Origin of the sequence: Sphingomonas citricola (assembly GCF_019429535.1) — a bacterium.
Classification (GTDB): Bacteria; Pseudomonadota; Alphaproteobacteria; order Sphingomonadales; family Sphingomonadaceae; genus Sphingomonas; species Sphingomonas citricola.
Genome location: NZ_JAHXZM010000003.1, coordinates 335,437 through 390,524, shown reverse-complemented (window position 1 = coordinate 390,524; position 55,088 = coordinate 335,437). Strand labels below are relative to the sequence as shown.

Sequence of the window (55,088 nt, the reverse complement as noted above, 5' to 3'; positions counted from 1 at the left end):
GCAGGCGAAGGCCGCGTATCAGGCGCATCTCGCCCGCCTGCTGACTCTCGCGGGGGAGCCGAATGCGGAGGCGCGCGCCGCCGCTTTGGTCGCGTTCGAGACCCAGATCGCACGTGTCAGCTGGACCCGCATCGACAGCCGCGACGCCGACAAGACCTACAACAAGATGACGCTGGCGCAGCTTCAGCAATCCGCGCCGGGGTTCGACTTCGCGACCTATATGCGCGCGAACAAGACCGCGGCCGATACGGTGATTGTCGCGCAGCCGACCGCGATCGCCGGGATCGCGCAGGCGATCGGCACCGCACCGATCGCCGTGCTGCGCGACCAACTGCTGGTGCGCAGCTTCGACGGCTTCGCCGACGTTTTGCCGCGCGCCTTCGATGCCGAGAATTTCGCCTTCTACGGCACGGTGCTCAGCGGCACGCCGCAGCAGCAGGAGCGGTGGAAGCGCAGCGTCGACTTCACCAGCGCCGCGCTCGCCGACGAGGTCGGCAAGGTCTATGTCGCGCGCTACTTCCCGCCCGAGACGAAGGCGGCGGCGGACGAGCTCGTTCGTAACGTCATCGCCGCGATGAACCGCCGCATCGACACGCTGACCTGGATGGCGCCCGAGACGAAGGTCAAGGCGCACGCAAAGCTCGCCGCGTTCACGCCGCGGATCGGCTATCCGTCGAAATGGCGCGATTATTCCGCGCTGGAGATCAAGGCGGGCGACGCGTTCGGCAACAGCCTGCGCGCGAACCAGTGGCGCCACGACTATAACGTGACCAAGCTCGGTCGCCCGATCTATCGCTGGGAATGGGGCATGACCCCGATGACGGTCAACGCGCAGGCCGATTTCAGCCTCGTCGCGATCACCTTCCCCGCCGCGATCCTCCAGCCGCCGTTCTTCGATCCCAAGGCCGACCCCGCGGTCAATTACGGCGGGATCGGCGCGGTGATCGGCCACGAGATGAGCCACCATTTCGATGATCAGGGTGCGAAATACGACGCGCACGGCCGGCTGACGCAGTGGTGGACCGACGCCGATGTCCAGCGTTTCGGCGCGCTCAGCCAGCGACTCGTTCAGCAATATGACGCCTATCAGCCGCTGCCCGGCATGAACGTGAAGGGTGCGCTGACCCTCGGCGAGAATTCGGCTGATCTGGCGGGCCTGTCGGCGGCCTACGACGCCTATCATGCCTCGCTCGGCGGCAAGCCTGCGCCGGTGCTCGGCGGCTATACCGCCGATCAGCGCTTCTACCTCGGCTGGGCGCAGGTGTGGCGCCGCAATTACCGCGAGGCGAACCTGCGCCAGCGTCTGCTGACTGATCCGCACGCGCCGTCGCAGCAGCGCACCGACATCGTCCGCAACATGGACCCGTGGTATTCCGCGTTTCAGCCCAAGCCCGGCGACAAGCTTTATCTCGCCCCCGACGCGCGCGTGAAGATCTGGTGACGATCACGCGTCGATGCGCGCAGGGGGATCAGGGATAGCGGGCGGCCCGCGCGCCGCGCTGCTGATCGCGCTCGCCGCCGGGGCGGTGGCGGGCGGCCTCGTGCTGTGGCTGATCGGCAGCATCGTCGTCGCGGCAGGCTTCCTCGCCGCGGCGGTGGTGATCATGGGCGTCGCAATCGGCCTGCGCGTCGCCTTTGCCAAATCACCCGTGGTGGAACCGGTGACCGACTGGTCGCTCGCCGCCGCACTGGCGGGCAGCAACGCCGACGCGGTCGCGGTGACGGGGCGCAGCGGGCATCTCGTCTGCGCCAATGCGGCGTACGAAACGCTGTGCGACGGTTTCCCGACGCCGCCCGCGCTCTCGGTCTCCGACGCCGATCTCGTGCGGCTGACTGCGGCCGGGCGCGATGCGTGGCGCGATGGTCAGGCGACGCTCGCGCGGATCGAGGTCGCGGGGGCGCCGCTCTCGGTCGAGGTGACGCGCTCGGGCCACGCGGGCGATCACCTCGTCTGGCGCTTCGCCGGGCAGCGCGCGGTCGACACGCTCGGCGATCTCGCGCGCGAACTGGCCGGCACGCTCGGCGACCGGCTGGGGGAGGCCGGGGTCATGGCCGCGCTGATGGATCCCGCGGGCCGCGTCGTCGCGGGCAACCGCGTGCTGTGCGCGCGCGCGCTCGGGCGGGCCGATGCCGCGATCGCGGGTCACGACCTCGCCGAGCTCCTCGTCGGCGACGCGCACGGCACCGTCCACTTCACCCGCGACGAGGAGGCGGCGCCGCTCCGCCTGCTCCAGGTCGCGCTCGGCAGCGGGGAGGGGACGCCGATGCTCGTCGCGCTGATCGATGACCTCGGTAGCGCCCCCGCGGTCGGCAACCCGCAGGACGTGCAGACGCTCCTGTCGGTCATCCCCTTCGGCCTCGCGTTGGTCGACCGCGAGGGGAGGTTCATTGCCATGAACGCCGCTTTCGCCCGCATGGCCGCCGCCGAGCCAGCCGCGCCGCCGCTCTATCCCGGCGACCTCGTCGTTCGAGAGGACAAGGCCGCGGTCGCCGACGCGGTGCGGCGTTTCACCACCGGGGGCGCGCAGTCGGCCGACCTCGCCATCCGGTTGAAGGGACACCCCGACGAACCCGTTGCGCTTTCGATCGCCGCCACGCGCGGCTTCGGTGGTGCCTCGGTGCTGCTGTCGTTCAAGGAGAATGGCGAGGAGAACCGCCTCAAGCGCGAGGTCGCGCAGGCGACCAAGATGCAGGCGGTCGGCCAGCTCGCGGGCGGTGTCGCGCACGATTTCAACAACATTCTGACCGCGATCATCGGTCACTGCGACCTGATGCTGATGCGCCATTCGCCCGGCGACAGCGATTACGACGACATCCAGCAGATCCGCGCCAATTCCAACCGCGCGGCGAGCCTGACGCGGCAGTTGCTCGCCTTCTCGCGCCAGCAGACGCTGCGCCCACAGGTGCTGCAACTGCCCGACGTGGTGTCGGAAGTATCGACCCTGCTGCGCCGCCTCCTCGGCGAGACGGTGGTGCTCGAGGTCAAGCACGGTCGCGATCTCGGCGCAGTCCGGGCCGATCCGGGCCAGCTCGAACAGGTCGTCGTCAACCTGGCGGTCAACGCGCGCGACGCGATGCTGACGAAGGGCCCGGGCGCGACCGGCGGCGGCGGACGCGTCACGATCCAGACGCGCGCCGCGACGATCGCCGAGGTGCGCGCACGCGGCACCGATATCATGCCGCTCGGCGATTATACCGCGCTGGAGATCACCGATACCGGCACCGGCATCCCGCCCGAGGTGTTGCCCAAGATCTTCGAGCCGTTCTTCACCACCAAGGAGGTGGGCAAGGGCACCGGGCTCGGCCTCTCGACGGTTTACGGGATCGTCAAACAGTCGGGCGGATACATTTTCGCGGATTCGCGCCCCGGTCAGGGTGCGACCTTCACAATCTATTTCCCCGTCCACGCCGCGGGCGAGGAGAGTGCCGCCCCGCGCGCGACCGTGCGCACCAAGCCGACCGACACCTGGGGCAGTGGCACGATCCTGCTGGTCGAGGACGAGGACATGGTCCGCGCCATCGCCGAGCGCGCGCTGACGCGGCAGGGTTATACCGTGCTCGCCGCCGATCACGGAGAGGCCGCGCTCGAACTGCTCGAAACCGCCGAACGGCCGAGCCTGATCGTGTCGGACGTGATGATGCCGGTGATGGACGGCCCGACGCTCGCACGCGCGGTGCGGCAGCGCTACCCCGACATCCCGATCCTGTTCATGTCGGGCTACGCCGAGGAGCAGTTGCGCCGCTCGATCGACCTCGATCACGTAGCATTCCTGCCCAAACCCTTCTCGGTCCAGCAGCTCGCCGAGGCCGCGCGCGACGCGCTCGCGAATGGTTGACGTGGATCAAGACGATAACGCCCGAGGTTGCGCTCACCTGCGCGCGCGTTATGGCAAGGTGGAATGACGATGCGCGTGCTCCTGGTCGAAGACGAACCGCTGATCGCGATGATGCTCGAGGACTTCCTCGACGCGCTCGACCGCCAGCACGCGGGCACCGCCGACAGCGTCGCGGCGGCGCTGCCGATGGTGGCGGAGGGCGAGCTCGACGCGGCGATCCTCGACGTCAATCTCCGCGGTGGCGAGAAGAGCTTCGCGATCGCGGAAGCACTGGCGGCGAAGAACATCCCCTTCGTCTTCGCGAGCGGCGGCGGTGGCGAGGATATTGCGCCCGAGTATCGCGATCGGCCGATGCTGCCCAAGCCGTACACGATGGAAGGGGTCGAGCAAGCGCTCGCGCAACTCGGTTGATCCGGTCGCACCGCACGGCCCGCGAACTTTTCTGACAAATCTTCGCATCTAGCCTTGCCATAGCTTGCGCACGCGCAGCATAGCGCGCGGCATGACCACCCGTTTCGACAAGAACCGCCTGCCGAGCCGCCACGTCTCGGTCGGTCCCGAGCGCGCGCCGCACCGCAGCTATTACTACGCGATGGGGCTTTCAGAGGAGGAGATCGCGCGTCCGTTCGTGGCGCTCGCCTCCGCGGGCAACGACAGCGCGCCGTGCAACACGACGCTCGATGCGCAGGCCGATGCGGCGCGCCGCGGGGTGGAACAGGGCGGGGGCATGCCGCGCCGCTTCAACACGATCACCGTCACAGACGGGATCGCGATGGGGCATCAGGGGATGAAGTCGAGCCTCGTCAGCCGCGAGGTGATCGCCGACTCGGTCGAGCTTTCCGTGCGCGGGCATTGCTACGACGCCCTGGTCGGTTTCGCGGGGTGCGATAAGTCGCTGCCGGGCATGATGATGGCGATGCTCCGGCTCAACGTGCCGTCGATCTTCGTCTACGGCGGATCGATCCTGCCGGGCCGGTTCGAGGACCGTGACGTCACCGTCGTCGACGTGTTCGAGGTTGTCGGCCGCTACGCCGCGGGCGCCTGCCCGATCAGCGAGGTGCACGCGCTCGAGAAGGTCGCGTGTCCCGGCCACGGTGCGTGCGGCGGGCAATATACCGCCAACACCATGGCCTGCGTCGGCGAGGCGATCGGTTTGTCGTTGCCCAACAGCAACATGGTGCCGGCACCTTATACCTCGCGCGAGCAGATCGCGGTCGCGGCAGGCGCGCAGGTGATGGAATTGCTCGCCGCCAACATCCGCCCGCGCGACATCTGCACGCGCGAGGCGTTCGAGAATGCCGCGCGCATTGTCGCCGCAACCGGCGGCTCGACCAACGGCGCGCTGCATCTGCCAGCGATGGCGCACGAGGCGGGGATCGAATTCGACCTGTTCGACGTCGCCGAGATCTTCAAGACGACGCCCTATATCGCCGACCTCAAACCCGGCGGAAAATACGTCGCCAAGGACATGTACGAGGCGGGCGGTGTCTACATGCTGATGAAGACGCTGCTGGCGGAAGGGTTGCTCCACGGGGATTGCCTGACCGTCACCGGCCGCACGCTCGCCGAGAACATCGACCAGGTGACGTGGAACCCCGATCAGAAGGTGATCTACGACGCGCGCGCGCCGATCACCCCGACCGGCGGCGTCGTCGGCCTGCGCGGCAGCCTCGCCCCCGACGGTGCGATCGTGAAGGTCGCCGGCATGCACCGGCTCCACTTCGAAGGGCCCGCGCGCTGCTTCGATTGCGAGGAGGACGCCTTCGCCGCGGTCGAGGCACGCGCGATCCGCGAAGGCGAGGTCGTCGTCATCCGTTACGAGGGGCCGAAGGGCGGTCCCGGCATGCGCGAGATGCTGTCGACCACTGCGGCGCTCTACGGCCTCGGCATGGGCGAGAAGGTCGCCCTCATCACCGATGGCCGCTTCTCGGGCGCGACGCGCGGCTTCTGCATCGGCCACGTCGGACCCGAGGCGGCGGACGGTGGCCCCATCGCGCTGGTCGAGGACGGCGACACGATCCGCATCGATGCCGAGTCAGGCACGATCGACCTGCTCGTCGCCGACGACGTGCTCGCCGATCGCCGCGCGCGCTGGCAGGCGCGGCGCAACGACTATGGCTCAGGCGCATTGTGGCGCTATGCCCAGAACGTCGGTCCCGCCTACAAGGGCGCTGTCACCCATCCCGGCGCGAAAGCCGAGACGCATGTCTACGCGGACATCTAGCGCGATCCTGTTTGCGATGCTCGCCGCGGCCTGTTCGCCCGAGCAGACCGCGAACACGCAGGTGCTCGCGAACGTCGAGGCAGTGCAGGATCAGGAAGCGGCCGATGACGGGTTGATCAATTGCGCGGTCGGTTCCGCCGCGACGCTATCGCGCGTGTGCAGCGTCGAGCGGCAGGAAAGCGATCGCGGGCTCGTCCTGACGGTTCGTCACCCCGATGGCGGGTTCCGCCGGCTGCTCGTCACCAGGGACGGGCGCGGCGTCGTCGCCGCCGATGGCGCGCTGCCAGCGCAGGTGACGCTGGTGGGCGCGAACGAGATCGAGGTCGCGCTCGGCGACGACATCTACCGCTTGCCCGCGACCATCAGGGGCGCGGCCGCGAAGTGACGCCGGTCGCGGGCGCTGCCGTCCTGACCGCGGCCGAGATGCGTGCGGCGGAGGCACGCGCCTTCGCAGGCGGCGACGAGCCATTCGCCATGATGCGGCGCGCAGGGGAGGCGTGCGCGCACGCGATCCGGCGCGTGTCCGCGGGTGGCGAGGTGCTGGTCCTGTGCGGCCCGGGAAATAACGGCGGCGATGGCTACGTGATCGCCACCACGCTCGCCGCCGCGGGACATCCGGTCCGCGTCGCCGCACTCGCCGCGCCGCGTACCGACAGCGCCCGACAAGCGCGCGACGCCTGGACGGGACCGATCGAGGCGCTTGCCTCTGCCGCGCCTGCTCCCATACTCGTCGACGCGCTGTTCGGCATCGGCCTCACGCGCGCGCTGGACGACGATGCGGTTGCGTCGCTCAAGCGTCTGTCGACCGCGGCGCGCCTGACGATCGCCATCGACCTGCCGAGCGGCATCGATTCCGACAGCGGTGCGCTCCTCGGATGCCCGACATGCGCCGACATCACGCTCGCGCTCGGCGCGCTCAAGCCCGCACATCTGCTGCAACCCGCCGCCGCGCACTGCGGCGCGGTACGCCTGCTCGACATCGGCATCGTCGCGGATGCGGCGACGTACTCGCTAGCGCCTCCCAGTCTTCCCTCGCCGAACCCAGCGTCGCACAAGTTCAACCGCGGCATGGTCGCGGTCATCAAGGGGCGAATGGCGGGGGCGGCCGAGTTGGCAGCGAGCGCGGCGATGCACGCCGGTGCCGGTTACGTTGCCCTGCTCGGTGCGACGATCCCCGCCGCGCCGCACGCGCTCGTCCGCCGGCCGCTCGATGACGAGTCGCTCGACGACCCGCGGATCGGTGCGCTATTGATCGGCCCCGGGCTCGGCCGCGACGACGCGATGCGCGTGCTGCTCGAGCAGGCGCTTGACACCGACCATCCGCTCGTCATCGACGGCGACGCGCTCCACCTCGTCACGCCCGAGCGGCTGTGCGCACGCCGAGCGCCCCTCATCCTGACCCCGCACGCGGGCGAATTCGCGGCGCTGTTCGGGGAGGGGCAGGGCAGCAAGCTCGATCGCGCGCGTGAGGCGGCGCGGTCCGCGGACGCCGTCGTCGTGTTCAAGGGCGCCGATACCGTGATCGCCGCGCCCGATGGGCGCGCGCGTATCGCGTCCGCGGCGAGCAACTGGCTCTCGACCGCGGGCAGCGGTGACGTGCTCGCGGGTGCGATCGCGGCGTGTCTCGCCACCGGTTTCGATCCGCTCGATGCCGCCGCGGCGGGAGTCTGGCTCCACGGCGAGGCGGCGCGGCAATGCGGCGTCGCGTTCATCGCCGACGATCTCGCGCGCGCGCTGGCGGGTGCGCGTGACGCCGCGACCAAATCGCTCTAGGGCGCGGCGATGAGCATCATCACACGCGTCGCGGCGCGCGGCGAGGGCGTGGCCGACGACGGCCGTCACGTGCGTCTCGCCGCCCCCGGCGACCATCTCGCGCCCGACGGCACGATCACGCCGGGACCGCACCACCAGACACCGCCGTGCCGCCATTTCCCCGAATGCGGCGGCTGCCAGCTTCAGCACCTCGATGACGAGAGCTGGTCCGCCTTCCTGACCGACCGCATCGCCGGCGCGCTAGCCGCGCAGGGGCTGACGACCGATATACGCGCGCCGCAACTCTCCCCGCCGCGCACCCGCCGCCGCGCGACGCTCCACTACGACCCCGCCGGGGTGATCGGCTTCTCGGGCGAGAAGAGCCACCAGCTGATCGACCTGCACGAATGCCACGTGCTCGCGCCCGAACTGTTCGCACTGGTCCGTCCGCTCAAGCGGCTGCTGCCCGTGTTCAAGCCCCGGCGCCGGCTCGACATCCACCTGATCCTCGCCGATCAGGGCGTCGACGTACTGATCACCGGCGTGACGCCCTCCGGGCTCAAGCACGCCGACGCGATCACCGAATTCGCGCAGGCGCACCGCGTCGCGCGGATCGCGTTCGACGACGGGATCGGCCCCGAGACGCATTGGGAGCCCGACGCGGTCACGGTGACGCTCGGCGGCACGCCGGTCCCGCTGCCTCCCTCCGCGTTCCTGCAGGCGACGCGTGAGGGTGAGGCGGCGTTGGTCGCCGCCGTGCAGGAAGCGATTGGTACTCCGCGCATCACCGCCGATTTGTTCGCGGGGCTCGGCACCTTCGCTCTCTCGCTGCCTGGCCGCGTCTATGCCGCCGAGGGCGGGCGCGACGCGATCCTGTCATTGAAGGCCGGTGCCGACCGCGCGCAGCGGCTGGTCTTCACCGAGCACCGCGACCTCTACCGCCGCCCGCTCACCACCGCCGAGCTCGACCGCTTCGACGCGATCGTGCTCGACCCGCCACGCGCCGGCGCGCGCGAGCAGATCGACGCGCTCGCACTCGCGCGGGTTCCGCGCGTCGCTTATGTCTCGTGCAATCCCAGCAGCTTCGCGCGCGATGCGAAGATCATGTGCGAAGGCGGCTATCGGCTCGACTGGATCGTGCCCGTCGGCCAGTTCCGCTGGTCGACCCACACCGAGTTCGCCGCGCGCTTCTCGCGTCAATAATCCGCGTCGACGAAGAACAGCCCGTCGGGGGGGGCATTGAGGCCGAGCTGCGCGCGGTCCGCCGCTTCGAGCGCCTCGCGCAACCGCGCGGTGCTCCACCGCCCGAGCCCGACGAGGACGAGACACCCGACCATCGAGCGTACCTGATGGTGGAGGAACGACCGCGCCGCCGCCTCCACCGCCACGCGGTCGCCCTCGCGCCGCACGCGCAGCCGTGAAAGCGTCTTGACCGGGCTCGCCGACTGGCAATGCACCGAGCGGAAGGTGGTGAAGTCGTGGCGACCGACGAGCATCTGCGCGCCCGCGTCCATCGCCTCGGCGTCGAGTGGTTGCGGCACCTGCCACGCGAGGCCGCGCTCGAACGTCAGCGGCGCGCGGCGATTGACGATGCGATATTCGTAGGAACGCCCCAGGCACGAGAAGCGCGCGTGCCAGTCGTCCGCCACTTCCTCACACGCCAGCACCGCGACCGGTTGCGGCCTGAGCCGCGCGTTCAATGCCTCCATCAGCCGGAACGGCGTGATCGCCTTCGCGACATCGACGTGCGCGCGCATCGCGAGGCCGTGTACGCCCGCGTCGGTCCGCCCCGCCGCGTGTACCGTCGCCGTCTCGCCAGTGATAGTCTGGAGGGCGTCCTCGATCGCGCCCTGCACGCTGGGCCCATGCGGCTGGCGCTGCCATCCCATGAATGGCCGTCCGTCGAACTCGACCGTCAGCGCGAAGCGCGTCACGCGAGTTCGGTGCCCGACGAAACCGGAAACCCGCGCAGCATCTCCTGCGCGCTCGTCACGCCGCGCCCGGCGCGCTGGACCAAGGTCGGGCGGATCGCACCGTCGCCGCATCCGATCGTCAGCGCCGCGTCGACCGTCACGCCCTCGCCGCCGGGAAAGGTGAAGGGCAGCACGTCGGCGGCGAGCAGCTTGACGCGCTCACCCGCGACCTCGAACCACGCGCCCGGCATCGGATTGAATCCGCGTACCATCCGCTCGATCTCGGTCGCGCTCCGCGTCCAGTCGATCTTCGCCTCCGCCTTGCTGATCTTCGCGGCATAGGTGACGCCATCGCCCGGCTGCGGCACCGGCGGGTGCGCGTCCATGTCGGCCAGCACCTCGACCATCAACCGCGCGCCCATCTGCGCGAGCTCGGTGGTCAACTCGCCCGCGGTCTTGCGCGCGATCGGGGTGCGCGCCTCCAGCCGCACCGGCCCGGTATCGAGCCCCGCCTCCATCTGCATGATCCCGACGCCTGTCTCGGCATCGCCCGCCATGATCGCGCGCTGGATCGGCGCGGCACCACGCCAGCGCGGCAAAAGCGAGCCATGGACGTTCAGGCATCCGTGCCGCGGCGCATCCAGCACCGTCTGCGGCAGGATCAGCCCGTAGGCGGCGACCACGCCAACGTTCGCGTTCAGCGCCGCGAACGCCGCCTGCTCATCCGCGCCCTTCAACGACGCGGGCGTCCGCACCGCAATGCCGAGCGCCTCGGCGCGCCGCTGCACCGGCGAGGCGACCAGTTCGCGCCCGCGCCGCCCGCCCGGTCGCGCCGGCTGGCTGTACGCCGCGACGATCTCGTGCCCGGCTTCCACCAGCGCGTCGAGCGTCGGCACCGCGAAGTCGGGGGTTCCCATGAAGACGATCCGCATCGCTGCGCCTTTTCCACATCGCGCGTGCGCCGTCACCCCACACGCTGGCGCAAGGGGCAGCGGATCGCCATATGTCGGCTATGGCATCCCCCGAGATCGAGGCGCTGACGCAGGCGCTGTCCCGTCTGCCCGGCTTCGGTCCCCGCTCGGCCAGGCGCGCGGTGCTGCACCTGGTCAAGAAGCGCGAGAATGCGCTCGTCCCCTTGCGCGCCGCGCTGACCGCGGTCGAGGAACGGCTGTCGACCTGCTCGACCTGCGGCAACGTCGACACCAGCGATCCGTGCGCGATCTGCGCCGACCCGCGTCGTGATCCCCGATCGCTCTGCGTGGTCGAGGACGTGAGCGACCTGTGGGCACTGGAGCGCTCGCGGCTGTTCCCCGGTCGCTTCCACGTGCTCGGCGGGCGTTTGTCCGCGCTCGAAGGCGTCCGGCCCGAGGATCTGGCGATCGAACCGCTCGTCGCGCGCGTTGCGAAGGGCGAGATCGACGAGGTCGTGCTCGCGATGAACGCGACGCTCGAGGGGCAGACGACCGCGCATTACGTCGCCGACCGACTGGAGCGCTATCCGGTGCGGCTGACCCAGCTCGCGCACGGTCTGCCCGTCGGTGGCGAGCTCGACTATCTCGACGAGGGAACGCTCGCGCAGGCGCTGCGCGCGCGGCGCCCTGTCGCTTGACGCCCGAATGACGGCAACCTAGCTGCCCCGGTCATGGCCATTCTCCCTATCGTCGAAGTACCCGATCCCGTCCTGCGCAAGGTGTGCGAACCTGTCGCGGAAGTAACCGACGAGGTACGCGGTATCGTCGCCGACATGTTCGACACGATGTACGACGCGCGCGGCATCGGCCTCGCGGCGAGCCAGGTCGGCATTCTCCAGCGCATCGTCGTCATCGACCTGCAGGAGCGGCCCGAGGGTGACGAGGGTGACGAGGGTGCCGGGGACGAGGCCGACGCCGACGCCGGCGGCACGCGCAACCCGCACGCGTTCATCAATCCCGAACTGCTCTCGGTCAGCGAGGAAACCTCGACCTACAACGAGGGCTGCCTCTCGATCCCCGAGCAATATGCCGAGGTGACCCGCCCGGCGCGCTGCCACGTTCGCTGGCTCGACACCGATGGCCAGTCGCACGAGCAGGAGTTCGACGGGCTGATGGCGACGTGCATGCAGCACGAGATCGATCACCTGAACGGGGTGCTTTTCACCGACCATATCTCGCGATTGAAGCGCGGCATGTTGATGAAGAAGCTCGACAAGATGCGCCGTAACGGCTGATCCCCCACCGCCTTTGAGAGCATGAAGCTGACGGGCGCGCGCTCGACGAAGCGATGACGCCCATTTGCCCGACAACGCGAGAGGGTAGGGTCGGTTATCGGCCGCCAGCGGCAGATGATCCGGCGTCGCTTTGCCCCTTCTCCGGCGCGCTCGTCACCCACATACCCTCTATCCTACACCAATCGTTCGATCTATGTTCCGCCTCCTGCGCCGCCCCCGCGCGCGCAGGCCCGTGCGCGCAGCCGCGTTGGGCTGTGACCTTTGTGACCTTCCGGAGCGCCGCATGGCCGAGACATTGCTGATTGCCCTTATCGCGCTCGTCGTCGGCGCGGCACTCGGCTGGTTCCTCGCGCGTCAGGCCGCGACTGCCGTCGCCGCCGAGCGCGACACGATCCGCACCGAGCGCGACGCCGCGCGTGCCGAACGCGACGCGCAGGCCGAGCAGTTCCGCCGCGCCATCGCCGATCTGGCCGGGGCCGAGGAACGCGCCCGCGCTGCCGAACAACTACGCCTCGATCTCGCGCAGGCGCGCGACGAACGCGAGCATGCCCGCCTCCACGTCTCGCGGCTCGAAGCGGAAGGCCGCGCCGCCGAGCAGCGGATCGCTGACCTGCGCCACGCCGCCGACGAGATGAGCCTGCGCTTCAAGGAAGTCGCGCAATCCGCGCTCGGCGACGCGCAGAAACAGTTCCTAGACCGTGCCGAGGCGCGTCTGCGCCAGAGTGAGGAAGCGACGGGGCAGGGGATCAAGGCGCTGCTGCAACCCGTCAACGATCGGCTGCTGCGCTACGAGGAAGGCGTCCAGCGGATCGAGGCCGAGCGTCGCGACGCGTTCGGCCAGCTCCACGGTCAGATCGAGGCGATGCGTACCGGGCAGGAGCGCGTGTCGAGCGAGGCGGCCAAGCTCGTCAACTCGCTGCGCAACGCGCCCAAGGCACGCGGCCGCTGGGGCGAGCAGCAACTGCGCAACGTACTCGAATCGTGCGGTCTCGCCGAGCACACCGATTTCCAGATGGAGGTCAGCGTCGCGCTTGACGACGGTGCGCGGCTGCGCCCCGACGCGATCGTGCGTATTCCGGGCGGCAAGTCGCTGATCATCGATGCGAAGGTGTCGCTGAACGCTTATCAGGACGCGTTCGGCGCGGTGGACGAGAACGAGCGTCAGCTTGGCCTCGCCGCACACGCGCTGTCGATGCGCAACCATGTCAACGCGCTCGGTGCCAAGGCCTATTGGACGCAGTTCGACGACGCGCCCGATTACGTCATCATGTTCGTGCCGGGCGAGCACTTCCTCGGTGCCGCGCTCGAACATGACCCCAAGCTGTGGGACGACGCGTTCGACCGCCGCGTGCTGCTCGCGACGCCGACCAACCTGATCGCGATCGCGCGTACCGTCTCGGCGGTGTGGCGGCAGGAGAAGCTGGCGGCGCAGGCGCAGGAGATCGCGACGCTCGGCAAGGAACTCTACAGTCGGCTCGCCGTCATGGGCGGGCACGTCGCCAAGCTCGGCAAGAACCTCGACACCGCGATGGGTGCGTACAATTCCTTCGTCGGCAGCCTGGAAAGCCAGGTGCTGACCAGCGCGCGCCGCTTCGAGGCGCTCAACATCGACACCGGCACCAAATCGATCGAGTCGCTGCCCGTCGGTGAGCAGGCGGTGCGTCCGCTGACCAAGCTCAGCTACGACGCGGCGGCGGAATAAGGCTTCAGCGTCGCATCAGCCCGATCGCGACCGTCACCAGCCGTGCCGCGACCTGCGCGCACAGCCGCTGCGGGTCGTCGCGGCTCGGTACGTACTCGGCGAGGATCAGCCCGACGATCTGCCCACGCGCCGCAAGGCCATGGAGCAGGTCGAGGCAATCTTCGTAGGTCAGGCCGCCCGGCGTCGGCATCGCGACCGCCGGGAATGCGGCGGGATCGATCCCGTCGCAGTCGATCGACACGACGTAGCGCTCGCCCCGGGGCCGTTCGTCGAGGACGGCATCGGCCCCACGCCGGTGCCACTCGCGCGCGGTCACGATCTGGTCGCCGAACGCGCGCGCATCGTCGTGCTGCCACGCCTCGCCGCTGCCCAGTCCGCGGATGCCGACCTGGAGCATGCCCGTGACCCACGGCATCTCGGCGACGCGCCGCATCGGCGAGCCATAGCCGTTGTCCTCGTCCTGGATCGTCCCGCCCCAGTCGACGTGCGCGTCGATCTGCACGACGGTGACCGGGCCGAAACCGTCATAGCCGGCGAGCACCGGGATCGGCACCGAATCGTCACCACCCAGCACGACCGGCAACGCGCCCGCCGCGAGCACGTCCTCGACCGCCGCGGCAATGCGATGGCGATTGCCGCCCGCATCCTGCAACCGGGTCACGACGTCGCCGACGTCGACCGCGATCGTCACGGGCTTCTCACCCTTCGCCAGCAACGTCGCGTCGAGATCGAAATCATGCTGCGATACCTGCCCGGCGAACTGCTGCGACGCGGCACGGATCGCGCCGGGCGCATCGGCCGAATGGCTGCGTCTGGCCGGATCGTACGGCGTCGCCTCCGCCGCACCCATGACCACGATCGGCGTCGGGGGCAGGGCATCGAGCGTGGCGGCGGGCAGGCGGAGGAAGGTCGGAAAGCCGGTGGTCACGGCGCACACAACCCGCGGCCAAGCGCTTCGTTGCCGCCTCAGCGATGCCGGGCGAGCACCTCATAGGCCATCACCGCGGTCGCCACCGCCGCGTTCAGACTGTCGGCCTTGCCCAGCATCGGCAGCTTGACCAGCAGATCGCACGCCGCCTCGAACTCCTCGGGCAGCCCCTGCGCCTCGTTGCCCGTCAGCAGGAACGTCGGCGCGGCATATTCGGCGCTGCGATAATCGTGCTCGGTCTGAAGACTGAGCCCGACGAGCTGCCCGGGGCCGCCGCGCAGCCACGCCAGGAACGGCGCCCAGTCGGTCCGCACGATCGGTACGGTGAACAGCGCCCCCATGCTGGCGCGCACCGCCTCAACCGAGAAGGGATCGACGCACTCGCCGATCAGGATCAACCCGCCCGCACCGACTGCGTCGCCGGTGCGCAGGATCGTGCCGAGGTTGCCCGGATCGCGCAGTCGCTCGGCGACCAGCCAGATCGGCGCGGTCGTCCGGTCGAGCGCAGAGAGCGGCGTCTCGAACGCGGCGAACACGCCGACCACCGCTTGCGGATTATCCTTGCCCGACAGCTTGGACAGGATATCGGGCGTCGTCTCGATCGCGTCGCCGCCCGACGCCTCGACCGCGTCGATCAACGCGACCACCAGCGGATGTGCGGCGGAGGCGGCGGCGAAGAACAGGTAGCGCGGCACGCGTCCCGTCTCCCGCGCCTCGGTCAGGATACGCAGCCCTTCGGCCAGGAACATGCCCTGTTCGCGGCGATGGCGCTTGTCGCGCAGGTCGCGGACCTGCTTGATCAGCGGGTTGGAATAAGCGGTGATCTGGCGTGGCATCGGATGTCGCTGATCGGCGGGATCACTCCTCGCCGAACTTGTCCTCGACCAGCGCACACATCGTCGCGACGACCGCTTCGGCGTGCTCGCCCTCGGCGCTAATCGTGATCGTATCGCCCTTCGCCGCACCGAGCATCATCAACCCCATGATCGACGTGCCGGTGACGCTCGACCCGCCGCGCGTCACCTCGACCGCGATCGGCTGGCCGGCGGCCAGCGTCACGAACTTGGCGCTGGCACGCGCGTGCAGCCCGCGGCGGTTGGTGATCTCGACGGTACGCGACGCGCTCACGCCGCCGCCTCGCCGAGCACTTCGGACGCAACCGAAATATATTTGCGCCCTGCCTCCCGCGCCGCGGCGACCGCCGCCACGACCGACATCGACTTGCGCGCCGATTCGAGCCGGATCAGCATCGGTAGGTTGATGCCGGCGATGACCTCGATCCGCCCGCGCTCCATCAGCGAGATCGCGAGATTGGACGGCGTGCCGCCGAACAGATCGGTCAGCACAATCACGCCGCGCCCGCCGTCGACGTCGGCGATCGCCTGCGCGATGTCGGCGCGGCGAACCTCCATGTCGTCGTCAGGTCCGATCGCGACGGTCTGTACCTGCTTCTGCGGGCCGACGACATGTTCCATCGCGGTGACGAATTCGTCGGCCAGGCGGCCATGCGTGACGAGCACCAGCCCGATGATCTGCATTGACTTACCGTTCATTGACCCTGCGGTCGCCCCTCAAGCGTGTCCTGCGGCGCCGCCGCCAAATCGCGATGCAGAACGGTGGGCGAAAACCCCGCGTTTCGCAACCGTGCCGCCACTCGTTCCGTCACGTGCACCGATCGATGTTTCCCCCCGGTACACCCGAACGCGACCGTAACATAGGGCTTTCCCTCCGCCCGGTATCGCGGCAGCAGCAGCAGCAGCAGGTCCTCGATCCGCGAAACAGCCTCTTCGTAGGCCGGATCGTCGGCGATATAGGCGGCGACTGCGGGATCGCGTCCCGTCCTCGGCCGCAACGCCGGCTCCCAATGCGGATTGCGCAGGAACCGCATGTCGAACATCAGGTCGGCCTCGGGCGGTACCCCGCGCGAGAAGCCGAACGACTCGATCGTCAGCGTCGTGCCCGCCTCGACGTGGCGCCCGAACAGCGTGCGGACCTGATGCGCCAGCGCGTTCGCCTTCAGGTCGGTCGTATCGATCAGCCGATTGGCCCACCGCCTGAGCGGCGCGAGCAGACCGCGCTCGGCGATGATGCCGTCGCGTACCGGGCGATCCTCCGCCATCGGATGGCGCCTGCGGGTCTCGGCGTATCGCCGCGCGAGTTCGTCGCTTGAGCAATCGAGGAACAGCAGTCCGATGTCGAGGTCGGCGCGTTCGCGCAGCGCCGCAACCTGCGTGATGAACGCGTCGGGATCGAAGTCACGCGTCCGCGCGCCGAAGCCGAGCGCGAGCGGACGGTTGCTCGCACCCGCCTCGCGCTGCGTCCCGTGCAGAAAGCGCATCAGCAGCGTGATCGGCAGATTGTCGACCGTCTCCCACCCAATGTCCTCGAGCGTTCTGAGCACGGTTGACTTGCCCGCGCCCGACATGCCGACGACCAGCAGCACCTGCATCGTCACGCCACCCGCTCGGCAGGCGGGACGCGGAGCGCATATTCGACCTTGATCGGAGCGGAGGCGGGCCGCGGATCGATCACCATTTCTCGCACGCCCACCCCCGCGATCGTGCGCCAGCGTGGCTCGGGCATGCGTTCGATCTCATCGCCCAGGCATATCACCAATTCGATCGCGGTGGAGGGCGCAAATGCCCGTTCAACGATGCCGAGCCCCCTGATCTCGATCTTTCCCGCGATGGTCGCGGGCGGCGAGGCAACCAGCGTGTCGCCGACGCGACGGAGATCGGTATAATCGTCGCTGACCAACACCGCGCCGCGGTCGATCAGCCGTAGCGCGAGGTCGGATTTTCCAGCCCCCGACGCGCCGAGCAGCATCACGCCGCGACCGTCGATGGCCACCGTGGTGGCGTGCATCCGCGTGCCGGCCACCGCGTCGTTCACGAGGGCTCCTCGTCCTCGGCCACCGGCAGGCGCACGACGAAGCGCGCCCCGCTCAGACGATCCTCGCGGCTCTCGACCGCAATGCTCCCCTGATGCGCCTCGACGATGGTCCGCGCGATCGCCAAGCCCAGCCCCGAATGCCTGCCGAACGCTTCCTCGCTTGGGCGGACCGAGTGAAAGCGGCGGAAGATCGCCTCTCGCGCCTCCTCGGGGACGCCCGGTCCCTCGTCCTCGACTCGGACCTCGACGTCGCCGTCGACGCGGCGCAACGCGATGGAGACGACGCCGCCGTCGGGCGAGAAGGAGAGCGCGTTGTCGAGGAGATTGTCGAACACCCGCTCCAGCCGCATCCCCTCCGCCATGACCGGCGCATGCGCGTCGGGCAGCAGATCGAGGTGCAGTCGAATGCCGCGCGTCGATCCGCGCTGCGCACGCTGCGCCAGCAGCCCCTCGATCATCGCGACGAGGTCGATCCGCTCGAACTTGGCGCGGCTCAACTGCGCGTCGAGCCGTGACGCATCCGAGATATCGCTGATCAGCCGGTCGAGCCGGTGGACGTCGTCGGCGACGATGGTCAGCAGTCGCGCCTGCGCCTCGCGATCATCGACGCGTGCGAGCACGTCGACCGCGCTGCGCAGCGAGGCGAGGGGGTTCTTAAGCTCGTGGGTCACGTCGGCGGCGAACGCCTCGGTCGCGTCGATCCGCGCCCGCAACGCGAGGCTCATGTCGGAGAGTGCGCGCGCGAGCATGCCGATCTCGTCGCGGCGGTCGGGCAGACGCGGGACAACGACTTCGCGCGCGCGCCCCAGCCGTACGCGCACCGCGGCGCGTGCGAGACGACGCAGCGGCCCGACGATCGTCCGCGCTAGAAACAACGACAACGCGATCGAGATCGCGAGCGCGGTCAGCACGACGAGGCTCAATCGATACCGCTCGACGCGGACCCGCTCGGTGATGTCGCGCGCATTGATCGTCGACAGGATCGCGGAGCGGTCGGGCAGCGCCGCCGCCGCGGTGATCACCGGGGTGCGGTCGGGTGCGCGCCACACCGTCGCAGACAAGGCAAGCGTGTTGCGCGCCATGTCCGGGTCGGGGGGCACGCGGGCGGGGTCGTAGCTAGGCGACGAAGGCGCACGCACGATCGAGTCGATCCCTGCGTCGAGCCAGCGCGCCGCCCGCTGGCTCAATCCGTCGGTGCGTGGATCGACGAGGGTGAAATCCGGTCCCCCCAGCCGTTCGCTGTCGAGCAGGACGCGATCCTGTGGGTCGAGCAATTGCAACCGCGCCCCGGTGTCGCGCGCCAGCCGCGTCAGCACCGCGGCGCGGGCGGGTGCGGGTGCCGCCGCGAGCGCCTCCGCCATCAGCCCCGCCTCGCGCTGCATCTGCATGACGCGGCTGTCCAAAATCCGGGTGCGGAACGAATCGAGATAGAAGAACCCGCCGCCCAGCAGCAGCAACGCGAACACGTTGACTGCCAGGATGCGCGGCGTCAGCGATACCTGATCCGACCAGCGCAGCGCAGGATCGAGCGGATCACTCCTCGGAGAAGCGGTAGCCGGCGCCATACAGCGTTTCGATCGAGTCGAAGTCGGCGTCGACCTCGCGGAATTTGCGGCGCACGCGCTTGATGTGCGAATCGATCGTGCGGTCGTCGACGTAGATGTCGTCCTGATAGGCCGCGTCCATCAACTGGTTGCGCGTCTTGACGATGCCGGGACGCTGCGCGAGCGTTTCGAGGATCAGGAACTCGGTCACCGTCAACGTGACAGGCGTTCCGCTCCACGACACGCGGTGGCGTGCCGGGTCCATCACCAGCCGCCCACGCTCGATCGGGCCGTTCGCCTCGGTCTGATCGGCATCGTGTCCGGCTGACAACTCGGTGCGCCGCAGGATCGCGCGTATGCGCGCGATCAGCAGCCGTTGGCTGAACGGCTTGGCGATATAATCGTCCGCGCCGAGCGCGAGGCCGAGTGCCTCGTCCAGTTCGTCGTCCTTGCTCGTCAGGAAGATGACCGGCGTGGTCTGCTTCTCGCGCAGCCGCCGCAGCAGTTCGAGCCCGTCCATGCGCGGCATCTTGATGTCGAGGATGGCGAGATCGGGCGGGTTCTCGATCAGCGCCTTCAGCGCCGCTTCGCCGTCCGGGTAGACCCGCGTCAGGAAACCCTCGGCCTGCAGTGCGATCGACACCGAGGTCAGGATATTGCGATCGTCGTCGACCAGGGCGATCGTTGCACTCATGCGACGCTCGCTACTGTAAAGAACACCATGGCTCAATCCGCTACGAAGCGCGCCGGCGTTCCATCGCTGTTGATTTCCGCACCGCCGGCAATCTGGTGACCCCTACGAGAATCGAACTCGTGTTTTCGCCGTGAGAGGGCGACGTCCTAACCGCTAGACGAAGGGGCCGTGCGCGGTGCGAGGCGCGCAATTACGGTGGCGAAGGTACGGCGTCAAGCATCCTTTTTGCCGGGGCGCGCAGGCGAACACGATCGTGCCCGCCTGCTTGCCTATCACCGGGTCAAGCTGCCTTGCGCCGTTCCGCCATTTCGGTGTTGAGCATTTCGGCCAGCAGGAACGCGAGTTCCAGGCTCTGTCCGGCGTTCAACCGCGGATCGCAATGCGTGTGGTAGCGATCGGCCAGGCTCTGTTCGGTCACGTCGATCGCGCCACCGGTGCACTCGGTCACATTCTGCCCGGTCATCTCCGCATGGATACCACCGGCGTGCGTGCCCTCGGCACGGTGAACCGCGAAGAAGCCGCGTACCTCCGCCAGGATGCGGTCGAACGGTCTCGTCTTGTAACCGTTCGCGGCCTTGATCACGTTGCCGTGCATCGGGTCGCACGACCACACCACCGGATGCCCCTCGCGCGTCACGGCGCGCACCAGCCGGGGGAGGTGCGCCTCGATCTTGTCGTGGCCATAACGCGTGATCAGCGTCATGCGACCGGGCACGCGCGCCGGATTGAGCGTGTCGAGCATTCTGAGCAGCGCGTCGGGCTCGAGGCTCGGCCCGCACTTGACCCCGATCGGGTTGCCGATCCCGCGCAGGAACTCGACGTGCGCCGAGCCCTCGAAGCGGGTGCGGTCGCCGATCCACAGGAAGTGCGCCGAGGTGTCGTACCAGTCGCCGGTCAGCGAATCCTGCCGCGCCATCGCCTGCTCGAACGGCAGCAGCAGTGCCTCGTGGCTGGTGTAAAAGGTCGTCTGCGACAATTGCGGGACCGTGTCGGGGCTGATCCCGCACGCTTCCATGAAATCGAGCGCCTCGCCGATGCGGTCGGCGGTCTCGGCGTATTTCTTCGCCCATGGGCTACGACCCATGAAATCGTGCGTCCAGCGATGCACCTGATGAAGGTTGGCGTATCCCCCTTGCGCGAACGCGCGCAGCAGGTTGAGCGTCGCCGCCGACTGCGCGTAGGCCCGCACCATCCGTTCGGGATCGGGCACGCGCGATTCGGGCGTGAACGCGATGTCGTTGACGTTGTCGCCGCGGTAGCTCGGCAGCTTGACGCCCCCGATTGTCTCGGTATCCGCCGAACGCGGCTTGGCGAATTGCCCCGCCATGCGGCCGAGCTTCACCACCGGCAGCTTCGACGCGAACGTCAGCACCACCGCCATCTGAAGGATGACGCGGAACGTATCGCGAATGTTGTTGGGGTGGAATTCGGCGAAGCTCTCCGCGCAATCGCCGCCCTGCAACAGGAACGCCTTGCCCTCCGCCACCTTGGCGAGATCGGTCGTCAGGTTGCGCGCCTCGCCCGCGAACACCAGCGGCGGGAAGCTCGACAGGCGATCGGTCGCCTCCGTCAGTCGTGCGGCGTCGGGGTAGGTGGGTAGCTGACGCGCTTCGTGCCGGGTCCAGCTGTCGGGGGCCCAATTCGCGGCCATGTTCAATTCCATTACAGTAACAAGAGCAACAATCCGTGCGTCCGTTAGCGATTCGGCGCAACGAAGGAAACCTTGCAATCCCTGTCGTCCTGTTCGCCCCGCTCGATCAGTCGGTCAGAACAGATCCAGCGCCCCGCCGCGTATGTCATAGATCACATATGCGATCGCCAGCGCCCAGCCCACCAGGCAGAAGCACCACAACAACAGCCATTGCCAGCCACGCCGCATGATCGGCTCGCTTCTCGTCCCGGCAAGCGCGGCGTGCCCGCGCCGTCATGAACCGCGAATGACTGGTCAGAGGATACCCGGAAAGGCACCGCCGTCGATCAGGAGGCTCTGCCCCGTGATGAAGCCCGCACCGTCCGAACACAGGAACGCGCACGCCGCGCCGAATTCCGCCGGATTACCGAAGCGTCGCGCCGGGATACGCTCGCGTGCGCGCCGCGCCGCTTCCGAAGCATCGATGCCTTGCGCCTCCGCCGCGAAGGCGTGCACGCCCTCGAGCCGACGCGTCTCGAACAGTCCGGGCAGGAGGAAGTTGATCGTCACATTGGCATGCGCGACCGACCGTACGACTCCGGCAAGAAAGCCCGTCAGCCCCACCCGCGCGCCGCTCGACAGATCGAGGCCCGCGACTGGCGCCTTGACCGCGGCCGAGGTGATGCACACGATCCGACCGAACCGTCGCTCGACCATCCCGTCGATCACGCGCTGCACCATGCGGATCGGCGTGACCATGTTCGCCTCCAGCCCTGCGTGCAGATCGTCGCTGCCGATCGTGCGAAAATCACGCAGCGGCGGGCCGGCATTGTTGTTGACCAGGATGTCGGGCGCGCCGTCCGCCGCCGCGATCAGCGCCTGCTGCGTCGCGTCCAGCGCGATATCGCCCGCCACCGTTTTCACGCGCGTGCCCGTCGCCAGCCGGATCGCGTCTGCAGTGCGCGACAGCGCGGCCTCGTCGCGGCCGTTCAGCACGAGGGTGCAACCCGCCTCGGCGAGTGCCTCCGCGCAACCGCGCCCCAGCCCCTGGCTGGATGCGCAGACGATGGCGATTCGCCCGCGAAGCTTCAGGTCCATGCCCGCTCCTCCGACGATCCGCCGTCGTTCACCTTATCGCACGGCCGAACGGCCGCTCACCGGCGTGTAAGACTTGATCCCGCGTAGCCGTCGATTGCGCGCCTTGCGCTTCTTCGACCACACCACCCCCGCAACGCTTCCGACCAGCGCGATTGCCGCGATCAGGCCGTAGGCGAACATCAATCTAGCTTCCAACTCCAAACTCCCGGTTCAAAGTAGAACCGTGGTAAGGAAAAAATCTGCTCAGGGCAATCGGCTAGGCCCCGTGGTTCAGCGTCGATCAACGTTCGGTCGCGTCGAAAAACCTGTTCGGCGTGATGGCCGATCAATAGCCCGCATCGAGATCCGCGACGTTTCTCATCGGCTGCCCGGCGCGATATGCCGCCAGATTATCGAGGAACAACGCCGCGGCACGCTCGAACATCTTCGTCTGGCTGCGCCCCGACAGATGCATCGTGATCATGCAATTGGGCGCACGCCACAGTGGATGATCGGCCGGCAGCGGTTCGGGATTGGTGGGATCGAGAAAGGCACCTCCGATCCGGCGCGCGTCGAGCGCGGCGAGCAGCGCGTCGTCGTCGATCATGTCACCGCGCGCGATGTTGATCAGCCACGCGCCCGGCTTCATCGCGGACAGCTCATCCGCACCGATCATCGCCTTGGTATCGTCGGTCGACGGCGCCGCGAGGACGATCCAGTCGAACTCGCCCACCCGAGCGCGCCACGCGTCGGGGGTCAGCGTGCCATCCCGTCCAGAGCGCGTGACGCCGATGACGTCGACGCCGAACGCGCGCAGCCGGTCGGCGATCATGCCGCCGATCGCCCCCATGCCGATGATGAGCGCGCGCGTGTCGGCGAGCTCTGTCTTCCCTGGCGCGTCCTTCGGCCATTCGTGGCGGTCCTGCGCGCGCACCACCTCATCGTATCGCTTGGCCGCGACCAGCACGCCCATGACCGCATATTCGGCCACCGCAATCGCGTTGATCCCGACGCCGTTCGTCAGCGTGACGTCGCGGCTGCGCAGCAGGTCGAGCGGAAACGCATCCAGACCGGCGTAGATCGTCGACACCCATTTCAGCGTCGGACTCGAGGCGCGGATCGCTTCCGCCACGTGCGACGTCGGCTGCATGTCGACCCACGCAATCTCCGCGTCGGCGATCATTGCCTTGGCATCGTCGGGGGAGGTGAACCACGCGACCTCGAGATCGTCGGGGAGCCTCGCCTCGAGCAGCGGGCGCGCGATCGCGGGTAGCACGGCTTTCATAGCGTCACCTTCCAGTCCCAGCCCAACGGATCGCCGTCCATCACCTCGACCCCGGCGGCGAGGAGCTCGTCGCGGATCGCGTCGGAGCGGGGGAAGTCCTTCGCCGCGCGTGCCTCACGACGCGCCGCCAAGTGCGCCGCGATTTCATCGTCGGTGATCGTGGCAGCGATGGGTCGCACGCGCAACGCTTCGCGCGTCAGCCCGCCTAGGCCGAGCCCCAGCACCGCGTCGAAGTCGGCGAGCGCGTCGAGGCGATCGGCAGGCGATATCTTCTTGTCGGCCAGCATCGCGTCGAGCACCGGCAGTGCGCGGGCGGTGTTCAGATCGTCCGACACCGCGGCGTCGAGTTGGTCGCGATACGCCGCCGTGGTCGTGCCGCCCGTCTTCGCTGGGCGATCGCGCAGCGTGCCGACCGCGTGGACCAACCGCTTCAGCCGCACCTGCGCGGCGGCCAGATTGTCCCACGAAAACTCCAGCTCGGACCGGTAATGCGCCTGCAGGCACATCATCCGGTACGCCAGCGGATGGAAACCGCGCGCGACGATCAGGTCGAGCGTCAGCGTCTCCCCGGACGATTTGCTCATCTTTCCCGTGCGATCGACCAGGAAGTTGTTGTGCATCCAGAAAGTGGCGCCCGTGTCCGCGCACCCGCAATAGGCCTGGTTCTGCGCGATCTCGTTGGGATGATGGATCTCTCGGTGATCGATGCCGCCGGTATGGATGTCGAACGCCGCGCCCAGATATTTCCGGCTCATCACCGAACATTCCAGATGCCACCCCGGCGCGCCACGACCCCAGGGCGAGTCCCATTCCATCTGCCGCGCTTCACCCGGCGGGGTCGTGCGCCAAATCGCAAAATCCTGCGGATGGCGTTTCCCCGCCACCGTTTCGATTCGCCCCGCCGCGGCATCGTCCGCCGCGCCCGCCAGCGCGCCATAGTCGGGCACGGTCGTCACGTCGAAATAGAGCCCGTCGGCCAGCCGGTAGCAGTGCTTGGCCTCGATCGCGGTACCCCATTCGATCATCTCCGCGACATGATCGGTCGCGAGCGGAAAATGGCTCGGCGCACGGATGTTGAGGTCGGCGAGGTTGCGCTTGAACGCCTGTGTATAATGCCGCGAGATATCCCAGATATCGCGCCCGCTCGCGCGCGCCGCGGCTTCCATCTTGTCGTCGCCCGCGTCCGCGTCCGATGTCATATGCCCGACGTCGGTGATGTTGATGACGTGGGTCAGCAGCCATCCCTTCCACGTCAGCACGCGCGACAGCGTGTCGGTGAAGATATAGGCGCGCAGGTTCCCGATATGCGCGTAGTGATAGACGGTCGGGCCGCATGAATAGACGCGGACGTTATCGGGATCGATCGGCGCGAACGGCTCGGTTTCGCGGGTCAGGCTGTTGTAGAGGGTAAGGGGGGCGCCGGTCATGCGGCCTCTTAGCCACAGGCGCGGTGCAACGCCAAGCCGCGCCCGCGCCGGCGTCGGACGGCGAAAGAACGCGCGTTCCCGTCGCGAGCGTGGCACAAGCGGGGCATGAAGATCGCGCTCGCCCAGACCACCACCGGGATCGACCCCGCCGTCAACGCCGCCGGGCTCGTCGCCACGATCGCGGAAGCCGGCCGCGCGGGAGCCGACATGCTGTTCACGCCGGAGATGTCGGGCCTGCTCGACCGCGATCGGGCCCGCGCCGCCGCCAATATCCGCGCGGAGGAGGATGATCTGGTGCTCGCCGCGGTCCGACAGGCCGCGCGCGCGGCGGGTATCTGGGTCCATCTCGGCTCGCTCGCGCTGCGGCGGCCCGATGGCCAGCTCGCCAATCGCGGGTTCGTGATCGACGCGGGCGGGGAGGTGCGTGCGCGATACGACAAGATCCACCTCTTTGACGTCGACCTTCCGACCGGCGAACGCTGGCGCGAATCGGCGAGCTATACCGCGGGCGACCGCGCGGTGGTCGTCGACACGCCGCTTGGGCCGCTCGGCGCGACGATCTGCTACGACCTGCGCTTTCCTGCTCTCTTCAGTGCCTTGTCCGATGCCGGCGCGCGCGTCCTGTCGGTTCCCGCCGCCTTCACCCGCCCGACCGGGGCGGCGCACTGGCACGTCCTGTTGCGCGCACGCGCGATCGAGGCAGGCGCATTCGTCATCGCCGCGGCGCAGGCCGGTGTGCACGCGGACGGACGCGAAACCTACGGGCACTCGCTCGTCGTCGACCCCTGGGGAGCGGTGCTGCTCGACATGGGGGAGGGCACCGGCGTCGGCTACGTCGACGTGGATCTGGCGGCGGTCGAACGGGTGCAGGCGCGCGTGCCCGTCCTCCGTCATCGTCGCGCGATCGATACGGTCGAACGGCTGGCATGAACGCCGCCGCTTCGCGCCTTGCGGAACAGATACCTAGCTGATAGACGCGGCGCGTTCGGCGCAGGCCTGCCTGCCGCCGCTGTAGCTGTTTTCCCGGAGTTCATTGGTTTTATGCAGATCATCGTTCGCGACAACAACGTCGACCAGGCCCTTCGTGCGCTCAAGAAGAAGCTGCAGCGCGAGGGTGTGTACCGCGAGATGAAGCTGCGCCGTCACTATGAGAAGCCGTCGGAGAAGCGTGCGCGCGAGCGTGCGGCTGCGGTTCGTCGCGCCCGCAAGCTCGAGCGCAAGCGCGCCGAGCGCGACGGCGCACGGTAAGCGTCTTCGGGTCGCCCCCTCGCGCGCACGCGTGGGGTGCGACTTTAGTGACTTTCCACGGGTGATCGCGGCCCGGTGCGGCCGCGCCAGATACAGGTGTGCTGATCCATGTCGACCGTGACCGCCGTTCCGATCGCACCGATCAAGCGCGCCTACGTATTGTGGCTCTGGATCGGTCTCGCCCTCGCGCTCGTCGCGGGTGTCGCGCTCGCACAGGCCGGGGCGACCGGTATCGCGACGACCCCCTCGGGTCTGCGCTACAAGGTGATGAAGCAGGGTACGGGGCCTCACCCGACCGACAGTGATGTCGCTCTGGTGCGCTACGAAGGCCGGCTGATGAACGGCACCGTCTTCGACAAGGCCGACCAGCCGACCGCACTGCCGGTCGCGCGGATGATCCCGGGTTTCACCGAAGGGCTCAAGCTGATGAGCAAGGGGGCGAAATACCGCTTCTGGATCAAGCCCGAGCTCGCGTACGGCGCCGAGGATAAGGGGCCGATCCCCGCCAACTCGACGCTCCAGTTCGACGTCGAACTCGTCGACTTCATGTCGGAACAGCAGATCCGTGCGATGCAGCAGATGATGATGCAGCAGGGTGCGATGCCCGGTGGCGCCGCCGCCCCGGCAGGCGATCCGCAGGGCCGCTGATCCCGCGACGGTCACGTCAGCATATCGAAAGGCAGGATCGAGCGAATCGATCCTGCCTTTTTTTGTGTCTATTGCGGACCCGGACCCTCGACCTGGTTGCGACTAATCAATTCGATCACGTGAACAGGACTCGCCAACTTCCGCAGGCAAAAAAATAGCGGCCCGAAGGCCGCTATCTCCTTTCAGCTTTCGCCGAACTTAGTTGCTGTCGGGACGGTCGTTGTTGTCCGCAACAACGATGATGCCCGCGATCACGGCAGCCGCCGCGATGATCGCGACGATGAAGCCGCCACCGGCGAGCTCGTTCTTCTTCGCCGACGGCGCGGCAGCGCGCGACACCGACAGGCTGCTCGCCGGGTTCACCGGAGCGGCCATCGCCGGGGCAACCGAAACCGACGCTGCAGCGGCGGCGAGCATGTACTTAGCAAAACGCATGTGAAACTCCCTTTGCTTCCCGGCCGCCGATATAGGGCCGATTAGCGAAAATCAAGCGCTATGGCAGTGGGTGTGACATTTTGCACCCAGGCGTGGCCGAAAGGGATCAGGCGGTCGCCTGCAACACCCAGCTTTCCTCGCCCTCGAGACCAAGCGCGGTGAGCGGCCCACCCGCATAAGCGCCGGTATCGATCCCGATCCGGCCCGCTCTGCGCTCGACCTCCGGGGCGATCGTGTGGCCATGAACGATCATCTTCTCGTGACGGCCCGGGAAGTTGAGGAAGGCATCGCGTATCCAGCGAAGATCCGACGTCTTCTGGAGCGGCAGCGCGATGTTAGGGCGGATCCCGGCATGGACGAAGGCGTAATCGCCGATGGTGACCACGTCCTCGAACCCGCGCAGGAAGTCGACGTGGCGCGCCGGCACGATGCGCGGCAGTTCCGCGGCGAGCTCGGCGTAATCGAGCCGTTCGTATTCGGGCCCGGTCAGACCGTAGCTCATGATCGTCTCGCGGCCGCCGATACGACAGAACATGCGCAACGCCTGCTCGTCGCCCTCAAGCGAATGGAGAAACACTTCCTCGTGATTGCCCGCGATGAAGCGCGTACCGGGCGCGCTTTCGCGCAGCCCAATCAACTGATCGATCACCTGCGCGGAGGCTGGGCCTCGATCGACCAGGTCACCCAGCAACACGATCGTCGTATCGGCCGCAGCGCGGTCGCCGTCATCCGCCGCGATCATCGCCAGCAACCGTTCGAGCTGCACCGCACAACCGTGGACGTCGCCGATCGCGTAGACGCGCTCGCCCGGTGGGATCATCGATGGTGGGAGGGCTGCCGCCGAACGGCCGCCGCGGAATAATTTGCGAAGCATGATGATGGAGCGCCGGCGCTTAATCGCTACGGCGAGGATCAGCAAGCCCGGCGACGACCATGCAGCCCTTTGTATAATACGGCGTTTGCCCGCTTCGTGGTCGCTCGGTAGAGCGCCTCGACCAGATTTCCGACAGGGGGACGGATGACGATCAAGAAGGTGCGCAAGGCGGTGTTCCCGGTGGCGGGGCTGGGGACGCGCTTCCTGCCGGCGACCAAGGCGATGCCCAAGGAAATGCTGACGGTCGTCGACAAGCCGCTGATCCAATACGCGGTAGAGGAAGCGCTCGAGGCGGGGATCGAGCAGATCATCTTCGTCACGGGGCGCGGCAAGGCGGCGCTCGAGGACCATTTCGACATCTCCTACGAGCTCGAGGCGACGATGCGCGAGCGCGGCAAGAGCATGTCGTTGATCGAGGGCATCCGCCAGCAGCCCGGCTCCCCCGTCTACGTCCGCCAGCAGGAGCCGCTCGGACTCGGTCACGCGGTGTGGTGCGCCCGTGAGATCGTCGGCGACGAGCCGTTCGCGGTGCTGCTGCCCGACGAACTGATGGTCGGCCAGCCCAACTTCACTGCGCAGATGGTGGACGCGTACAACCAGGTCGGCGGCAACGTCATCGGTGCGCTCGAAGTCGCCAACGAGGAAACGGACAAATACGGCATCATCTCGCCGGGCAAGGTCGACGGTCGACTGACCGAGGTGACCGCGCTGGTCGAGAAGCCCGCGGCGGGTACCTCACCGTCCAACCTGATGATCCCCGGCCGTTACATCCTGCAGCCCGAGGTCATGCGCATCCTCGATCGCAAGGAAAAGGGCGCGGGTGGCGAGATCCAGCTGACCGACGCGATGGCGCAGCTGATCGGCGAGCAGCCGTTCCACGGCTTCACCTTCGATGGCGACCGTTACGATTGCGGCGACAAGGCCGGTTTCATCAAGGCCAATCTCGCGCTGGCTCTAGCGCGCGACGACATTGGCCCGGCGGTGCGCAGCTTCGCGGAAACGCTGCTGCGCTGACTTGTCAGGCGGCGCGCCCGATCGCGTCGCCGCACGCTGCGCAGCCCGGGTCCTTGGGCAGTCGCAACGTGCGAAACCGCAATGCGAGCAGATCGACTAGGAGCAACGTCCCCGCGCTGTCGTCGCCGAACGGTGCCACGGCGCGGATCGCTTCCAATGCCGCCAAGCTGCCGAGGACGCCGGTGACCGGGCCGAGAACGCCTTCCTCGGCGCAGGTGAGGCCCTCGCGTGCGGGATCGCTGCCGACGAAGCAGCGATAGCACGGCTTGTCGTCTTCCCAGCCGCGGAACACAGCCACCTGCCCCTCAAAGCGGCTGACCGCCGATGAGACGAGCGGGACGCGCGCAGCGAGGGCGGTATCGGCGACGGCGAGCCGTGTTGCGAAATTGTCGCTGCCGTCGACGACCACGTCGGCGTTCGCGAGCAGGCGCGTGGCATTGTCGGGGCCGATCCGCTCGACCGCAGCGGTCGCCATCACGTGCGGATTGATCCGGGTGATCGCCGCGACCGCGCGCTCCGCCTTCGCTTCGCCACGCTCGTCCCCGGAGAACAATGTTTGCCGGTGCAGGTTCGACGTATCGATCCGATCGTCATCGATGACGGTGATGTGCCCGAAACCCGCGCCCGCCAGATATTGCAGCGCCGGCGAGCCGATCCCGCCCGCGCCGACCACCGTTACCCTCGCACGCTTGAGCCTTATCTGGCCTGCACCGCCGATTTCGGGCAGCACGACGTGGCGCGCATAGCGCGCCAGTTCGTCCGCCGACAGCATCACTGCTGCCACGTGAAAACGATCGTCATGCGGTGCCAGCCGATCGTCTCTGGTGGTTCAACCTCACCACGCAGGCTGCGCAGCGCAATGCCCGAGGCATATTGCTCCACGGTCGGGCAATTGATCGCGCGCGGCACGATCCGGCGGACGCGACCGCTCTCCGCGACATACACTGCGAGATCGACCGACAAGGTACCGGGGCGCGGTGTCGTGCAGTGACCGGCTTGGATTTCGTCGCGCACATAATCGGACACACCCGCGGCCGCCTCCGTCGTCGGCGCGCGCAGCAGCGGCAGGCTGCGCCAGTCCGCGGGCGGGCTCGCGATCGTGGCCACGGCTTGGAGGAGGAATGCAAGGAGCATCAGCGCCCGGTCGAGCCGAACCCGCCGGCGCCTCGCGCGGTCTCGTCCAATTCGGCTACCTCTGTCAGTTCGGCGCGGAGCACCGGTGCGGGTACCAATTGGGCGATGCGCTCTCCGCGGCGTACCGCGAACGGCTCGCTCCCCAGGTTCGCGAGTATGACCTTCACCTCGCCGCGATAGTCGCTGTCGATCGTGCCGGGGGTGTTCAGGCAGGTGACGCCGTGCTTGAGCGCGAGACCGGAACGCGGGCGCACCTGAACTTCGTAGCCCGCGGGGATCGCGATCGCGAAGCCGGTCGCAACAGCCGCCCGAGCACCTGCGTCGAGGAGGATGTCCTCGGCCGCGACGACATCCATCCCCGCAGCACCCGCGGTCGCGTAGGCGGGAAGGGGCAGGCCATCGCCGTGTGGCAGTCGCCGAACGGCAATTGGGACGGATTCAGAGGACATCGGCAATCTTTCGTGCGAGCCGTTGGGCGACATCGCGCTTCGGCAATCTGGTCCAGCTCTCGACGCCGTCGCGGGTGACGAGGTGAACGGTGTTGGCGTCACCACCCATGACGTCGCCGGATACGTCGTTGGCGACGATCCAGTCCGCATTTTTTCGCGCGAGCTTGGCGGTCGCATGGTCAATGACGTGCTCGGTCTCGGCCGCGAAGCCGATCAAAAGCCCTGGTCGCCGGTCGCTCCGCCCGAGCGTCGCGAGAATGTCGGGGTTCTCGATCAGCGTGAGCGCGGGCTGCGCCTCACCTTTCTTTATCTTCTGTCCAGCGGTGGTGTCGACGCGCCAGTCAGCGACGGCGGCGACCATCACCGCGGCATCGGCGGGCAACGCGGCGTCGACCGCGCCCGCCATCTCCCGCGCGGTCTCGACATCGATCCGCGTCACGCCCGCCGGCGTGGGAAGCACGACCGGCCCCGCGATCAGACGCACATCCGCGCCGAGCACGGCAAGCGCTTCGGCGATCGCGAAACCCTGTTTGCCCGAGGATCGATTGGCGATGTAGCGGACGGGGTCGATCGGCTCGTGCGTCGGCCCGGCGGTGACGATCACGCGCTTACCCGCGAGCGGGCGATCATGCGCTGGCGTCAATGCGGCCTCGATCGCGGCGATGATCGCGTCGGGCTCGGGCAGGCGTCCCGCCCCCCATTCGCCGCACGCCATCGCGCCCTCGTCGGGCTGCATGACCGCGACGCCGTCGGCGCGCAGCTGCGTTACGTTGCGTTGCGTCGCGGGGTGATGCCACATACGCACGTTCATCGCGGGCGCGGCGAGCACGGGCTTGTCGGTCGCGAGCAGCAGCGTCGTCGCCAAGTCGTTCGCGATCCCGCCCGCCATGCGTGCGAGCAGGTCGGCCGAGGCCGGCGCGACCACGACCAGATCCGCCTCGCGGCTGAGCTGGATATGACCCATCTCCGCCTCGTCCTTCAGATCCCACAGCGTGGTGTAGACCTTGTCCTCGGACAAGGCGGCGAGCGTCATCGGGGTCACGAAATGCGCCGCCGCGTCGGTCATCACGCAGCGGACCGAGTGATCGCGCTTGCGCAGGCCGCGAACGATCTCGCACGCCTTGTACGCAGCGATCCCGCCACCGACGATCAGCAATATCCGGCTCACAACCGCTATCCTACCCGCCGCGCCATCATCGCGCCACCCGCGTCACCGTGATCCGCCGTCGGCTGGTCGCCTGACGCACCAGCGTGATTGCCGCGACGGCTGCGAAGATCACCGCGAGCGGCAGAAGGACGATCGTCAGCGTCGCGGCAACCTGCATGCCGGGCAAAAGCGCGACGAGCACCCCGATGATCGTTACCGATGTGATGCGCATCGCGAGCGGATCGCGCACAACGAACCATCCAGCGATCATCGTCACCCATATGGCGGTCGCGAGCCACACCGGTGCCACGGGCAGCAGCGCTGCGACCGCGACGTCGATCGGGCTCGCAGCAATGCCGGTTCCGACGGCCGCCACACCGAGCTTCGCCAGCGCCAGACGGTGCACGAGCCAAGTCACCGCGCCGAGCATCGAGGCGCCCAGCCAGCCCCATATTTCCGGCAGACGTCGTTCGCTTAGTGCCACTGCTGCCATGGCGATCGTAAGCGCGAGTGCGGCGGGATCGATCGTCGCGGCGATCGCGGCGACCGCGGCTGCTTCGATCCAGCGGTCGCCTCGCCGCAACAACAACGACCAGGCGCCAAGCAGCGCGATCCACCCGGCATGTGGCTCCTCGATCGTCAGCATCGCGCCGGCCGCCGCCCCGCCGAGCAACAGCAACACGCCCATTGTTCGCGCCGCGAGCCTGTCGAACAATGTAGCCAAACGGTCCCAACCCGTCAGCAGGATCGACGCCAGTACCCCGCACAGCAGGATCGTCATGCCGAGCGATCCGACCCGACTCTCGACCAGCGCGAGCGTCGGCAAGGGTACCAGCCGACCGCTGAACGCATCCGCGGGCACGATCCCGCCGATCAGGCCATAAAAGCTGCTGCCGTCCCGCATCGCCGCGACGATCGCGACATGGTCCTGATCGCCGAGCGTCAGCGCGGGGCCGGCCAGGCTCACCACGACCACCATCACCACCGCGATGACGAGCAGCAGCAGCCGCGCGTTGGTGCGGCCGACGCCGGCCACGCGGGTCGGCGCGCGCAGCCAGCCGCGCCCGCCCGTTGCTACCACGCCGTCCCGACGAGCATCGCGCCGACGGCTGCCGCTGCGCCGAGCGCTGCCACCGCTACGTATCGCCACGCGCTGCCGATCCGCACGACCTCGATGCGGGGTAGCGGCGGGGCAGGGGGGGCGCCGCCTGGCGCCGGATAATGCGCCTCGATCCGGCGCACGAGGTCGGGCAGCCGCGCGAGCGTGCGTACGTCGGCGACGATACGGTCGGCGACCGCCGCCTCGGGGCCGAGCTCGGTGCGGATCCATTCCTCGACGAAGGGCCCCGCAGTCTCCCACAGGTTGATGTCGGGGTCGAGGCTCGTCGCCACGCCCTCCACCATCACCATCGTCTTCTGCAGCAGCAGCAGGTGCGGCTGCGTGATCATGTCGAAATCGCGCGTGATCGAGAACAGCGAGTCGAGCATCATCCCGATCGACATTTCCTTGACCGGCAGTCCGCGCATCGGTTCGCCGACCGCGCGCAACGCCGTCGCGAACTCGCCGACGTCGTGGTGCGCGGGCACGTAGCCCGCCTCGAAATGGATCTCGGCGACGCGGCGGTAATTGCCCGTGATCAATCCGTAGAGGATCTCCGCCAGCCATACGCGGGCGCGCCGGTCGATCCGGCCCATGATCCCAAAATCGATCGCGACGACGCGGTTGCCCGGTACCGCGAACAGATTGCCCTGGTGCATGTCGGCGTGGAAGAAACCATCGGCGATCGCCTGCCGCAGGAACGCGTGAATCAGAACGCGCGCGAGCTCGGGTAGGTCGTACCCCGCCTCGATCAACGCCGCGCGGTTCGACAGCTTGATCCCGTCGATCCACTCGCTGGTCAGCACCTTGCCCGTGGTTCGCTGCCAGTCGATCGCGGGCACCAGGAAGCCGGGCTCGGCCGACATGTTTTCCGCGAGTTCGGACGACGACGCCGCCTCGCGTCTGAGATCGAGTTCACGCGCGGTCCAGCGCTTGAACGTCTCGATCACCAGTCGCGGCTGCAACCGCGCGAGCTCGCCGCCCATCGGCTCGATCTGCGCGGCGGCCCATTCGTAGGTGTCGATCGCGCGCGCGAAATCTTCCTCGACGTTGGGACGCAGCACCTTGACCGCGACGCGGCGCCCGTCGGTTGTCAGGGCGCGGTGCACCTGCGCAATCGAGGCGGCGCCGACGGGCACCTCCTCGATCTCGCTGAACAATTCGTCGAGCGGGCGCCCGAAACTCGCCTTGAGCTGCGTGCAGACGACGGAGAAGGGGATCGGCGGCACTGCGTCCTGCAGCCGCAGCAACCCCCCCGCCGCATCCTCGCCGACGATGTCGGGACGCGTCGCGAGCGTTTGACCCAGCTTGATCGCCGCGGGGCCCAGCGCCTCGAAGGCGTCGGCGTAGCGCGGTTGTTCGGGAACGCGCGCTCCGAGTCGGGCGAGCCGCAGCAACCGGCGCAACCGCACGGGCGTGTTGGGATCACGCTCAATCCCGCGCAGCGCGCCGTGACGCGCCAGCGTCCGGCCCCACGTCAGCAGGCGCCAAGTGTGAACGAGTGCGGAGGTCAAATCTTCCAGCCGCTATGGATCGCGACCAGACCGCCCAGCATCGGCTCGACCTGCGTGCGCACGAAACCCGCGTCCTGGATCATCCGCTCGAACGCCGGCATGTCGGGGAAGCGGCGGATCGACTCGATCAGATAGCGGTAACTGTCGGGATCGTTCGCCAGCAACTTTCCGAGCTGCGGAACGACCTTGTGCGAATAAGCATCGTACACCTCGCCGAACCCCGGCCAGGTGGTGGTCGAGAATTCGAGGCAGAAGAACCGCCCGCCGCGCCGCAGCACGCGGTGCGCCTCGCGCAGAGCCTTCGGGATGTCGGTGACGTTGCGGATACCGAACGCGATCGTGTACGCATCGAAGAACTTGTCGGGGAAGGTCAGCGTCTCGGCATTCGCCTCGGTCCACACCAGCCCGGTCAGCCCGCGATCCTGCGCGCGCGTCATGCCGACGCCCAGCATCTCCGGATTGATGTCGGCGACCGTGATCGCCGCGCCCGACGGTGCCATGCGAAACGCGATGTCCCCCGTGCCGCCCGCCATGTCGAGGATCTGCTCGCCCGAACGCGGTTTCACGCGGCGGACGAAGCGATCCTTCCAGAGTCGGTGCATCCCGCCCGACATCGCGTCGTTCATCAGGTCATAGCGGCTCGCCACGTTGGAGAAGACGCCGCGCACGCGCTGCGTTTTCTCGGTCGGGGACACGTCTTCGTAGCCGAAGGAGACGGTTTCTTGCTCGCTCAACGTTTTCACATCCGTTCATCGCCGCTGTCGCCGGAAACGATCCGGGCCCGCGCGCCGCCCTCGATCGGGCAGCGCCGCCGCTCTAGCCAAGCCTTGCCGGTCGGGCAAACGCAACCTAGCTCGCTGGCGTGCCAGAGCTTCCCGAAGTTGAAACAACGGTGCGGGGCCTGCGCCCCGTTCTGCAGGATCAGGTGATCACCGCGATCGAGACGCGCCGCGCCAATCTGCGTCGTGCCTTCCCCGACGATCTGCGCCAGCGTCTGACCGGCGCGCGCGTGACCGGGATCGATCGTCGCGCCAAATACGGGCTGGTCTCGACCGATCGCGGCGACACGATGGTGTTTCACCTCGGCATGTCGGGTCGCTGGCGCGTCGATCCCGAGGAATTGCAGCTTCACGACCATCTCGTGATCGAGACGGGTGCGGGGCGCCGGCTGGCGCTCAACGATGCGCGACGGTTCGGCTCGGTCGACCTCATCGCGACCGACGCACTCGCGTCGTTCCCCGCGTTTGTAACGCTCGGGCCCGAGCCGCTCGATCCCACGTTCGACGCCCGCTACCTCCGCAGCGCGCTCGCGGGCAAGCGGACGTCGATCAAGCTGGCGCTGCTCGACCAGCGCGTGGTTGCCGGGCTCGGCAATATCTACGTCTGCGAGGCACTGTACGATGCGCGGATCGACCCGCACACCGCGGCGGGCGATATCGGCGTTGCCGCCCTCGCACGATTGGTCGACGCGATCCGCCTCGTGCTCGACGCGGCGATCCTGGCGGGTGGCTCGACGCTGCGCGATTACGCGCGACCGGACGGCGAGCTCGGCTATTTCTCCAAGCAGTTCGCGGTCTACGGTCGCGAGGGCGAGCCGTGCGGGTGCGGCGGGACGGTCGCGCGCTACGCCGAGGGCGGTCGATCGACCTTCTGGTGTCCGGCCTGTCAGCGCGCGCGGTCGCGCGCCGGTCGCCAGAAGAGTTGACGCTTCGGTCGGGTATCGTTATGCGCGGCACCTTCAAGAGGGAGGCGGGCTGTTCCCGCGCCCTTTATCAACGTTTTCAGCAGATCAGAGGACCTACATGGCGAACACGCCACAAGCCAAGAAGCGCATCCGCCGCAACGAGCGCCGGGCCGAAGTGAACGGTGCCCGCGTCAGCCGTATCCGCACCTTCGTGAAGAAGGTCGAGGCAGCGCTCGCGTCCGGTGACAAGGCTGCGGCGACGACGGCACTGGCGGCGGTTCAGCCCGAGCTGGCGCGCGGCGTCGCGAAGGGCGTGCTTCACAAGAACACCGCGTCGCGCAAGTTCTCGCGCCTGACGAAGCGTTTGTCCGCGCTCGCCTGACGCGCGTTCACGCAAGTTCAAGGGCTCGTCGGAGGTGATCCGGCGAGCCTTTTTTCATGCCCGGTCGATATCGGCGGGAACCTTGGCGTCGCGAAACGACCGGTCGTGGCGACGCTTTGAAAAAAGCACGCTTAGTCCGCGATTCGCCATCTCCCGATCAGGCATGAATGACAAAAGTACCGCGATTATAGTGGCTTATCAGAAATCCGACGGGTTTCAGCGCCGAATTTGGTGTCAATCCGCTTTATTTCGTTTTTGTGTCCGCGGACGGACTTGATCGACTCACGTCCATGTTCCTAATCCTGTCGCTCCAGGCCGACGATCGCTCGGTTGGGGGAAACGGATCAGCTTGGCGACCCAGCGTGGTGGGGACCGCGATGGGCAGTTCTGACCTTTGAATGTGGCGTGTCGTGAGCCCGTGCTCGCGGCCGTGGGAGACGTGTGCGTGCGGCAAGGCGGAGATCAGGCGGGATTGAGCGACACGGGCCGGGCATGGGCCCGCGTCCGCGCCAATCTGCGCCTGTCCGCGGGCGCACGCCTGTTCGATCAATGGCTCGCGCCGATGTCGCTGGTGGAGCCGTGCGATGGCGAGGACGTGCGGCTCGCGCTGCCCTCCGCGTTCATGACCGACTGGGTGCGCAATCACTACGCCGAGCGGCTGGTGCACGAGTTTCGCGCGCTGTTGCCGGGCGTACGCAGTGTATCGATCGAGACACGTCGCGCCTCGTCCGCCCCCGACGTCGTGGCGATCACGGCGGCGCCGCCGGTGCAGCGACCGATCGCACCCGCCGCGCCGTTGCTCGATCTCGCGGCCGCCCTACCGGCCGCGGCGCCACGCCCCACGGCACCCGAGGCATCGCTCCATATCGAGCGTCCGGTGCTCGATCCGCGCTACACCTTCGACCGCTTCGTCGCCGATGCGTCGAACCGCGTCGCGCTGAATGCCGCGCGGGCTCTCGCGGAGCCCGGCCCGGTTCGGTTCAGCCCGCTGTTCATCCACGGCGGCACGGGGCAGGGCAAGTCGCACCTGATGCACGCGATCGGCCACGCGTTCCTCGACGCGCGCCCCGACGCGCGCGTCCTGTGCATGTCGGCCGAGCGGTTCATGTTCGATTTCGTCGCCGCGATGCGCGCGCGGGACACCCACGCCTTCAAGTCACGTCTGCGCGGGTGCGACCTGCTCCTGATCGACGACCTGCAATTCATCGCGGGCAAGGACGCGACGCAGGAAGAATTCTTCCACACGATCAACGAGATCATGGCTGCGGGCAAGCGGCTGGTGATTTCGGCTGATCGTGCACCGCAGGCGCTCGACGGCGTCGAGTCGCGTATTCTTGGTCGCATGAGCGCCGGCTTGGTCGCTGACGTCAAAGGCTCGACGCTTGAACTCCGCCGCGCGGTGCTCGCGCAGCGTCTGGTGGAACTGCCCGACGCGACCGTCCCGGCCGACGTCGTCGACATGATCGCGTGCCGTATCGCGTCATCGATCCGCGAGGTCGAGGGGGCGCTCAACCGCGTCGTCGCCTATGCGTCGCTCACCGGTGAGGTGATCGACCTGGGCTTCGCGCAGAGCGTGCTGGGCGACACGCTGCGCGGTGCGCAGCGGCGCGTGACGATCGATGAGATCCAGAAGGTTGTGTCCGAGCATTTCGAGATCAAGCAGATCGATCTGCTCTCCGCGCGTCGCGCCCGCGCCGTCGCGCGTCCTCGCCAGATCGCGATGTATCTGGCCAAGCGGATGACGACGCGCTCGCTGCCCGAGATCGGCCGCAAGTTCGGCGGACGCGATCACAGCACGGTCATTCACGCCGTCCGCCGGATCGAGGAATTGCGCGACACCGACCGCGACGTCGACGGCGCGGTGCGTACGCTGATCCATCAACTCGAGTCCTGACACCGCTCAAGCGGCGCGTGGCAGGTCGATCGGTTCGTTGTTTTGCTGCGTTTCCGCCGCGAGCGGTGTCGGCATGGCAGTCTGTGATGTGCGCACGCGCGGATCGGGTGACACCAGTCGACTGACCAACACAATGACGCCCAGTGCCGCGTAGGACGCCAGCGCTACCTCGAGGTTCCACATCAGCGCCGCGCCGATCGCGAGACGCAACCACAGGGGATTGAACCCGAAGTCGCCCGCGATGGCAGCGCAGACGCCGAAAATGCTGTCCCGCGCGGGAGTTGCGGCGGACTGCTGTTGTTCCCGGTTCATGATGTTCGCTCCGCATTGGCGAGGCCGTGGCCTCAATGTGGATCGTTCAGCACGTGCCGTGCCAATCCGATAAGCAGCTGTATTTGTCCGGTTTATTTCCTGCCGGTCATCATCAGTCCGAGCCAGACGCTAATATCTGGCGCGACACGCCACCTCATCGCCCCTCATCGCCTCAGACGAGCAGCCCCATCGCCTCCTGCGCGCGCCGAAGGACCGGGGCGGCCAGATCACGCGCGCGTTCGGCGCCGCGTTCCAGGATCGCGTCGATCGCGCTTCGATCGGCGAGCAGCCGCGTCATCTCGTCGCGGATCGGCGCGAGCTTGGCGACCGCGAGATCGGCGAGTGCCGGCTTGAATTGCCCGAAGCCCTTGCCCGCATATTCCCCCACCACGTCCGCGGTGGCGCGATCCGCGAGCGCGGCGAAGATCGTGACAAGGTTGCGTGCCTCGGCGCGCCCCTCGAGTTCTTCCCACGTCTCCGGCAACAGGTCTGGATCGGTCTTCGCGCGGCGAAACTTGTCCGCGATCACCTCGTCCGAATCGATCAGCTTCACGACCGATTGCTCGGACGGGTTCGATTTCGACATCTTCGCGCCCGCGTCGCGCAGGCTCATGATGCGCGGCGCGGCCTGGCTGACCAGCGGGGCGGGCAGCGTGAACAGCTCGGTCGCGTAATCGGCGTTGAACTTGGTCGCGATGTCGCGCGCGAGTTCGAGATGCTGCTTCTGATCCTCACCGACCGGCACGTGCGTCGCGTTGTAGAGCAGGACGTCGGCGGCCATCAGCACCGGGTAATCGTACAGCCCGACGCTCGCGCCTTCGCGATTCTTGCCCGCCTTGTCCTTGAACTGCGTCATGCGGTTGAGCCAGCCGACGCGCGCGACGTTGTTGAGCAACCAGGACAGTTCGCTGTGCTGCGGCACGCGCGCCTGGTTGAACAGGATCGAGCGTTCGGGATCGATCCCGGCGGCGACCAGCGTCGCGGTCATCTCGATCGTGTTGGCGCGCAACTCCGCGGGGGCGATCCATTCGGTCAGCCCGTGCAGGTCCGCGATGAAATACATCGTCTCGCCGCCCTGCGACAGGATCTGGTCCTGCATCGCGACCCATTGCTTCACCGCGCCGAGGTAATTGCCGAGGTGGAGATTGCCGGTCGGCTTGATGCCGGAAACGACACGCATATTCGTCATCGGGAAGAGGCTCTGCGGCGAAGAAGGGAACGAAGATCGGCCACGCGGAACGCGCCGGTCGCGAAACAGGCGAGCACGTAGACGAGCACGCCAGCGCCGACCAGTACCGCGAGCGCGAGCCCGCGCTTGACGATGCTGCCGGTCAGATAGGGATCGATCTGCGGTGTGACGAGCAGCAGCGTCGCACCCATCAAGGCGGCGGCGATCGCGAGCCGCGGCACCTTGCGCCGCACCTGCGCGTCGAGCGTGAAATGTCCGCGCCGCGCGAGGGTCACGTAGAGCGAGGCGACATTGACCGTCGAGGCAAGTGCGGTGGCGAGCGGGGGCCCGACCTGGCCGATCTCATAGTGGCCGAGCAGCGGGATCAGGATCAGATTGCCGACGAGGTTGATTCCGACCGACCACAAGGCGAGTCGTACCGGCGTCTTCGTATCCGCACGCGCGTAGAAGCCCGGCGTCAGCACCTTGACCAAGACGTAGCTCGGCAGCCCGATCGAGAAGGCCGACAGCGCGAGCGCGGCACGCGTTGTGTCGGCGGCGTCGAACGCGCCGTGCTGGAACAATCCGCGCACGATCGGCTCGGCTGCGAAGACGAACGCGGCGGTGGCGGGCAATGTCAGGAACAGCGCGAGCTCTAACCCGCGGTTCTGCGTCTCCATCGCCTCCGCCTCACGTCCTTCGCTCAGCAGGCGCGAGACGACGGGGAGAAGAATGGTGCCCAGCCCGATACCGATCATGCCGAGCGGCAGCTGGTTGAGCCGGTCGGCATAATAGATTGCCGATATCGACCCCGCCGACAGCAACCCGCCCGCGAGCGCGGTCGAGATCGCCAAGTTGATCTGCGCCGCCCCTGCGCCCGCGGCGGCAGGGACGATCAGCTTCATCAGCCGCTTCACGTCGTCGTCGAGCTTCGGAAAGCGCAGCCGCAGCGAGACGCCCGCGCGGCGACACGCCCACATCAACCACAGGAGCTGCAGTGCACCGCCTGCAGTCACCGAGATCGCCTGTACGCGCGCGGTCTCGTACGCGTTGTCACCGTGGAAGAAGAGTAGGCCTGCGATCATCGCGACGTTCAACAGGATCGGCGCGGCGGCATTGACCCAAAATTTGTTGAGCGAATTTAATATGCCGCCGAGCAGCGATACCAGCGAGATGAGTGTCAGATAGGGGATGGTGAAACGCGACAGCGTTACCGCGAAGGCGAATTGCGTCGGGGAAGGATGCTGTCGCTCGAACCCGCCCGATAGCCCCCACGTGATCGGATAAGCGGCGAGCAGCATGATCGCGGTGAACGCGACCAGGATCGGGAACAGAAGGGCGAGCGCACGCTCGGCAAAATTGACCCCGGCCGCGGTCCCGCCGCCTTCCGCAACCTTGCGATTGAACAGCGGAATGAACGCCGCGGAAAACGCGCCCTCCGCGAACAGCGCGCGAAACATGTTGGGCAGGCGGAACGCGACGAAAAAGGCGTCGGAGGCGAAACTCGCACCGACATAGGTCGCCTGCAACGTGTCGCGGACGAGCGCCAGCACACGGCTGGCAAGCGTCAGTCCGCCGACCGAGCCGAGCGCACGGGCCAGGTTCATGGATTAGCGTGCCCCCGGCCCGTCAGTCTGTTCAGGCGTGGCCGACCTGACCGTCGCCGAACTGGATGCCCTGCTGCTGCGCCTGCTGAAGGAACAGCGCGTTGAAGTCGATCGGCTCGAGCACCAGCGGCGGGAAACCGCCGTCGCGGATCGCGTCCGAAACGACGCGGCGCGCGAACGGGAACAACAGGCGCGGGCCTTCGCCCAGCAGGAACGGCTGGATGTGCTCGGCGGGGATGTTGCGCAGGCCGAACAGCCCGGCGTAGCTCAATTCGGTGATGAACGCGGTCTGGCCGTTCGACGTCGCGCGGACCTCGATCTTCAGCACGACCTCGTGCACTTCCTCGCCGATCTGGCTCGCTCCAATGTCGAACTGGACGTTGATCTCCGGTGCAGTCTCATTCTGATAAATCGCGGGTGCGTTCGGGTTCTCGAACGACAAGTCCTTGACATATTGCGAGATGAGGCCCGCCGCGGGCGCCTGATCGGCACCGTTCGCGAACGGGTCCTGACCCTGCATGCCGCCGTTGTCCTGCTCGTCCATGATCCTGATCCTCGTGTCGGGGCGCTTGGCGCGCCAAATGCCGCGCGCCTAGCAGTGCGGTCAGACGGATACAACGTGCCCGCTCGGCGATTTGAAGTTCCGACTGGCGCAGACTATGTTGTGCGTCTGCTGATCGGAGGCCCGGTGTTCTACGTTGTCCTGCTCGCGATTGTCGCCGCGTTTCTGGCGCTTCGCTTATATTCGGTCCTCGGCAAGCGCGGCGGGCACGAGCAATCGCTGCCCCGCGCGGCAGAGGAGCGTGTCGCCGCGGTCGCCCCGGCGCGGACCGTCGACAACGTGCCCGACGTGCGCGGGCAGACCGTCCGACCGTTCGACAACGGTGCAGAGGCCGGGCTGCGCGCGGTCGCCGCGGCCGAGCCCGGTTTCGATGTCAGCCGGTTCGTCGATGGATCGCAGGCGGCGTACCGGATGATCCTGGAGGCGTTCTGGCGCGGCGACGAGGATGCGCTCGCCGAGTTGGTTGTCCCAGACGTCCGGCAGGCGTTCGTCGAAGCGATGGAGGCGCGGCGCGATGCCGGGCACGTTCTCGACAACCGGCTGGTCACGATCGAGTGCGCGACGATCGTCTCGGCGTCGGTCGAGGGGCGCCAGGCGCAGATCGCGGTTCGCTTCGATGCCGATATCGCCGCGGTGACGCGCGACACCGAGGGTAATCTTGTCGCCGGGTCGCTCAGTGACGCGGTGCAGACGCACGATGTCTGGACGTTCACGCGGACGCTCAAGAGCGCCGACCCGAACTGGATGCTCGCGGACACCGACGAGGCGTGATGTACCGACGGGGGGTAGCCGCGCTGGCGGGTGCGCTGGCGCTGTCGGCGTGCGTGGGCGGCGTGACGCCGCCGCCTCGTGCAAACACGGGCACGCTTCCGCCGCCACCGCGCGAGCGGGATCGCGACCAGCCGCAACGTTATCAGGAACCCGGCCCGCGTCAGCCCGTCGCCGCGACGCCGATCCTGCCGATGCCCGCCGTGTCAGTGCCGGGCGCATCGACGGCGGCGCAGGCCGGCGTCGTGCACGGTGTTGACTGGAGCGCGCTGCCGCTGTCGCCCGAGAACGCGGCTGCTGCGCTACAGGCGTTTCGCACCTCTTGCCCCAGCCTCGTGCGCCGTGCCGATCAGTCGGGACTGGCGGCTCCGTCCGATTGGCAACCCGCCTGTACCGCCGCCGCGACGACCGCGCCCGCGCAGGCCCCCGACTTTTTCCGCCGCTATCTCGAGCCCGTTCAGGTCGGCGACGGCCGCGCCTATGCGACGGGTTATTACATCCCCGAAATCCGTGGCTCGCGCGAGGAGCGCACGGGCTACGCACCGATCTACGCCCGGCCAAGCGACCTGATCGACGTCGATCTCGGCGCCTTCTCCGCCGATCTGGCGGGCAAGAAGATTCGTGGGCGCGTCGACGGTACAAAGTTCGTGCCCTATTTCGATCGTACGCAGATTGAGGAAGGCGCGCTGAACGGCCGCGCGCGCGTGCTCGGCTACGCGGTAGATCCCGTGGAGTTCTTCTTTCTCCAGGTACAGGGCTCGGGGAACGTTCGTATGCCCGACGGCTCGCTGCTGCGGATCGGCTACGACACGCAGAACGGGCGCGACTATACCGGGATCGGCGCGCTGATGCGCGCGCGCGGGCTGATCGGCCCCGACCAGGCGTCGATGCAGGGGGTGGTGCAGTGGCTGCACGATCACCCGGACGAGGGCCGCGCCATCATGCGCGAGAACAAGAGTTTCGTGTTCTTCCGCGTGCTCGATGGTGCCCCGCTGGGTGCGCTGGGCCTGCCGGTGACGGGTGGCGCGACCGTCGCGGCCGATCCGAAGTTCATCCCGCTCGGCGCGCCGGTTTTATTGTCGATGGACCGCGTCGATGCGAACGGCATCTGGGTGGCCCAGGATACCGGCGGCGCGATCAAGGGCGCTAATCGCTTCGACACGTTCTGGGGCGCAGGGGCCGACGCGCGCGCGATTGCCGGCGGCATGAGCGCGCGTGGCACCGCGTTCCTGCTGCTTCCGGTCGGGACGGTGGATCGCCTGCGCAGCGGAGGAGCGGCCGGTGGGACGACGCCTAGCCCCTGAGGAGGCAAGCGCCTGGGCGCAGGTCCGTTCGACTGTGCGTCCGCTCCGCCCCGAGCGGCCTGCACCCGCGCCGGTCGTGATCGCTGCGCCGAAGCCGGTCAAGGCTAAGGCGGTAGTGCCGGCGTTGATGCCGTCCCAACCCGCGCGCGTCGCGGCGCCGGCGCCGCGCACGAGCGCGAACACGCTCGATCGCAGCTGGGATCGAAAGCTGGCGACCGGCATGATCGCGCCCGATCGGACGATTGACTTGCACGGCCACACACTCGCCTCGGCGCACGCGATGCTCGACCATCAACTCGATCAGGCGATCAGGCAGAGTGAGCGAACGATCCTGCTTGTTACCGGTCGCCCACCGCGAAAGGAAAGCGAGCGCCCGCACGCGCGTGGCGCAATTCGTGCGGCGATCGGCGACTGGCTGCAATTGTCGCGTCACACCGACGCGATCGCGGCGATCCGCAACGCACACCCGCGCCACGGCGGCGCGGGTGCCTTGTACATAATTCTTCGCCGAAAGCGCTGACGCGTCAGGCGTCCTCGACCTGATCGAGATACGCGCCATACCCTTCCGCCTCCATCTGCTCCTTGGGCACGAAGCGGAGTGCGGCCGAATTGATGCAGTAGCGCAGGCCACCGCGGTCGCGCGGACCATCGTCGAACACGTGGCCGAGGTGGCTGTCGCCACCCGCCGAGCGAACTTCGGTGCGGACCATGCCGTGGGTGCGATCGGACAGTTCGTTGACGCGTGCGGGCTCGATCGGCCTGGTGAAGCTCGGCCAGCCGCAGTGCGACTCGTATTTGTCCGCCGAGGCGAACAGCGGCTCGCCCGAGACCACGTCGACGTAGATGCCGGCCTTCTTGTTGTAGAGATACTCGCCCGTGCCCGGCCGCTCGGTGCCACTCTGCTGGGTGACGTAGAACTGCTCGGGCGTCAGCCGCGCGATCGCTTCTTCGGTCTTGGTGTATTCGGTCATGATCGCTCCTTAGAAGTGCCCGTCCCGCTCGGACGTGTTCAGGCGCGAAGTGTGTCGGCGACCTGCCGCCGCACCAACTCGCTCGTCGCGCCGAACACCAGATGCGAGGCGTAGGAATAGATGTTGGTCGGTAGATCGGTATGCCACGGCGCGCTGCCAAGCCCCATCGCGGGCACTGCCGCCTCGTCGAGCAGTGTCGCGGTCGCGACGCCGAAGCCCGTGCCATAGCCCGCGGTCAGCGACGGGCGGAACTCCGCCGCGATGCCGTAGGCGATGCCGAGCCCGACGCCGAGCGCGTAGTGGATCGCCTGACCGGCGAGCGGTTTGTCGGCGTCGGCGATCTCGCGTCCGGCTACCTTCTGCGCGACCGCGTCGGCGGCCTGCTCGGTCGCGGGCTCCGATTGCGCACCATCATCGTCGGAGGAGGCGAGCGCGGTCACCACCGCCTGGAATCGGTCCATCGCGAAAGAGGCCACCGCGCCCGCTATCGCGCCGGCGACGACGCCGCGCAGAACCTTGATGGTGTCGCTCTCGTCCTGCTGAGCCATTCGCGGTCCCTCGGCTAACCTATGTTGAGCTTGGAGAACGAGCAACGCGGGTCCAGGTTGCGCTACCCCGCCAGCGTGAGCGCCCGATCGATCAGGCCGGTGTAGATGCGGGTGAGGGCGTGAAGGTCGTCGATCGCCACCGCCTCGTCGCGCTGGTGCATCGTCGCGTTGAGGAGCCCGAACTCGACGACGGGACAGAGTGCGCGAAGGAAGCGCGCGTCGGACGTGCCACCGGTGGTCGACAGCTCGGGCGTCATCCCCGTCTCGTCGAACACCGCGGCGGACAGCATCGCGGAGAGCGCGCCCGGTTCGGTCAGGAACGCCTCGCCCGATATCCGCGGGGTGACGATCGCGCCGGGCGCGTGGCGGCGGACGATCTCGCCCACCCGGTCGGCCAGCGCGGCGCCGCGGTGTTCGTCGTTGAAGCGGATGCTGATCCGCGCCTTCGCCGTGGCGGGTATGACGTTGGTCGCGGGATTGCCGACGGTGATGTCGGTCACCTCGAGGTTCGATGGCTGGAACCAGTCATTGCCCTCGTCCAGCACCAGCGCGTCCAGCTCGGCCAGTGCCGCGATCAGCCGGGGGATCGGATTGTCGGCGAGGTGCGGATAGGCGACGTGGCCCTGCCGCCCGGGCACCTCGATCCAGATGTTGACCGACCCGCGCCGCCCGATCTTGATCGTGTCGCCCAGTCGCGTCGCCGAGGTCGGCTCGCCGACGATGCACAGGTCGGGGGCGATCGCACGCGCGCGCATCCGCTCGATTAGCGCGACAGTGCCGTAGGTCGCCGGACCTTCCTCATCGCCGGTGATGATCAGCGTGATCTGCCCGTCGCCCGCATATCCGCCCGCTGCGGCCACGAAGGCGGCGACCGCGCCCTTCATGTCGACCGCGCCGCGCCCGTAGAGCAATCCGTCGCGTATCTCGCTCGCGAACGGCGGGCTGGTCCAGCCATCGCCCGCGGGCACGACGTCGACGTGGCCGGCGAAGGCGAGATGCGGCGTGCACGACCCGCGCGTCGCGAGCAGATTCTCGACCGGACCGTCGGGGGCTTCTCCCGCCATGAACCGATCGACCGCGAAGCCGAGCGGCACCAGCGCGGCCTCGAGCACGTCGAACACGCGCCCCCGCGCCGGCGTCACGCTCTCCGCGTCGACCAGCGCGCGGGCGAGAGTGACGACGTCGACGCGGCTTACCCGTTCGTTCACGCCGCGGGCTGCTCATATTGTTCGAGCACCCAGTCCTCCGCCTGCGCACCCGCGATCCAGTCCTGCATGAACGGATGCGACAGCACCGCGGCGATATACGCGGCGGCGAAGCGCGGCGCGGGCAACGAGTAGGTGACGATCCGCGTGCAGACGGGCGCGAACATGATGTCGGCCGCGCCAAAATCACCGAACAGGAAGTCGCCGTTGCCGCCGAAGCGCGCCCGCGCCTGCGCCCACAATTCCATGATTCGCGACAGGTCCGCAATCACGTCGTCGTCGGGGCGCTTGGGCGCGTAGATCTGGCGGATGTTCATGCTGTGCTTGCGGCGCAGCGCGGCGAAGCTCGAATGCATCTCCGCCGCCATCGACCGCGCCATCGCGCGCGCCGCCTCGTCCGCGGGCCAGAAACGGTCACGCCCGACCTTGTCCGAAAGATATTCGACGATCGCGAGGCTGTCCCACACGACCGCGTCGCCGTCCCACAGGATCGGTACCTTGCCAGAGGACGGCGCAAATTCGTCGCCTTCGCGGCGCTTGTCCCATTCCTCGTCGTAGAGCGGGACCACGACTTCCTCGAACGCAAGCCCTGATTGCTTGCACGCGAGCCAGCCGCGCAGCGACCATGACGAATAGGCCTTGTTGCCGATGATGAGCTTCATGCGCCCAAGCGATACGGGGCCGGGCAGGGGGCGACAAGCACCTCCTTGCCCTGGAGGTTCAGGCGCTAACGGCTTCCAGCACCGCGGCGCGCAGCTCGGCGATGCCCATGCCGCCCTCGCTCGACGTCTGGATGATGTCGGGATGCGCGGCCGCGTGCTTGCGCGCCTCGGCGGCGGTCGCGGCGGTCACGTGGGCCAGGTCGGTCGCCTTAACCTTGTCGGCCTTGGTGAGCACGAGGCGATAACTCACCGCGGCGCGGTCGAGCATCTCCAGTATCTCGCGGTCGACGTCCTTGATGCCGTGGCGGCTGTCGATCAACACCAACGCGCGCTTCAACGCCTGCCGACCGCGCAGGAAGTCGTTGACGAGGAAACGCCACTTCTTGACCATGTCCTTCGGCGCCTTGGCGAAGCCGTAGCCGGGCATGTCGACCAGCCGGAAGACCAGCGGCCGCCCGACGTCGAAAAAGTTCAACTCCTGCGTCCGACCCGGCGTGACCGAAGTCCGTGCAAGCGACTTGCGTCCCGTCAACGCGTTGAGCAGCGACGACTTGCCGACGTTAGACCGGCCCGCGAACGCTACCTCGGGCACGACCGGGTCGGGCAGGAAGTTGAGCGCGGGCGCCGATTTCAGGAACTCGACCGGGCCGGCGAACAATTTGCGCGCCGTCTCGATCTGTTCGTCGTCGAACGCCTCGCCGCCGATGTCGGAGGGCTGGTCGTTCACTTGGCCCCACCCTGGGCCGCAGCCTGCTTCAGCTGCGGGTGGCGGCTGTAAAGCCACTTCTGCTGCAGGATCGAGATGCAGTTGGTGGTGATCCAATAGACCTGCAGACCGACCGCGAACGGCGCCATCACGAACATCAGCACCCACGGCATGATCGCGAACACCTGCTTCTGCGCGTCGTCCATCGGTGCCGGGTTGAGGCGGAACTGGAAGAACATCGAGATGCCGAGCAGGATCGGCACCACGCCGATCGCGATGACGTGCGGCGGCGTGAAGGCGAGCAGGCCGAACAGGTTGACCGGGGTCAGCGGATCAGGCGCGGACAGATCCTTGATCCACAGCACGAACGGCTGGTGGCGCATCTCGATCGTCAGCAGCAGCACCTTGTACAGCGCGTAGAAGATCGGGATCTGGATCAGCGTCGGCAGGCAGCCCGCGAGCGGGTTGACCTTTTCCGCCTTGTACAGCGCCATGATCTCCTGCTGCTGGCGCTGCTTGTCGTCCTTGTGACGTTCCTGGATCGCCTTCATCTTGGGCTGAATCGCACGCATCGCCGCCATGCTGCGGAACTGGCGCTGTGCGATCGGGAAGACGAGCAGACGGATCGTGAGCGTCAGCAGGATGATCGCGACGCCGAAATTGCCGACCAGACGGAACAGCAGGTCGAGATAGTAGAAGATCGGCTTCTCGACCAAGCGGAACCAGCCCCAGTCGAGTGCATAGTCAAGCTTCGCCGCCGTCCCGTTGTCGGTATATTGGTCAAGCAGCTTTACTTCCTTCGCACCCGCGAAGAAGCGCGTCGTCTGCGATACCTGCGCGCCCGGCGCGAGCATCTGCGCCGCCCCGGTGAAATCACCCTGATAGGTCTTGCCTGCGCCCGCGCGGAACTGCCCGTCGAAGCTGCGCGCCTGATCGGGGATCAGCGCGGTCAGCCAGTATTTGTCGGTGAAGCCGAGCCAGCCGCCCTTCGAGGCGAACTTCTGCGGGCCGGCGTCGACGTCCTTGAAATTGGGGCCGTAGTGCGCTGCGTTGTCGTACACCGCCATCGGACCGGTGTGGATCGTCCAGCTGTCCGGGTCCTTCGACACGCCGGCGCGGTTGACGAGCGCGTAGCTCGCGACGGGCACCGCGGTCTGCCCGGCGTTCGCGACCGTCTGGCGGATGGTGAACAGATAATCGTTGTCGATCGACAGATCGATGCGGAAGCGCTGACCACGCGCGTTCGCCGCGGTCAGCGTCACCGGGCGACCGGGGGCGAGGACGTTCGAGGAGGCGGTCCACACCGCGTCGCCGGCGGGGGGCATCAGCCCGCCGTCACGCCACCCGAACTGCGCGAAATACGCCTCGGGTGCGCCCGCGGGCGACAGCAGGCGGATCGGCGCGGAATTCTTGGCAACCGTTTCCTTGTAGTCGGTCAGTACCAGGTCGTCGATCCGCGCGCCGCGCAGGTTGATCGACCCCTCGATGCGCGCCGTCTGGATACGGACGCGCGGGCTCTCGGCCAGCACCGCGCGGCGGTCGCGCATCGCGGTCGGCCCGTCCGCGGTCGGATCGGCGCCCGGCTGCGGCAGCGGCTTCGACTTGCCGTCGACGATCTTGGTCACGGGCGGGTTGGCGGTCGGAAAAAACCGGCTCTGCGCCAGCGGCCAGCCGAACAGGATCAGTGCCGCGATCACCGCGAACACGATGAAATTCTTGTTGTCGTTGTTCACCTGGCGCCCCAATTCGTCATCACGGGACCGGATCGGGTCCGTGTCCGCCCCAAGGATGGCACCGGCCGATCCGCTTGATCGACAGCCATCCGCCTTTCACCGCTCCATAGCGGCGCAGCGCCTCGATTGCATAGGCCGAACACGACGGCTGATACCGGCATGACGGCGGCAGGATGACGCTGGGTCCCAATTGCCACGCGCGCGCGAGCAGGATGAGCAGTCGCGCGATCATTTTCGCTTGCGCGGCCGCGGCCGGGTGTCGCCCTCGGACGCCTTCGCCGCGCGCTCCAGCGCACGCACCAGGTCGTGCCGGAGCGCGGCATAGTCGCGCGTCAGCGCACCGTCGCGTCCGATCAACACATGGTCGGCCCCCGCGCATCCCGCCTCGGGCAACACGTCACGCGCGAGCGCGCGGAAACGCCGCTTGATCCGGTTGCGGACGACGGCGTTGCCGACCTTCTTGGTGACGGTGATGCCGATCCGCATCGCGGGATCGTCGTCGCGCCGGTCCTTGACCAACAAAACGAAGCCGGGCGTCGGAGCCCGACGCCCGGCGTTCGCGGCCAGATATTCCGGCCGCTTCGTCATGCGCCCCGGCGTCACGCGCGGGGTGCTTTTCTCGCTTACGCCGACAGCTTCTTGCGGCCGCGCGCGCGACGCGCCCGGATCACCGCACGGCCGCCGACCGTCGCCATCCGCGCGCGGAAGCCGTGACGGCGTGCACGCACCAGGTTGCTCGGCTGAAAGGTCCGCTTCATCGTTCATGTCCCGAATACAAATATCAAGGGGCCACCACACGGGCAGCCCCAACGCTGCGCCGCTTACGGAAATGCGGTGCGCAAGTCAACGCGGGGCCGCGCGATCAGTAAGTCTTCGCGGCTTCGCACGCGGCGCCGCTGCGCTATGACCCGATACCGGGGGGAGCAACATGGTCGCGATCGTATCCACCGTGGCGTATCTGGGGCTGGAGGCGCGCGCGGTCGAGGTGCAGGTGCAATTGATCGCCGGGCTCCCCGCGTTCAACCTCGTCGGGCTCGCCGACAAGGCGGTGGGCGAGAGCCGCGAGCGCGTGCGCGGCGCGATCGCCAGCATGGGGCTGTCGCTGCCGCCCAAGCGGATCGCGGTCAATCTGTCCCCCGCCGATCTACCCAAGGAAGGTTCGCACTTCGATCTTCCGATCGCGCTCGGGCTGCTCGCCGCGATGGGTGTGGTCGACGCCGAGGCGCTGGCCGACTACGTCATCGTCGGCGAACTGGGGCTCGACGGTCGCCTGGCGCCGTCGCCCGGCGTGCTGCTCGCCGCGATCCACGCGGCCGAAGTGGGCAAGGGGCTAATCTGTCCGGCCGCGCAAGGGCCCGAGGCCGCTTGGAGCGCCGGTGTCGAGGTCGTGGCGGCGCCCGATCTGCTCGGTCTGCTCAACCATTTGAAAGGCGAGCAACTCCTCGCGATGCCCCGCCCCGGCGCGGTGATCGACGCGCGCGGCGGCCCCGACCTGCGTCAGGTGAAGGGGCAGGAAACCGCGAAGCGCGCACTTGAGATCGCGGCGGCGGGATCGCACAATCTGCTGATGGTCGGACCACCCGGCGCGGGCAAGTCGCTGATGGCCGCCTGCCTGCCGGGCATCCTGCCGAAGCTCGACGCCGCCGAGGCGCTGGAGGTCAGCATGGTGCAATCGGTCGCCGGTACGCTGACGAACGGTCAACTCACCCGCGTGCGCCCGTTCCGCAGCCCGCACCATTCCGCGTCGATGGCGGCGCTGACAGGCGGGGGGCTGCGCGTCAAGCCGGGCGAGGTCAGCCTCGCGCACCTGGGGGTGCTGTTCCTCGATGAATTGCCCGAATTCCAGCGCGCGGTGCTCGACTCGCTTCGCCAACCGCTGGAGACCGGCACCGTCAGCGTCGCGCGCGCCAATGCCCACGTGACCTATCCAGCGCGGGTACAGTTGATCGCCGCGATGAACCCGTGCCGCTGCGGGCACCTCGGCGACGCGAGTCTTGCCTGCGCGCGCGCGCCGAAATGCGCGGCCGACTATCAGGCCAAGGTGTCGGGGCCTTTGCTCGACCGCATCGACCTGCACGTCGAGGTGCAGGCGGTCACCGCCGCCGACCTGACGCTGCCGCCCCCGCGTGAGGGCTCGGCCGAGGTCGCCGCGCGCGTCGCCACGGCAAGGGCCGTCCAGACCGATCGGCTGACGGGAAGCGGCGCGCGTACCAATGCAGAACTCGACGGCGACACGCTCGACCGCTTCGCCACCCCCGACGAGACCGGCCGGCAACTGCTCGCGCAGGCCGCAGCCCAGCTACGCCTCAGCGCGCGCAGCTACACGCGTGTGTTACGCGTCGCGCGCACGGTCGCCGATCTCGCGGGTGCGGAGACGATCGGCCGCATCCACGTTGCCGAAGCGCTCAGCTACCGCCGACAGCCGCCGCGCAATTAAACGTCGCGAAACGAAGTAACCGGATCGGCCGGACCGTGCCCGCTCGGCGCGCGCGGCGCCTCGATCGCGACCGGTTCGGGCGCGTCGAAGCCGCCCTCCCATTTCGCCACCACCGCGCTCGCCACCGCATTGCCGATCACGTTGGTCGCGGTGCGCCCCATGTCGAGGAAATGATCCACCGCCAGGATCAGCAGCAGCCCGGCCTCGGGAATGTTGAACATCGGCATCGTCGCCGCGATCACCACCAGGCTCGCACGCGGCACGCCCGCGATCCCCTTGCTCGTCACCATCAGCACGAGCAGCATCGTGATCTGCTGCCCGATCGAGAGGTCGATCCCGTACGCCTGCGCGACGAACAGCGACGCGAACCCCATGTAGATCATCGACCCGTCGAGGTTGAACGAGTAGCCCAGCGGCAGCACGAAGCTGGCGATCCGCGGCGGCACCCCGAACCGGTCGAGCGCCTCCAGCATCCGCGGATAGGCGGCCTCCGACGACGCGGTCGAGAAAGCGACCAGCAACGGCTCGCGCACGTGGCGGATCAGGTCGACGATCCGCCGCCCGATGAATAACGTGCCGACACCCAGCAGCACCGCCCACAGCGTCAGGAGCGTCAGGTAGAAGCTGCCCATGAAATAGGCGAGCTGTCCGATCACGCCGGCACCGCGCTCGGTCAGCGTGCCCGCGACCGCGGCGAACACAGCGATCGGCGCGACGCGCATCACGTAATCGGTCACCTGGAGCATCACGTGCACCAGCGCGTCGATCCCGCGGACCAGCGGCGCTGCCTTCTCGCCAACCGCGGTGATGCCGACGCCGACGAACAGCGACATGACGACGATCTGCAGGATCTCGTTCTTCGCCATCGCGTCCACCATCGAGGCGGGGACGATGTGCGTGACGAAATCCTTCAGGTTGAACCCCGTCGTCTCGACCCCCGACGCGGCGGTCGCGGCGGGCAGCGGCAGGTTGATGCCGACCCCCGGCTGGAACACGTTCACCAGGATCAGCCCGAGCCCGAGCGAGACGAGGCTCGCGCAGATGAACCAGCCGAGCGCGCGCCCGCCGATCCGCCCCAGTGCCTTGGTGTCGCCCATCTGCGCGATCCCCGACACGAGGGTCGCGAAGACGAGCGGCGCGATGATCATCTTGATCAGGCGCAGGAACAACGAGGTGAGGATCGAGAAATAGCCCGCGATCTCGGTCAGCCGCGCGGCGGCGGCGGGCGTTCCGTCGTCGAGCCATGTGTTCAGCCCAAGGCCGACGACCAGCCCCGCGACCAGCCCGATCATGATGTACAAGGTCAGCCGCTTGGCCAAATCATCGCTCCCGCACGTGCGCCAAAAGGGAAGGGGATTGCGGCGCTTGCGTCAAGCACCCTATCGTCCGCCGCCTATGCCGACCTCCTTCACGCGCCGCAACGTCCTCGCCGCCGCCGCGGTCCTGCCGCTCGCATCGGGCGTGCTGCGCGCGGCCGAGCCCGATCTGGCGGCGCTCCGCGACCTGACCGGCACCACGCGCCCGATCGACGCGGCCGAGCGCGCACGCCGCCTGTCGCGGGTGCAGGCGCTGATGAAGGCGAACGGCGTTGGCGCGGTGCTGATCGAGCCCGGCGCGTCGATGATCTATTTCACCGGGGTGCGCTGGCATCTGTCGGAGCGGCTGACCTGCGCGATCCTGCCCGTCGAGGGCGAGCCGTGCATCGTCACGCCGTTCTTCGAGGAGCCCTCGGTCCGCCTCAGTCTGTCGGTTCCCGCCGAGGTCAGGACGTGGAACGAGGATGAGGATCCGCTCGCGGTCGTGGCGGGCTTTCTGCGCGAACGTCGCCTGACCGCGCGGCCCGTCGCTGTCGAGGCGAACGTCCGCTTCTTCGCGACCGACCGCCTGCGCAGGGCACTGCCGGGCGTGAAACTCGTTAGCGCCGATGGCCTCGTCCGCGCCTGCCGCATCGTCAAGTCACCCGCCGAGATCGCGCTGATGCAGGCGGCGACCGACGTGACGATCGATGCCTATCGCTGGCTTCACCCGCGCGTCGAGGTCGGGATGACGGGGCGCGACGTCGGTGCGCTGATGGACGCGGCGACGCGCAAGCTGGGCGGGGCGCCCGAATTCTCGATGGCACTCGTCGGCCCCGACGCGGCGCTGCCCCACGGCGGCACCGCGCCGCGGCGGATCGTGCGCGGCGACGTCGTGCTGATGGATTGCGGCTGTACGGTGCAGGGCTATCAGTCCGACGTGTCGCGTACCTTCGTCGTCGGCGCAGCGAGCGCCGAGGTGCGCCGCGTCTGGGATCAGGTCGCGCGCGGGCAGCAGGTCGCGTTCGCGGCGGCGAAACTCGGCGCACCCGCGGGCAGCGTCGACGATGCGGTGCGGCGCTATTATGAATCGCTCGGCTACGGGCCGGGCTATCGCCTTCCGGGACTATCGCACCGCACCGGCCACGGCATCGGCATGGAGGGCCATGAACCGGTCA

Annotated in this window: 60 protein-coding genes and 1 tRNA gene (2 of these 61 only partly in view); 22 read left to right on the top strand and 39 right to left on the bottom strand. The window is 68.1% G+C overall.

Annotated elements, in window-relative coordinates; translation table 11 throughout:
• The 7 genes from KZ810_RS09565 to KZ810_RS09535 all read left to right on the top strand — a co-directional run.
• A protein-coding gene (locus tag KZ810_RS09565) for a M13 family metallopeptidase (RefSeq protein WP_219768851.1) crosses the window boundary here: on the top strand, positions 1–1,441 show its 3' portion. 611 nt of this gene lie to the left of the window's left edge; the window shows 1,441 of its 2,052 coding nt (coding positions 612–2,052); the start codon falls outside the window, past its left edge; the stop codon is at positions 1,439–1,441.
• A 13-nt stretch (positions 1,442–1,454) separates the two neighbouring features.
• The gene (locus tag KZ810_RS09560) at positions 1,455–3,836 is read left to right on the top strand and encodes a hybrid sensor histidine kinase/response regulator (RefSeq protein ID WP_219768850.1); all 2,382 of its coding nucleotides are present in this window, start codon (positions 1,455–1,457) and stop codon (positions 3,834–3,836) included.
• A 63-nt stretch (positions 3,837–3,899) separates the two neighbouring features.
• Positions 3,900–4,247 carry a response regulator gene (locus tag KZ810_RS09555; protein WP_219768849.1) on the top strand — a complete coding sequence of 116 codons (348 nt, stop codon included), beginning with the start codon at positions 3,900–3,902 and terminating at the stop codon, positions 4,245–4,247.
• A gap of 91 nt (positions 4,248–4,338) precedes the next feature.
• Entirely contained in the window at positions 4,339–6,060 is a 1,722-nt protein-coding gene (gene ilvD, locus KZ810_RS09550; protein WP_219768848.1) for a dihydroxy-acid dehydratase, read from the top strand.
• The gene (locus tag KZ810_RS09545; RefSeq protein ID WP_308461528.1) at positions 6,041–6,445 is read left to right on the top strand and encodes a hypothetical protein; all 405 of its coding nucleotides are present in this window, start codon (positions 6,041–6,043) and stop codon (positions 6,443–6,445) included. Before ilvD ends, KZ810_RS09545 begins: the two co-directional genes overlap by 20 nt.
• Complete coding sequence (locus tag KZ810_RS09540) at positions 6,442–7,833, top strand: NAD(P)H-hydrate dehydratase (RefSeq protein ID WP_219768847.1); 1,392 nt, start codon at positions 6,442–6,444, stop codon at positions 7,831–7,833. Before KZ810_RS09545 ends, KZ810_RS09540 begins: the two co-directional genes overlap by 4 nt.
• A gap of 9 nt (positions 7,834–7,842) precedes the next feature.
• The gene (locus KZ810_RS09535) at positions 7,843–9,015 is read left to right on the top strand and encodes a class I SAM-dependent RNA methyltransferase (protein WP_219768846.1); all 1,173 of its coding nucleotides are present in this window, start codon (positions 7,843–7,845) and stop codon (positions 9,013–9,015) included.
• On the opposite strand, the gene truA is transcribed toward KZ810_RS09535, so the two are convergent.
• Together truA and fmt are read right to left on the bottom strand one after the other, a co-directional pair.
• Positions 9,009–9,746: a tRNA pseudouridine(38-40) synthase TruA gene (truA, locus tag KZ810_RS09530; protein ID WP_219768845.1), complete on the bottom strand. Its 738-nt coding sequence runs from the start codon at positions 9,744–9,746 to the stop codon at positions 9,009–9,011. The genes KZ810_RS09535 and truA overlap by 7 nt on opposite strands.
• Positions 9,743–10,657, bottom strand: a complete 915-nt coding sequence (fmt, locus tag KZ810_RS09525; RefSeq protein WP_219768844.1) for a methionyl-tRNA formyltransferase — start codon at positions 10,655–10,657, stop codon at positions 9,743–9,745. The genes truA and fmt overlap by 4 nt, the downstream gene beginning before the upstream one ends.
• Positions 10,658–10,737: 80 nt before the next feature.
• On the opposite strand from fmt, the gene recR reads away from it, so the two are divergent.
• The 3 genes from recR to KZ810_RS09510 all read left to right on the top strand — a co-directional run bounded on the left by recR (position 10,738) and on the right by KZ810_RS09510 (position 13,633).
• On the top strand, positions 10,738–11,334 hold the full coding sequence (gene recR, locus KZ810_RS09520) for a recombination mediator RecR (protein ID WP_219769072.1): 597 nt from the start codon (positions 10,738–10,740) through the stop codon (positions 11,332–11,334).
• 33 nt (positions 11,335–11,367) lie between these two features.
• Positions 11,368–11,931: a peptide deformylase gene (def, locus tag KZ810_RS09515; protein ID WP_219768843.1), complete on the top strand. Its 564-nt coding sequence runs from the start codon at positions 11,368–11,370 to the stop codon at positions 11,929–11,931.
• Positions 11,932–12,214: 283 nt separating this feature from the next.
• Positions 12,215–13,633: a DNA recombination protein RmuC gene (locus tag KZ810_RS09510; protein WP_219768842.1), complete on the top strand. Its 1,419-nt coding sequence runs from the start codon at positions 12,215–12,217 to the stop codon at positions 13,631–13,633.
• A 4-nt stretch (positions 13,634–13,637) separates the two neighbouring features.
• On the opposite strand, the gene KZ810_RS09505 is transcribed toward KZ810_RS09510, so the two are convergent.
• The 14 genes from KZ810_RS09505 to cysS all read right to left on the bottom strand — a co-directional run bounded on the left by KZ810_RS09505 (position 13,638) and on the right by cysS (position 25,110).
• Positions 13,638–14,561 (bottom strand): arginase family protein, encoded by a 924-nt coding sequence (locus tag KZ810_RS09505; protein WP_219768841.1) that lies wholly within the window; start codon positions 14,559–14,561, stop codon positions 13,638–13,640.
• Positions 14,562–14,599: 38 nt separating this feature from the next.
• Positions 14,600–15,397 carry a TrmH family RNA methyltransferase gene (locus KZ810_RS09500; protein WP_219768840.1) on the bottom strand — a complete coding sequence of 266 codons (798 nt, stop codon included), beginning with the start codon at positions 15,395–15,397 and terminating at the stop codon, positions 14,600–14,602.
• A gap of 22 nt (positions 15,398–15,419) precedes the next feature.
• Entirely contained in the window at positions 15,420–15,689 is a 270-nt protein-coding gene (locus tag KZ810_RS09495) for an HPr family phosphocarrier protein (RefSeq protein WP_219768839.1), read from the bottom strand.
• The gene (locus KZ810_RS09490; RefSeq protein ID WP_219769071.1) at positions 15,686–16,093 is read right to left on the bottom strand and encodes a PTS sugar transporter subunit IIA; all 408 of its coding nucleotides are present in this window, start codon (positions 16,091–16,093) and stop codon (positions 15,686–15,688) included. Before KZ810_RS09490 ends, KZ810_RS09495 begins: the two co-directional genes overlap by 4 nt.
• Before the next feature lie 17 nt (positions 16,094–16,110).
• Positions 16,111–17,010, bottom strand: a complete 900-nt coding sequence (gene rapZ / locus KZ810_RS09485; protein WP_219769070.1) for an RNase adapter RapZ — start codon at positions 17,008–17,010, stop codon at positions 16,111–16,113.
• Between the two features lie 2 nt (positions 17,011–17,012).
• Positions 17,013–17,453, bottom strand: a complete 441-nt coding sequence (locus tag KZ810_RS09480; RefSeq protein WP_308461527.1) for an HPr kinase/phosphorylase — start codon at positions 17,451–17,453, stop codon at positions 17,013–17,015.
• Positions 17,450–19,018, bottom strand: coding sequence for an ATP-binding protein (locus KZ810_RS09475; protein ID WP_219768838.1), 1,569 nt, complete (start codon positions 19,016–19,018; stop codon positions 17,450–17,452). Before KZ810_RS09475 ends, KZ810_RS09480 begins: the two co-directional genes overlap by 4 nt.
• On the bottom strand, positions 18,987–19,691 hold the full coding sequence (locus tag KZ810_RS09470; protein ID WP_219768837.1) for a response regulator transcription factor: 705 nt from the start codon (positions 19,689–19,691) through the stop codon (positions 18,987–18,989). The genes KZ810_RS09475 and KZ810_RS09470 overlap by 32 nt, the downstream gene beginning before the upstream one ends.
• Before the next feature lie 93 nt (positions 19,692–19,784).
• Positions 19,785–19,859 (bottom strand) — tRNA-Glu (locus KZ810_RS09465).
• A gap of 112 nt (positions 19,860–19,971) precedes the next feature.
• Entirely contained in the window at positions 19,972–21,342 is a 1,371-nt protein-coding gene (locus KZ810_RS09460) for a class II 3-deoxy-7-phosphoheptulonate synthase (protein WP_219768836.1), read from the bottom strand.
• Positions 21,343–21,636: 294 nt separating this feature from the next.
• Positions 21,637–22,419, bottom strand: coding sequence for an SDR family oxidoreductase (locus tag KZ810_RS09455; protein WP_219768835.1), 783 nt, complete (start codon positions 22,417–22,419; stop codon positions 21,637–21,639).
• Positions 22,420–22,452: 33 nt separating this feature from the next.
• Entirely contained in the window at positions 22,453–22,599 is a 147-nt protein-coding gene (locus KZ810_RS09450; protein WP_219768834.1) for a hypothetical protein, read from the bottom strand.
• A gap of 145 nt (positions 22,600–22,744) precedes the next feature.
• Positions 22,745–23,683 (bottom strand): D-2-hydroxyacid dehydrogenase, encoded by a 939-nt coding sequence (locus KZ810_RS09445; protein ID WP_219768833.1) that lies wholly within the window; start codon positions 23,681–23,683, stop codon positions 22,745–22,747.
• A complete protein-coding gene (gene cysS / locus KZ810_RS09440; protein WP_219768832.1) occupies positions 23,680–25,110 on the bottom strand; it encodes a cysteine--tRNA ligase in 1,431 nt (476 codons plus the stop codon). Before cysS ends, KZ810_RS09445 begins: the two co-directional genes overlap by 4 nt.
• A 105-nt stretch (positions 25,111–25,215) precedes the next feature.
• On the opposite strand from cysS, the gene KZ810_RS09435 reads away from it, so the two are divergent.
• From KZ810_RS09435 to KZ810_RS09425, 3 genes are all read left to right on the top strand, one after another.
• Positions 25,216–26,040, top strand: coding sequence for a carbon-nitrogen hydrolase family protein (locus KZ810_RS09435; RefSeq protein WP_219768831.1), 825 nt, complete (start codon positions 25,216–25,218; stop codon positions 26,038–26,040).
• 111 nt (positions 26,041–26,151) lie between these two features.
• Complete coding sequence (gene rpsU, locus KZ810_RS09430; protein ID WP_007404630.1) at positions 26,152–26,358, top strand: 30S ribosomal protein S21; 207 nt, start codon at positions 26,152–26,154, stop codon at positions 26,356–26,358.
• 108 nt (positions 26,359–26,466) lie between these two features.
• Positions 26,467–27,006 (top strand): FKBP-type peptidyl-prolyl cis-trans isomerase, encoded by a 540-nt coding sequence (locus tag KZ810_RS09425; protein WP_219768830.1) that lies wholly within the window; start codon positions 26,467–26,469, stop codon positions 27,004–27,006.
• Between the two features lie 198 nt (positions 27,007–27,204).
• On the opposite strand, the gene KZ810_RS09420 is transcribed toward KZ810_RS09425, so the two are convergent.
• Together KZ810_RS09420 and KZ810_RS09415 are read right to left on the bottom strand one after the other, a co-directional pair.
• Positions 27,205–27,441, bottom strand: coding sequence for a hypothetical protein (locus KZ810_RS09420; RefSeq protein ID WP_258044680.1), 237 nt, complete (start codon positions 27,439–27,441; stop codon positions 27,205–27,207).
• Positions 27,442–27,547: 106 nt separating this feature from the next.
• Positions 27,548–28,315 (bottom strand): metallophosphoesterase family protein, encoded by a 768-nt coding sequence (locus KZ810_RS09415; RefSeq protein ID WP_219768829.1) that lies wholly within the window; start codon positions 28,313–28,315, stop codon positions 27,548–27,550.
• Positions 28,316–28,459: 144 nt separating this feature from the next.
• Here KZ810_RS09415 and galU point away from each other — a divergent pair, with 144 nt between their 5' ends.
• Positions 28,460–29,329 carry a UTP--glucose-1-phosphate uridylyltransferase GalU gene (gene galU, locus KZ810_RS09410; RefSeq protein WP_219768828.1) on the top strand — a complete coding sequence of 290 codons (870 nt, stop codon included), beginning with the start codon at positions 28,460–28,462 and terminating at the stop codon, positions 29,327–29,329.
• A gap of 4 nt (positions 29,330–29,333) precedes the next feature.
• Here the strand turns inward: galU and KZ810_RS09405 are convergent, their stop codons facing one another.
• The 7 genes from KZ810_RS09405 to KZ810_RS09375 are packed head-to-tail and all read right to left on the bottom strand — an operon-like array spanning position 29,334 to position 35,406.
• Positions 29,334–30,104, bottom strand: coding sequence for a HesA/MoeB/ThiF family protein (locus tag KZ810_RS09405; protein WP_219769067.1), 771 nt, complete (start codon positions 30,102–30,104; stop codon positions 29,334–29,336).
• Complete coding sequence (locus tag KZ810_RS09400) at positions 30,101–30,463, bottom strand: hypothetical protein (RefSeq protein ID WP_219768827.1); 363 nt, start codon at positions 30,461–30,463, stop codon at positions 30,101–30,103. The genes KZ810_RS09405 and KZ810_RS09400 overlap by 4 nt, the downstream gene beginning before the upstream one ends.
• A complete protein-coding gene (gene dut / locus KZ810_RS09395) occupies positions 30,463–30,912 on the bottom strand; it encodes a dUTP diphosphatase (protein WP_219768826.1) in 450 nt (149 codons plus the stop codon). Before dut ends, KZ810_RS09400 begins: the two co-directional genes overlap by 1 nt.
• A complete protein-coding gene (gene coaBC, locus KZ810_RS09390; RefSeq protein ID WP_219768825.1) occupies positions 30,902–32,080 on the bottom strand; it encodes a bifunctional phosphopantothenoylcysteine decarboxylase/phosphopantothenate--cysteine ligase CoaBC in 1,179 nt (392 codons plus the stop codon). The genes dut and coaBC overlap by 11 nt, the downstream gene beginning before the upstream one ends.
• 25 nt (positions 32,081–32,105) lie before the next feature.
• Positions 32,106–33,140 (bottom strand): hypothetical protein, encoded by a 1,035-nt coding sequence (locus tag KZ810_RS09385; RefSeq protein WP_219768824.1) that lies wholly within the window; start codon positions 33,138–33,140, stop codon positions 32,106–32,108.
• Positions 33,134–34,672: a 2-polyprenylphenol 6-hydroxylase gene (gene ubiB, locus KZ810_RS09380; protein ID WP_219768823.1), complete on the bottom strand. Its 1,539-nt coding sequence runs from the start codon at positions 34,670–34,672 to the stop codon at positions 33,134–33,136. Before ubiB ends, KZ810_RS09385 begins: the two co-directional genes overlap by 7 nt.
• Positions 34,669–35,406 (bottom strand): class I SAM-dependent methyltransferase, encoded by a 738-nt coding sequence (locus tag KZ810_RS09375; RefSeq protein ID WP_219768822.1) that lies wholly within the window; start codon positions 35,404–35,406, stop codon positions 34,669–34,671. The genes ubiB and KZ810_RS09375 overlap by 4 nt, the downstream gene beginning before the upstream one ends.
• 128 nt (positions 35,407–35,534) lie before the next feature.
• On the opposite strand from KZ810_RS09375, the gene mutM reads away from it, so the two are divergent.
• From mutM to dnaA, 3 genes are all read left to right on the top strand, one after another.
• Positions 35,535–36,377 carry a bifunctional DNA-formamidopyrimidine glycosylase/DNA-(apurinic or apyrimidinic site) lyase gene (gene mutM, locus KZ810_RS09370; protein WP_219768821.1) on the top strand — a complete coding sequence of 281 codons (843 nt, stop codon included), beginning with the start codon at positions 35,535–35,537 and terminating at the stop codon, positions 36,375–36,377.
• A gap of 97 nt (positions 36,378–36,474) precedes the next feature.
• On the top strand, positions 36,475–36,738 hold the full coding sequence (rpsT, locus tag KZ810_RS09365; protein ID WP_019514925.1) for a 30S ribosomal protein S20: 264 nt from the start codon (positions 36,475–36,477) through the stop codon (positions 36,736–36,738).
• Positions 36,739–37,177: 439 nt separating this feature from the next.
• Positions 37,178–38,632 (top strand): chromosomal replication initiator protein DnaA, encoded by a 1,455-nt coding sequence (gene dnaA, locus KZ810_RS09360; RefSeq protein WP_219769066.1) that lies wholly within the window; start codon positions 37,178–37,180, stop codon positions 38,630–38,632.
• A gap of 6 nt (positions 38,633–38,638) precedes the next feature.
• Here the strand turns inward: dnaA and KZ810_RS09355 are convergent, their stop codons facing one another.
• From KZ810_RS09355 to secB, 4 genes are all read right to left on the bottom strand, one after another.
• On the bottom strand, positions 38,639–38,944 hold the full coding sequence (locus tag KZ810_RS09355; protein ID WP_219768820.1) for a PspC domain-containing protein: 306 nt from the start codon (positions 38,942–38,944) through the stop codon (positions 38,639–38,641).
• A 172-nt stretch (positions 38,945–39,116) separates the two neighbouring features.
• Positions 39,117–40,124 carry a tryptophan--tRNA ligase gene (gene trpS / locus KZ810_RS09350; protein ID WP_219768819.1) on the bottom strand — a complete coding sequence of 336 codons (1,008 nt, stop codon included), beginning with the start codon at positions 40,122–40,124 and terminating at the stop codon, positions 39,117–39,119.
• 5 nt (positions 40,125–40,129) lie between these two features.
• A complete protein-coding gene (gene murJ / locus KZ810_RS09345) occupies positions 40,130–41,719 on the bottom strand; it encodes a murein biosynthesis integral membrane protein MurJ (RefSeq protein ID WP_219768818.1) in 1,590 nt (529 codons plus the stop codon).
• A gap of 31 nt (positions 41,720–41,750) precedes the next feature.
• The gene (gene secB / locus KZ810_RS09340) at positions 41,751–42,263 is read right to left on the bottom strand and encodes a protein-export chaperone SecB (RefSeq protein ID WP_219768817.1); all 513 of its coding nucleotides are present in this window, start codon (positions 42,261–42,263) and stop codon (positions 41,751–41,753) included.
• 144 nt (positions 42,264–42,407) lie between these two features.
• Between secB and KZ810_RS09335 the strand changes: the two genes are divergently transcribed.
• The 3 genes from KZ810_RS09335 to KZ810_RS09325 are packed head-to-tail and all read left to right on the top strand — an operon-like array spanning position 42,408 to position 44,873.
• The gene (locus KZ810_RS09335; RefSeq protein ID WP_219768816.1) at positions 42,408–43,052 is read left to right on the top strand and encodes a Tim44/TimA family putative adaptor protein; all 645 of its coding nucleotides are present in this window, start codon (positions 42,408–42,410) and stop codon (positions 43,050–43,052) included.
• Positions 43,052–44,353 carry a murein transglycosylase A gene (gene mltA, locus KZ810_RS09330; protein ID WP_219768815.1) on the top strand — a complete coding sequence of 434 codons (1,302 nt, stop codon included), beginning with the start codon at positions 43,052–43,054 and terminating at the stop codon, positions 44,351–44,353. The genes KZ810_RS09335 and mltA overlap by 1 nt, the downstream gene beginning before the upstream one ends.
• Complete coding sequence (locus KZ810_RS09325) at positions 44,331–44,873, top strand: Smr/MutS family protein (RefSeq protein ID WP_219768814.1); 543 nt, start codon at positions 44,331–44,333, stop codon at positions 44,871–44,873. Before mltA ends, KZ810_RS09325 begins: the two co-directional genes overlap by 23 nt.
• A 4-nt stretch (positions 44,874–44,877) precedes the next feature.
• Here KZ810_RS09325 and msrB read toward each other — a convergent pair whose 3' ends face one another.
• From msrB to rpmH, 9 genes are all read right to left on the bottom strand, one after another.
• On the bottom strand, positions 44,878–45,324 hold the full coding sequence (gene msrB, locus KZ810_RS09320) for a peptide-methionine (R)-S-oxide reductase MsrB (RefSeq protein ID WP_219768813.1): 447 nt from the start codon (positions 45,322–45,324) through the stop codon (positions 44,878–44,880).
• Positions 45,325–45,362: 38 nt separating this feature from the next.
• Positions 45,363–45,872 (bottom strand): DUF1440 domain-containing protein, encoded by a 510-nt coding sequence (locus tag KZ810_RS09315; protein ID WP_219768812.1) that lies wholly within the window; start codon positions 45,870–45,872, stop codon positions 45,363–45,365.
• Between the two features lie 62 nt (positions 45,873–45,934).
• Positions 45,935–47,080, bottom strand: a complete 1,146-nt coding sequence (gene dapE / locus KZ810_RS09310; protein ID WP_219768811.1) for a succinyl-diaminopimelate desuccinylase — start codon at positions 47,078–47,080, stop codon at positions 45,935–45,937.
• Positions 47,077–47,739 (bottom strand): glutathione S-transferase family protein, encoded by a 663-nt coding sequence (locus KZ810_RS09305; protein ID WP_219768810.1) that lies wholly within the window; start codon positions 47,737–47,739, stop codon positions 47,077–47,079. Before KZ810_RS09305 ends, dapE begins: the two co-directional genes overlap by 4 nt.
• 58 nt (positions 47,740–47,797) lie before the next feature.
• Complete coding sequence (gene yihA / locus KZ810_RS09300) at positions 47,798–48,466, bottom strand: ribosome biogenesis GTP-binding protein YihA/YsxC (RefSeq protein ID WP_219768809.1); 669 nt, start codon at positions 48,464–48,466, stop codon at positions 47,798–47,800.
• Positions 48,463–50,178 carry a membrane protein insertase YidC gene (yidC, locus tag KZ810_RS09295; RefSeq protein ID WP_219768808.1) on the bottom strand — a complete coding sequence of 572 codons (1,716 nt, stop codon included), beginning with the start codon at positions 50,176–50,178 and terminating at the stop codon, positions 48,463–48,465. The genes yihA and yidC overlap by 4 nt, the downstream gene beginning before the upstream one ends.
• A 19-nt stretch (positions 50,179–50,197) precedes the next feature.
• Positions 50,198–50,410, bottom strand: coding sequence for a membrane protein insertion efficiency factor YidD (yidD, locus tag KZ810_RS09290; RefSeq protein WP_219768807.1), 213 nt, complete (start codon positions 50,408–50,410; stop codon positions 50,198–50,200).
• Positions 50,407–50,766 carry a ribonuclease P protein component gene (rnpA, locus tag KZ810_RS09285; RefSeq protein ID WP_219768806.1) on the bottom strand — a complete coding sequence of 120 codons (360 nt, stop codon included), beginning with the start codon at positions 50,764–50,766 and terminating at the stop codon, positions 50,407–50,409. Before rnpA ends, yidD begins: the two co-directional genes overlap by 4 nt.
• 35 nt (positions 50,767–50,801) lie before the next feature.
• Complete coding sequence (rpmH, locus tag KZ810_RS09280) at positions 50,802–50,936, bottom strand: 50S ribosomal protein L34 (RefSeq protein ID WP_028056723.1); 135 nt, start codon at positions 50,934–50,936, stop codon at positions 50,802–50,804.
• Between the two features lie 170 nt (positions 50,937–51,106).
• On the opposite strand from rpmH, the gene KZ810_RS09275 reads away from it, so the two are divergent.
• Positions 51,107–52,615, top strand: coding sequence for a YifB family Mg chelatase-like AAA ATPase (locus KZ810_RS09275; RefSeq protein WP_219768805.1), 1,509 nt, complete (start codon positions 51,107–51,109; stop codon positions 52,613–52,615).
• Here the strand turns inward: KZ810_RS09275 and KZ810_RS09270 are convergent.
• On the bottom strand, positions 52,612–53,934 hold the full coding sequence (locus KZ810_RS09270) for a dicarboxylate/amino acid:cation symporter (RefSeq protein WP_219768804.1): 1,323 nt from the start codon (positions 53,932–53,934) through the stop codon (positions 52,612–52,614). The two genes, KZ810_RS09275 and KZ810_RS09270, sit on opposite strands and share 4 nt — an antisense overlap.
• A 76-nt stretch (positions 53,935–54,010) precedes the next feature.
• Here KZ810_RS09270 and KZ810_RS09265 point away from each other — a divergent pair, with 76 nt between their 5' ends.
• Positions 54,011–55,088, top strand: the 5' portion of a protein-coding gene (locus tag KZ810_RS09265) for a M24 family metallopeptidase (protein ID WP_219768803.1). Its footprint extends 173 nt past the window's final position; only the first 1,078 of its 1,251 coding nucleotides appear in the window; the start codon lies at positions 54,011–54,013; the stop codon falls past the right edge of the window.

What these genes read in the sequence shown, in the direction of transcription:
- KZ810_RS09560 (WP_219768850.1), top strand. Translation starts at nt 1,455, where the DNA reads ATGCGCGCAGGGGGATCAGGGATAGCGGGCGGCCCGCGCGCCGCGCTG.
- KZ810_RS09555 (WP_219768849.1), top strand. Translation starts at nt 3,900, where the DNA reads ATGACGATGCGCGTGCTCCTGGTCGAAGACGAACCGCTGATCGCGATG.
- ilvD (WP_219768848.1), top strand. Translation starts at nt 4,339, where the DNA reads ATGACCACCCGTTTCGACAAGAACCGCCTGCCGAGCCGCCACGTCTCG.
- KZ810_RS09545 (WP_308461528.1), top strand. Translation starts at nt 6,041, where the DNA reads ATGTCTACGCGGACATCTAGCGCGATCCTGTTTGCGATGCTCGCCGCG.
- KZ810_RS09535 (WP_219768846.1), top strand. Translation starts at nt 7,843, where the DNA reads ATGAGCATCATCACACGCGTCGCGGCGCGCGGCGAGGGCGTGGCCGAC.
- fmt (WP_219768844.1), bottom strand. Translation starts at nt 10,657, where the DNA reads ATGCGGATCGTCTTCATGGGAACCCCCGACTTCGCGGTGCCGACGCTC.
- recR (WP_219769072.1), top strand. Translation starts at nt 10,738, where the DNA reads ATGGCATCCCCCGAGATCGAGGCGCTGACGCAGGCGCTGTCCCGTCTG.
- def (WP_219768843.1), top strand. Translation starts at nt 11,368, where the DNA reads ATGGCCATTCTCCCTATCGTCGAAGTACCCGATCCCGTCCTGCGCAAG.
- KZ810_RS09510 (WP_219768842.1), top strand. Translation starts at nt 12,215, where the DNA reads ATGGCCGAGACATTGCTGATTGCCCTTATCGCGCTCGTCGTCGGCGCG.
- KZ810_RS09500 (WP_219768840.1), bottom strand. Translation starts at nt 15,397, where the DNA reads ATGCCACGCCAGATCACCGCTTATTCCAACCCGCTGATCAAGCAGGTC.
- rapZ (WP_219769070.1), bottom strand. Translation starts at nt 17,010, where the DNA reads ATGCAGGTGCTGCTGGTCGTCGGCATGTCGGGCGCGGGCAAGTCAACC.
- KZ810_RS09475 (WP_219768838.1), bottom strand. Translation starts at nt 19,018, where the DNA reads ATGGCGCCGGCTACCGCTTCTCCGAGGAGTGATCCGCTCGATCCTGCG.
- KZ810_RS09470 (WP_219768837.1), bottom strand. Translation starts at nt 19,691, where the DNA reads ATGAGTGCAACGATCGCCCTGGTCGACGACGATCGCAATATCCTGACC.
- KZ810_RS09460 (WP_219768836.1), bottom strand. Translation starts at nt 21,342, where the DNA reads ATGGCCGCGAATTGGGCCCCCGACAGCTGGACCCGGCACGAAGCGCGT.
- KZ810_RS09455 (WP_219768835.1), bottom strand. Translation starts at nt 22,419, where the DNA reads ATGGACCTGAAGCTTCGCGGGCGAATCGCCATCGTCTGCGCATCCAGC.
- KZ810_RS09450 (WP_219768834.1), bottom strand. Translation starts at nt 22,599, where the DNA reads ATGTTCGCCTACGGCCTGATCGCGGCAATCGCGCTGGTCGGAAGCGTT.
- KZ810_RS09445 (WP_219768833.1), bottom strand. Translation starts at nt 23,683, where the DNA reads ATGAAAGCCGTGCTACCCGCGATCGCGCGCCCGCTGCTCGAGGCGAGG.
- cysS (WP_219768832.1), bottom strand. Translation starts at nt 25,110, where the DNA reads ATGACCGGCGCCCCCCTTACCCTCTACAACAGCCTGACCCGCGAAACC.
- KZ810_RS09435 (WP_219768831.1), top strand. Translation starts at nt 25,216, where the DNA reads ATGAAGATCGCGCTCGCCCAGACCACCACCGGGATCGACCCCGCCGTC.
- rpsU (WP_007404630.1), top strand. Translation starts at nt 26,152, where the DNA reads ATGCAGATCATCGTTCGCGACAACAACGTCGACCAGGCCCTTCGTGCG.
- KZ810_RS09425 (WP_219768830.1), top strand. Translation starts at nt 26,467, where the DNA reads ATGTCGACCGTGACCGCCGTTCCGATCGCACCGATCAAGCGCGCCTAC.
- KZ810_RS09420 (WP_258044680.1), bottom strand. Translation starts at nt 27,441, where the DNA reads ATGCGTTTTGCTAAGTACATGCTCGCCGCCGCTGCAGCGTCGGTTTCG.
- KZ810_RS09415 (WP_219768829.1), bottom strand. Translation starts at nt 28,315, where the DNA reads ATGCTTCGCAAATTATTCCGCGGCGGCCGTTCGGCGGCAGCCCTCCCA.
- galU (WP_219768828.1), top strand. Translation starts at nt 28,460, where the DNA reads ATGACGATCAAGAAGGTGCGCAAGGCGGTGTTCCCGGTGGCGGGGCTG.
- KZ810_RS09400 (WP_219768827.1), bottom strand. Translation starts at nt 30,463, where the DNA reads ATGCTCCTTGCATTCCTCCTCCAAGCCGTGGCCACGATCGCGAGCCCG.
- dut (WP_219768826.1), bottom strand. Translation starts at nt 30,912, where the DNA reads ATGTCCTCTGAATCCGTCCCAATTGCCGTTCGGCGACTGCCACACGGC.
- rpsT (WP_019514925.1), top strand. Translation starts at nt 36,475, where the DNA reads ATGGCGAACACGCCACAAGCCAAGAAGCGCATCCGCCGCAACGAGCGC.
- KZ810_RS09355 (WP_219768820.1), bottom strand. Translation starts at nt 38,944, where the DNA reads ATGAACCGGGAACAACAGCAGTCCGCCGCAACTCCCGCGCGGGACAGC.
- trpS (WP_219768819.1), bottom strand. Translation starts at nt 40,124, where the DNA reads ATGCGTGTCGTTTCCGGCATCAAGCCGACCGGCAATCTCCACCTCGGC.
- murJ (WP_219768818.1), bottom strand. Translation starts at nt 41,719, where the DNA reads ATGAACCTGGCCCGTGCGCTCGGCTCGGTCGGCGGACTGACGCTTGCC.
- secB (WP_219768817.1), bottom strand. Translation starts at nt 42,263, where the DNA reads ATGGACGAGCAGGACAACGGCGGCATGCAGGGTCAGGACCCGTTCGCG.
- mltA (WP_219768815.1), top strand. Translation starts at nt 43,052, where the DNA reads ATGTACCGACGGGGGGTAGCCGCGCTGGCGGGTGCGCTGGCGCTGTCG.
- msrB (WP_219768813.1), bottom strand. Translation starts at nt 45,324, where the DNA reads ATGACCGAATACACCAAGACCGAAGAAGCGATCGCGCGGCTGACGCCC.
- KZ810_RS09315 (WP_219768812.1), bottom strand. Translation starts at nt 45,872, where the DNA reads ATGGCTCAGCAGGACGAGAGCGACACCATCAAGGTTCTGCGCGGCGTC.
- KZ810_RS09305 (WP_219768810.1), bottom strand. Translation starts at nt 47,739, where the DNA reads ATGAAGCTCATCATCGGCAACAAGGCCTATTCGTCATGGTCGCTGCGC.
- yidD (WP_219768807.1), bottom strand. Translation starts at nt 50,410, where the DNA reads ATGATCGCGCGACTGCTCATCCTGCTCGCGCGCGCGTGGCAATTGGGA.
- rnpA (WP_219768806.1), bottom strand. Translation starts at nt 50,766, where the DNA reads ATGACGAAGCGGCCGGAATATCTGGCCGCGAACGCCGGGCGTCGGGCT.
- rpmH (WP_028056723.1), bottom strand. Translation starts at nt 50,936, where the DNA reads ATGAAGCGGACCTTTCAGCCGAGCAACCTGGTGCGTGCACGCCGTCAC.
- KZ810_RS09275 (WP_219768805.1), top strand. Translation starts at nt 51,107, where the DNA reads ATGGTCGCGATCGTATCCACCGTGGCGTATCTGGGGCTGGAGGCGCGC.